At 39.8% G+C, this 57,671-nt stretch carries 47 protein-coding genes and 1 tRNA gene (2 of these 48 cut by a window edge); 29 read left to right on the top strand and 19 right to left on the bottom strand.

Annotation, left to right across the window (positions count from 1 at the left end):
• From D0T20_RS00470 to D0T20_RS06355, 5 genes are all read left to right on the top strand, one after another.
• Positions 1-156 carry the final stretch of a DsbA family protein gene (locus tag D0T20_RS00470; RefSeq protein WP_032815985.1) on the top strand. Its footprint begins 783 nt before the window's first position, so only the last 156 of its 939 coding nucleotides appear in the window; its start codon lies off the left edge, out of view; its stop codon occupies positions 154-156.
• A gap of 107 nt (positions 157-263) precedes the next feature.
• A tRNA-Thr gene (locus D0T20_RS00465) sits at positions 264-340 on the top strand.
• 467 nt (positions 341-807) lie between these two features.
• Positions 808-2,271 (top strand): aggregation-promoting factor C-terminal-like domain-containing protein, encoded by a 1,464-nt coding sequence (locus tag D0T20_RS00460; RefSeq protein WP_116438097.1) that lies wholly within the window; start codon positions 808-810, stop codon positions 2,269-2,271.
• A 3-nt stretch (positions 2,272-2,274) separates the two neighbouring features.
• Complete coding sequence (gene rsmA, locus D0T20_RS00455) at positions 2,275-3,165, top strand: 16S rRNA (adenine(1518)-N(6)/adenine(1519)-N(6))-dimethyltransferase RsmA (RefSeq protein ID WP_116438096.1); 891 nt, start codon at positions 2,275-2,277, stop codon at positions 3,163-3,165.
• Between the two features lie 114 nt (positions 3,166-3,279).
• Positions 3,280-3,903: a LytR C-terminal domain-containing protein gene (locus D0T20_RS06355; protein WP_016801852.1), complete on the top strand. Its 624-nt coding sequence runs from the start codon at positions 3,280-3,282 to the stop codon at positions 3,901-3,903.
• Positions 3,904-3,939: 36 nt separating this feature from the next.
• On the opposite strand, the gene D0T20_RS00445 is transcribed toward D0T20_RS06355, so the two are convergent.
• Positions 3,940-5,409, bottom strand: a complete 1,470-nt coding sequence (locus tag D0T20_RS00445; RefSeq protein ID WP_050567582.1) for a CCA tRNA nucleotidyltransferase — start codon at positions 5,407-5,409, stop codon at positions 3,940-3,942.
• Positions 5,410-5,451: 42 nt separating this feature from the next.
• Between D0T20_RS00445 and D0T20_RS00440 the strand changes: the two genes are divergently transcribed.
• The 5 genes from D0T20_RS00440 (at position 5,452) to trxB (ending at position 14,117) form a co-directional block, all read left to right on the top strand.
• Entirely contained in the window at positions 5,452-6,216 is a 765-nt protein-coding gene (locus D0T20_RS00440) for an NUDIX hydrolase (protein WP_032815375.1), read from the top strand.
• Positions 6,179-8,536: a DUF6049 family protein gene (locus D0T20_RS00435; RefSeq protein ID WP_116438095.1), complete on the top strand. Its 2,358-nt coding sequence runs from the start codon at positions 6,179-6,181 to the stop codon at positions 8,534-8,536. The genes D0T20_RS00440 and D0T20_RS00435 overlap by 38 nt, the downstream gene beginning before the upstream one ends.
• Positions 8,533-10,320, top strand: a complete 1,788-nt coding sequence (gene murJ / locus D0T20_RS00430) for a murein biosynthesis integral membrane protein MurJ (RefSeq protein ID WP_116438094.1) — start codon at positions 8,533-8,535, stop codon at positions 10,318-10,320. Before D0T20_RS00435 ends, murJ begins: the two co-directional genes overlap by 4 nt.
• Before the next feature lie 205 nt (positions 10,321-10,525).
• Positions 10,526-13,126, top strand: a complete 2,601-nt coding sequence (locus tag D0T20_RS00425) for a protein kinase family protein (protein WP_116438093.1) — start codon at positions 10,526-10,528, stop codon at positions 13,124-13,126.
• A gap of 37 nt (positions 13,127-13,163) precedes the next feature.
• Positions 13,164-14,117: a thioredoxin-disulfide reductase gene (trxB, locus tag D0T20_RS00420; protein WP_116438092.1), complete on the top strand. Its 954-nt coding sequence runs from the start codon at positions 13,164-13,166 to the stop codon at positions 14,115-14,117.
• Between the two features lie 63 nt (positions 14,118-14,180).
• Here trxB and D0T20_RS00415 read toward each other — a convergent pair whose 3' ends face one another.
• From D0T20_RS00415 to rpmH, 8 genes are all read right to left on the bottom strand, one after another.
• Complete coding sequence (locus D0T20_RS00415; protein WP_116438091.1) at positions 14,181-15,545, bottom strand: ParB/RepB/Spo0J family partition protein; 1,365 nt, start codon at positions 15,543-15,545, stop codon at positions 14,181-14,183.
• Between the two features lie 2 nt (positions 15,546-15,547).
• Positions 15,548-16,495, bottom strand: coding sequence for a ParA family protein (locus D0T20_RS00410; RefSeq protein ID WP_004131167.1), 948 nt, complete (start codon positions 16,493-16,495; stop codon positions 15,548-15,550).
• A gap of 253 nt (positions 16,496-16,748) precedes the next feature.
• Positions 16,749-17,456, bottom strand: coding sequence for a 16S rRNA (guanine(527)-N(7))-methyltransferase RsmG (gene rsmG / locus D0T20_RS00405; RefSeq protein WP_116438090.1), 708 nt, complete (start codon positions 17,454-17,456; stop codon positions 16,749-16,751).
• Positions 17,457-17,551: 95 nt separating this feature from the next.
• Positions 17,552-18,130, bottom strand: a complete 579-nt coding sequence (locus D0T20_RS00400) for a Jag family protein (protein ID WP_016635500.1) — start codon at positions 18,128-18,130, stop codon at positions 17,552-17,554.
• Between the two features lie 140 nt (positions 18,131-18,270).
• Complete coding sequence (gene yidC, locus D0T20_RS00395; protein WP_116438089.1) at positions 18,271-19,281, bottom strand: membrane protein insertase YidC; 1,011 nt, start codon at positions 19,279-19,281, stop codon at positions 18,271-18,273.
• Complete coding sequence (gene yidD / locus D0T20_RS00390) at positions 19,281-19,601, bottom strand: membrane protein insertion efficiency factor YidD (RefSeq protein WP_032812863.1); 321 nt, start codon at positions 19,599-19,601, stop codon at positions 19,281-19,283. The genes yidC and yidD overlap by 1 nt, the downstream gene beginning before the upstream one ends.
• Positions 19,602-19,667: 66 nt before the next feature.
• Positions 19,668-20,168 carry a ribonuclease P protein component gene (gene rnpA, locus D0T20_RS00385; RefSeq protein ID WP_116438088.1) on the bottom strand — a complete coding sequence of 167 codons (501 nt, stop codon included), beginning with the start codon at positions 20,166-20,168 and terminating at the stop codon, positions 19,668-19,670.
• Positions 20,169-20,188: 20 nt separating this feature from the next.
• The gene (gene rpmH / locus D0T20_RS00380; protein WP_004114029.1) at positions 20,189-20,323 is read right to left on the bottom strand and encodes a 50S ribosomal protein L34; all 135 of its coding nucleotides are present in this window, start codon (positions 20,321-20,323) and stop codon (positions 20,189-20,191) included.
• Positions 20,324-20,750: 427 nt separating this feature from the next.
• Here rpmH and dnaA point away from each other — a divergent pair, with 427 nt between their 5' ends.
• From dnaA to D0T20_RS00345, 7 genes are all read left to right on the top strand, one after another.
• Positions 20,751-22,487, top strand: coding sequence for a chromosomal replication initiator protein DnaA (gene dnaA, locus D0T20_RS00375; protein WP_020757072.1), 1,737 nt, complete (start codon positions 20,751-20,753; stop codon positions 22,485-22,487).
• Between the two features lie 417 nt (positions 22,488-22,904).
• Positions 22,905-24,023, top strand: a complete 1,119-nt coding sequence (dnaN, locus tag D0T20_RS00370; protein WP_116285336.1) for a DNA polymerase III subunit beta — start codon at positions 22,905-22,907, stop codon at positions 24,021-24,023.
• A gap of 36 nt (positions 24,024-24,059) precedes the next feature.
• Positions 24,060-25,430 (top strand): DNA replication/repair protein RecF, encoded by a 1,371-nt coding sequence (gene recF, locus D0T20_RS00365; protein WP_116438087.1) that lies wholly within the window; start codon positions 24,060-24,062, stop codon positions 25,428-25,430.
• Complete coding sequence (locus D0T20_RS00360; protein ID WP_016829493.1) at positions 25,427-25,918, top strand: DciA family protein; 492 nt, start codon at positions 25,427-25,429, stop codon at positions 25,916-25,918. Before recF ends, D0T20_RS00360 begins: the two co-directional genes overlap by 4 nt.
• Before the next feature lie 150 nt (positions 25,919-26,068).
• The gene (gene gyrB, locus D0T20_RS00355) at positions 26,069-28,144 is read left to right on the top strand and encodes a DNA topoisomerase (ATP-hydrolyzing) subunit B (protein WP_004131183.1); all 2,076 of its coding nucleotides are present in this window, start codon (positions 26,069-26,071) and stop codon (positions 28,142-28,144) included.
• A gap of 69 nt (positions 28,145-28,213) precedes the next feature.
• Positions 28,214-30,850 (top strand): DNA gyrase subunit A, encoded by a 2,637-nt coding sequence (gene gyrA, locus D0T20_RS00350; RefSeq protein ID WP_116438086.1) that lies wholly within the window; start codon positions 28,214-28,216, stop codon positions 30,848-30,850.
• Positions 30,843-31,334, top strand: a complete 492-nt coding sequence (locus D0T20_RS00345; RefSeq protein WP_016793973.1) for a DUF3566 domain-containing protein — start codon at positions 30,843-30,845, stop codon at positions 31,332-31,334. The genes gyrA and D0T20_RS00345 overlap by 8 nt, the downstream gene beginning before the upstream one ends.
• 116 nt (positions 31,335-31,450) lie before the next feature.
• Here the strand turns inward: D0T20_RS00345 and mscL are convergent, their stop codons facing one another.
• Positions 31,451-31,861, bottom strand: a complete 411-nt coding sequence (gene mscL / locus D0T20_RS00340; RefSeq protein ID WP_116438085.1) for a large conductance mechanosensitive channel protein MscL — start codon at positions 31,859-31,861, stop codon at positions 31,451-31,453.
• Between the two features lie 49 nt (positions 31,862-31,910).
• Positions 31,911-32,609 (bottom strand): phosphatase PAP2 family protein, encoded by a 699-nt coding sequence (locus D0T20_RS00335; RefSeq protein WP_018639876.1) that lies wholly within the window; start codon positions 32,607-32,609, stop codon positions 31,911-31,913.
• Positions 32,610-32,819: 210 nt separating this feature from the next.
• Between D0T20_RS00335 and D0T20_RS00330 the strand changes: the two genes are divergently transcribed.
• Genes D0T20_RS00330 through pknB form a run of 7 tightly spaced genes read left to right on the top strand, consistent with a single transcriptional unit; the run spans position 32,820 to position 41,755 of the window.
• Positions 32,820-33,512: an FhaA domain-containing protein gene (locus D0T20_RS00330; protein WP_004131193.1), complete on the top strand. Its 693-nt coding sequence runs from the start codon at positions 32,820-32,822 to the stop codon at positions 33,510-33,512.
• A 33-nt stretch (positions 33,513-33,545) separates the two neighbouring features.
• Entirely contained in the window at positions 33,546-34,073 is a 528-nt protein-coding gene (locus D0T20_RS00325) for an FHA domain-containing protein FhaB/FipA (protein ID WP_116438084.1), read from the top strand.
• 4 nt (positions 34,074-34,077) lie between these two features.
• Positions 34,078-35,841 (top strand): PP2C family protein-serine/threonine phosphatase, encoded by a 1,764-nt coding sequence (locus D0T20_RS00320; RefSeq protein ID WP_116438083.1) that lies wholly within the window; start codon positions 34,078-34,080, stop codon positions 35,839-35,841.
• Positions 35,838-37,277, top strand: coding sequence for an FtsW/RodA/SpoVE family cell cycle protein (locus D0T20_RS00315; protein WP_116438082.1), 1,440 nt, complete (start codon positions 35,838-35,840; stop codon positions 37,275-37,277). The genes D0T20_RS00320 and D0T20_RS00315 overlap by 4 nt, the downstream gene beginning before the upstream one ends.
• A complete protein-coding gene (locus tag D0T20_RS00310) occupies positions 37,270-38,736 on the top strand; it encodes a peptidoglycan D,D-transpeptidase FtsI family protein (protein ID WP_162862642.1) in 1,467 nt (488 codons plus the stop codon). The genes D0T20_RS00315 and D0T20_RS00310 overlap by 8 nt, the downstream gene beginning before the upstream one ends.
• Complete coding sequence (locus tag D0T20_RS00305) at positions 38,733-39,698, top strand: serine/threonine-protein kinase (RefSeq protein ID WP_004131203.1); 966 nt, start codon at positions 38,733-38,735, stop codon at positions 39,696-39,698. Before D0T20_RS00310 ends, D0T20_RS00305 begins: the two co-directional genes overlap by 4 nt.
• Positions 39,695-41,755: a Stk1 family PASTA domain-containing Ser/Thr kinase gene (gene pknB, locus D0T20_RS00300; RefSeq protein ID WP_116438080.1), complete on the top strand. Its 2,061-nt coding sequence runs from the start codon at positions 39,695-39,697 to the stop codon at positions 41,753-41,755. The genes D0T20_RS00305 and pknB overlap by 4 nt, the downstream gene beginning before the upstream one ends.
• Before the next feature lie 219 nt (positions 41,756-41,974).
• On the opposite strand, the gene D0T20_RS00295 is transcribed toward pknB, so the two are convergent.
• Both D0T20_RS00295 and D0T20_RS00290 read right to left on the bottom strand, forming a co-directional pair.
• Positions 41,975-43,090 carry a class E sortase gene (locus tag D0T20_RS00295; RefSeq protein WP_016793990.1) on the bottom strand — a complete coding sequence of 372 codons (1,116 nt, stop codon included), beginning with the start codon at positions 43,088-43,090 and terminating at the stop codon, positions 41,975-41,977.
• A 9-nt stretch (positions 43,091-43,099) separates the two neighbouring features.
• A complete protein-coding gene (locus D0T20_RS00290; protein ID WP_060785883.1) occupies positions 43,100-43,891 on the bottom strand; it encodes a DUF881 domain-containing protein in 792 nt (263 codons plus the stop codon).
• 76 nt (positions 43,892-43,967) lie between these two features.
• Here D0T20_RS00290 and crgA point away from each other — a divergent pair, with 76 nt between their 5' ends.
• Positions 43,968-44,369 carry a cell division protein CrgA gene (gene crgA, locus D0T20_RS00285; protein WP_020757063.1) on the top strand — a complete coding sequence of 134 codons (402 nt, stop codon included), beginning with the start codon at positions 43,968-43,970 and terminating at the stop codon, positions 44,367-44,369.
• 90 nt (positions 44,370-44,459) lie between these two features.
• Here crgA and D0T20_RS00280 read toward each other — a convergent pair whose 3' ends face one another.
• Together D0T20_RS00280 and D0T20_RS00275 are read right to left on the bottom strand one after the other, a co-directional pair.
• A complete protein-coding gene (locus D0T20_RS00280) occupies positions 44,460-45,791 on the bottom strand; it encodes a THUMP-like domain-containing protein (protein ID WP_116438079.1) in 1,332 nt (443 codons plus the stop codon).
• Between the two features lie 214 nt (positions 45,792-46,005).
• A complete protein-coding gene (locus D0T20_RS00275) occupies positions 46,006-46,707 on the bottom strand; it encodes a rhomboid family intramembrane serine protease (protein WP_116438078.1) in 702 nt (233 codons plus the stop codon).
• A 218-nt stretch (positions 46,708-46,925) separates the two neighbouring features.
• On the opposite strand from D0T20_RS00275, the gene D0T20_RS00270 reads away from it, so the two are divergent.
• Positions 46,926-47,138: a hypothetical protein gene (locus D0T20_RS00270; RefSeq protein WP_162862641.1), complete on the top strand. Its 213-nt coding sequence runs from the start codon at positions 46,926-46,928 to the stop codon at positions 47,136-47,138.
• 104 nt (positions 47,139-47,242) lie between these two features.
• Here D0T20_RS00270 and D0T20_RS00265 read toward each other — a convergent pair whose 3' ends face one another.
• The gene (locus tag D0T20_RS00265) at positions 47,243-48,334 is read right to left on the bottom strand and encodes a coiled-coil domain-containing protein (protein ID WP_116438076.1); all 1,092 of its coding nucleotides are present in this window, start codon (positions 48,332-48,334) and stop codon (positions 47,243-47,245) included.
• 195 nt (positions 48,335-48,529) lie between these two features.
• Positions 48,530-51,013: a glycogen/starch/alpha-glucan phosphorylase gene (locus tag D0T20_RS00260; protein ID WP_116438075.1), complete on the bottom strand. Its 2,484-nt coding sequence runs from the start codon at positions 51,011-51,013 to the stop codon at positions 48,530-48,532.
• A 243-nt stretch (positions 51,014-51,256) separates the two neighbouring features.
• On the opposite strand from D0T20_RS00260, the gene D0T20_RS00255 reads away from it, so the two are divergent.
• Positions 51,257-51,721 carry a sterol carrier family protein gene (locus D0T20_RS00255; RefSeq protein ID WP_020757043.1) on the top strand — a complete coding sequence of 155 codons (465 nt, stop codon included), beginning with the start codon at positions 51,257-51,259 and terminating at the stop codon, positions 51,719-51,721.
• Between the two features lie 89 nt (positions 51,722-51,810).
• On the opposite strand, the gene D0T20_RS00250 is transcribed toward D0T20_RS00255, so the two are convergent.
• Positions 51,811-52,239 (bottom strand): DUF3073 domain-containing protein, encoded by a 429-nt coding sequence (locus tag D0T20_RS00250; RefSeq protein WP_116438074.1) that lies wholly within the window; start codon positions 52,237-52,239, stop codon positions 51,811-51,813.
• 155 nt (positions 52,240-52,394) lie between these two features.
• Between D0T20_RS00250 and trpS the strand changes: the two genes are divergently transcribed.
• Positions 52,395-53,486 (top strand): tryptophan--tRNA ligase, encoded by a 1,092-nt coding sequence (gene trpS, locus D0T20_RS00245; RefSeq protein WP_116438073.1) that lies wholly within the window; start codon positions 52,395-52,397, stop codon positions 53,484-53,486.
• Between the two features lie 115 nt (positions 53,487-53,601).
• Here the strand turns inward: trpS and D0T20_RS00240 are convergent, their stop codons facing one another.
• Positions 53,602-55,407 carry a threonine/serine exporter family protein gene (locus D0T20_RS00240; protein WP_116438072.1) on the bottom strand — a complete coding sequence of 602 codons (1,806 nt, stop codon included), beginning with the start codon at positions 55,405-55,407 and terminating at the stop codon, positions 53,602-53,604.
• A gap of 194 nt (positions 55,408-55,601) precedes the next feature.
• On the opposite strand from D0T20_RS00240, the gene D0T20_RS00235 reads away from it, so the two are divergent.
• Positions 55,602-57,671 carry the 5' portion of a phosphoenolpyruvate carboxylase gene (locus D0T20_RS00235; protein ID WP_115761425.1) on the top strand. It continues 687 nt past the right edge of the window, so the window shows 2,070 of its 2,757 coding nt (coding positions 1-2,070); it begins with the start codon at positions 55,602-55,604; the stop codon falls past the right edge of the window.

The following is a 57,671-nucleotide window of genomic DNA, read 5'->3' as shown; positions in this document are numbered from 1 at the left end:
AACGGGAAGCTGCTTGATATGGTTGAGGTTAGCAAGAAGAAGCTTAGTACACCAGATGCAATTCTTAAGTCTATTGGATTAGACAAGTCTAAGGTTGGAGTTGAAGGTGTTATGCCAAAGGTAACAGATAAAGATCAGCCAAATCCTCTTGACTAGTTCTTGTTGATTAGTGTGTTGGTTCCAAAAGTTGCACTTGGCAACGGGTGCTGATACACTAATCAATGTTTTGCTCGCGAAGATTTTTAACTAGCGTGCAAGAACTCGCCTCCTTAGCTCAGATGGCCAGAGCGGCCGCCTTGTAAGCGGCAGGTCGCCGGTTCGATCCCGGCAGGAGGCTCCATTTTATAGGCGTTTTGCATAACAAAAACAATCTAAATTATAAAAATCCACTTGTATGCATATTATGAGTCATAAGCATATAAAAAGTTTTTAGTGAATTTACAATAACAATAATAAGATAATAAGTCATAAATAAATTTATTGTATGATGAATCGTAAAGCTTACAAGAACAATTTATGCTGATTACTTCGCTTGAGTAAGTTCTCGGGAACCTTCCCCCAACTCAGGGTTTCCGAGCAAGAGGATGGAGCGTCCCCCAACCAGCTCCTCCTCATGGGGGCAGGACAAATCCCCTTCTCTCCTGCCCCCCCCCTTTACCTTTTATAGTTTTATAGTTTTATAGTTTAAGATTGATTCTTCTTAACGCATTTTTAATGAGTTAGATTATATGCTTATAGTCTTATTTTTTGGCTGATTGCAATCATTGCTATAATTAAGATTCAGTTTTGCGTTGAAAGTGAGGTTGAATGGCACGCAGATGGACGCCTCAGCGGTTTGTAATAATGAGAAGACTACGCGTTTTTATATGCGTTCTAGCTCTTGTTATTTCTAGCACTGGGATTTTTGCACTTTCTGCGCGCAAATCTATTGCTTTAATCATAAATGGCAAAACTAAAGTAGTAACAACTTATGCATCTACTACACAAAGACTTCTACAAGAACAAAAAGTACCAGTTAAAACACACGACCAAGTTATTAGTACTTCGGGAGACATATTAGCAGATCACGCAACTGTTACCGTTAGAAGCGCTTATCAAACATCCATTACAGTAGATGGTGTAACAATACCATTTTGGACTGTTGCAACAAGCATTGATCAACTAATCGGATTCTTCCAAGCAAACGCAGATCATGCTGCAAAAATAACTGTTAATTTGCAAAACATTTATAACAAGCTTACTGGTGGACTTTCTATAAACAAAAAAGGACCAGTCACAGTTATTTGCGATAACAAAACAAGAGTTGTTCCAGACGGAACACTGCCAGCAAGCTCAATTCTTGATTCTTTAGGAATAGTCTTAGGAAAAGAAGACCAAGTAACTGTTAGCGAAGAAAATGGAAAAACTTTGCTTCGCATTCTTAGAGTAACGCATGGAAAAGAATCTAGAAACGTTGTTATTCCATTTAGCACTATAAACATAAACGACTCAAGTCTTGCAATCGGAGCTAGAGTTATTAAACAAGCTGGCGCAAATGGCGAGCGCATAGATTTGTATAACGTGACTTATGTGGATGGCAAAGCTCAAAGTGCAACGCTAATAAAGCAGTCAATTGTTAAGCCGTCGATTGATCAAATTGTTGCAATTGGCGCAAAGTCTACTCCTAGAACACAAAACGAATCTAAGCCAAGCAAACGAATCAATAAACAAGAAGAAAACAAGAAACCAAATAGTCAAACTCAATCGCAAAAAACAAACACGAATCAACAAAATACACAAAACAAGAGCGCACAACAGGGCGCGCAAAATCAAAACATTCAACAAAACAATAACAACAATCAGCAAAATTCTAAGCAAACTGTTGAAAACTCACAAGCTATAAAACAAACACCTACCCCAACACCAACGCCAACTCCTGCACCTGCACCCGCACCCGCAGATAACCCAAACGGCATGGTTCATGCAACGCCCGAACAAGCAAAACTTTACGCTCAAGCAGCATGCGCACAACTTGGTTGGACTGGCGCAATGTGGGAAGACCTTGTTAAATTGTGGACAAAAGAATCGAATTGGCGCTGGAACGCAGAAAATAAAAGCTCTGGCGCGTACGGAATTCCGCAATCACTTCCAGCAGATAAAATGGCGAGCGCGGGAGCAAACTGGCATGAAGATGCATCAATACAAATAACGTGGGGCCTTAGTTACATTAGAAGTAAATACGGAAATCCTAGCGAAGCGTGGAAGCATTCACAAGAAATTGGATGGTATTAAAGTTTGGATGGTATTAAATTGACGAAAGATAATATTGAAAATCAACAAGGCCGTCTTCTTGGAGCAGCTGATATTCGCGCAATCGCAGCGCAAGAGGGCATTACGCCTACAAAAAAGTTTGGTCAAAATTTTGTTATTGACCCTGGAACAGTTAAGAAAATCGTTGCTGCGTCAAAAATTAATTCAAACGATTTTGTTATGGAAGTAGGCCCTGGTCTTGGCTCTCTTACACTTGCGATTCTTCAAGCGGGCGCAAATCTTACTGCTGTAGAAATAGATCCTCCGCTTGCTAAACGTTTGCCGAGTACTGTTAAAGAATTTATGCCTAATGCTTTAGAACGGTTTAATGTGATTCTTAAAGACGCGTTAGAGGTAAACGCTCAAGACGTTCCCGATTTAGCAAAAGCGGCGCACTTTACGCTTGTTGCAAATCTTCCATACAACGTTGCAACACCGATTATTCTTACTCTTTTAGAAAAATTCGATAATCTTACAAGCTTTCTTGTAATGGTTCAAAAAGAAGTTGCAGATCGCTTATGCGCGCAGCCTGGCAATAAAACGTATGGCACTCCAAGCGTAAAGTTGGCCTGGTACGGCACTGCTCAAAAAGCTGGTTTGATTGGCAGAAACGTATTTTGGCCTGCTCCAAACGTTGACTCAGCGCTAGTGTACTTTAAGAGAAACGATAATCCAAAAGGCAGCGAGCAAGAAAAAGAAAAAGTGTTTAAGATTATTGATGCAGCATTCCAGCAGAGAAGAAAAACGCTAAACGCAGCACTAAAGAGCATTGTTCCTAAAGAAGCCTACGAACTTTCTAAGATTGATTCAACAAGACGAGGCGAAACTTTAACTTGCGACGAATTTTTAGCTCTGTCTAAAGCTTTTAACAGTTAAAATACGCTTATAAACGCCGTCATGCATAGTAAGTAAAATAGCTAACACTTATGCATACGCATACGAGCGCACAACGCGCACAATACAAGCACACAGTACAGATCGGAAGTTAGCATGACGCAGTTTTACGACGAGCGACTAGCCCGAAGAGAGTTCATGTATCAAAGAAAACGATTTGTGCTATCGTCTGTTGCAATCGGAGTTGCAATTGCCTTTGTTTTAGCTCTTATTGTGCAATCGCATCTTTTTGGAATCGCTGCTCCTAGAACTCCAGAAGTAGACCCAAACTACGGCGTTCAAGCACCTTGTGCTATAAAAAACAAAGACGAAAATAAAGCGTCTTATATAGATAATCGCGCTGTTTCTATACGCGTTCTAAATGGAACAAAATTCCGCGGATTTGCGCGAGCAGTCGGGGAAGGCCTTAGAAATCGCGGTTTTAACTTAATCGAAGTTGGAAATAGCGAAACACGCGTTAAGCGCACAACAATCTATTTTGGGAAACAGTCGATTAACGAAGCTTATACACTAGTAGCCAATTTTAAGGACGCCATTTTGCGCATGGACGACCGTCAAGATAAGCTTATTGACGTTGTTTTAGGAGCCACTTTTAGCAATCTTCGTCCTAAAACCGACGTTCCTGCCGCTGGAGCTGCAATTAACGAGATTAGAGGCTGCGCAGCGTATAACACAATTAAGAATCTTCCAAAAGCTGCAAACCACAAGCCTATTCAGTAAGATTCTAGCTTACATAGACGCTTTGCGCGATTCGCTTTATTCAGCTTGACTTTCGTACCATTTTTTAAGCTCGTCAACAGCAACACTGTGCTCTACAGGACCATTATCTAGTCTATATTCCAGCATGTGCTTGTATGCTTTACCAACAATAGGACCAGGCTCCAAACCAAGAAGATTCATGATTTCATTGCCATCCAAGTCTGGACGAATTGCGTTAAAATCTTCCTGCTTTTTTAATTCGCGTACGCGATCTTCCATCTCGTCCATCGCATGCTCAAACATAAGCGACTTGCGCTTGTTTTGAGTAGTAGCATCTGCGCGCGTTAGGCGATTTAGACGCTCGTACAAATGGCCAGAATCCTTAACATACCTTCTAACTGCAGAATCCGTCCAAGGCTCGTCTACGTAGCCATGGAATCGCAAATGCAAATTCACAAGCTCGCTTACATCGTCAATAATATGATGGTCAAAATGCAAAGCTTTCATGCGCTTTCGAGTCATTTTAGCTCCAACAATATCGTGGTGATGGAAGCTAACTTTTCCGCCGTCTTCAAACTTTCTAGTGCGCGGCTTACCAATATCGTGCAAAAGAGCAGCAAGTCGCAAAGTTAAATCTGGGCCAGGAACCGCACCTTCGTCATCTGTTTCAAGCGCTATTGCGCGCTCAAGAACCATCATTGTGTGCTCAAAAACATCCTTATGCCTGTGATGCTCGTCGATTTCTAAGCGCAAAGCAGGAATTTCTGGCAAAACCCTATCTGCAATACCAGAATCAACCATTGCTTCAATTCCAGCGCGCGGATTTGCCGAAAGAAGCATCTTTGTTATTTCGTCGCGAACGCGCTCCGCAGAAACAATATCTAATCTAGAAACCATGCTCAAAATGGCCTCAGCCGTGCTTGCTTCAATAGTGAAACCAAGTTGAGCAACAAAGCGAACAGCACGCATCATTCTTAAAGGATCGTCGTCAAAAGATTGACGTGGATCTACTGGAGTTCGCAAAATACCTTTAGATAAGTCGCTTGCTCCGCCAAATGGATCCACAAATTCTAGACTTGGCACGCGCAAAGCCATTGCGTTTACAGTAAAATCGCGCCTAGAAAGATCACCTTCCAAAGTATCGCCATATTTTACTTCTGGCTTTCTAGAATCTGGATTATAAGCATCGCATCTGTAAGTTGTTATCTCTACTTTTACTTCGGTTCCGTCTTTTCTGCGCTTCAAAGCTCCAAGCGTGCCAAACTTTCGACCCATATCCCAAAAACCGTCATGACCCCAAGACCTAAGAAGTGGCTCAAATTCTTCTGGCTTAGCAGATGTGCAAAAGTCAAGATCGTGCGAAACTCTATGCAAAAGCATGTCTCGCACAGGGCCGCCAACAAGCGCCAACTCGTAATTGTGATCGGCAAATAATTTACCCAACTCTATGGCTTCTGGCCAAACTTCAAAGTTCACAGACACGCTTAAAAACACCCTTTCAGCAAAAATCAAACTACATTCCAGCATACCGTTACCCCAATGCACAGCGGATTGAGTAAGGTGGAGTGTATGGTTACTCCGAAAGACTTAAGACGCATGCTCGCCAGAGCCTCGGATAATCATACCCAAAACACTCCAAGCATTCGAGTTACTCCTCTTGATGTTGCTAGAATGAAAAGCAAAATTCAGCCACAACAAGCCGAAGAAGAGGAGTCGATTTTTGTTGATATTTCGGGCTTTTCGGGCAGCTACACTGTTGAAAACATTCATGTTAATATAACGGAATCCAGGCAGCAAATATCTTCTATTAATGCCCCTTCTCCTGCATTAATGCCTCAAAGAAGAGTTAATGACGGCCCTAAAACTTTTGCTTCTCTAGACGCACAGGATTTGCCTATTGTTCGAGAATATTCCGCTGGAGGATTAGTTTTTGACTCTCTTGGGCGTGTCGCGGTTATAGCACGGCATTCGCGAAGTGGCCACATGGAATGGTGTTTGCCAAAAGGTCATATTGAAAAAGGCGAAACACCGCAACAAACAGCAGTTAGAGAGATTCGCGAAGAAACGGGTATTCTTGGCGAAGTTGTTGATTCAATCGCAACTATCGACTACTGGTTTACTGGAACAAGCCAGCGTGTGCATAAACTTGTTCACCACTTTGCGCTTAAGTATGTTAGCGGCGAATTATCTGTTCTTGGAGACCCAGATCACGAAGCAGAAGATGCGATTTGGGTTGATTTTAAGAACCTTAACGACATTTTAAGCTACCCAAACGAACGAAAAATAGCATGGATGTATGCTAAAAAGGCGAATAGGCGGCAAAACCGTGATTAACGTTACCAATGTGATTAATGTGATTGATTTTTCAAAAAACCAGTTGCGTAAGTCGCAAAAAAACGCGTTTTTAAGACTTTGCGCAACCACAGTTCTAATGGCACTCTTGCTTGCGACTTTCCCATTCTTCTTCGCGCCAAAAATCGCGTATGCTAATCAGTCTTCCCTAAGCTCCTACTCTTTGTATAACACAAAATCCAAAGGAATTTCGCTAAAAATCGTAAAGTCAACTTCGATTCTTACAGATAAAAGCGGATACCACATTAGTCTTCTGCTTAAAAACAACAGTTCTAAAGATTTTCCAGAAGGCAAAATTCAAGTCACTTTTAACCCTTGGTACACTTTTATGTCTAGAACCGACTTGCAAAAATGGAGCCAAGCCGAGTCTAGGATTCCAACGCCTCAGCTAATAGGCGAAGTTAGTGTTCCAGCGCTTGCAAGCGGAAAATCTTATAGTGCGCAAATCGACGTTGATGCAAACAGTCAAAATCTTTCAAACATTATTTATTGGGGTCCAAAACCTGTTTCTATAACGTATTCTTCTTTAGATTTTAAGCATTATTATTCTGTTAAATCGTTTGTAACTCGAGCAAATATTGGCATTAAAAACGTTCAAACTCCGCCAATTAATGTGACTTTACTAATGCCAATAATCGCAAAATCTTCCGATTGGCGTTTTAACATTAGCAAGCACAATATTTCTCCTTCTATTAACGCCATTAGTGAATCGCAAGAAAATTTAGCAAATCCTACAACAGGCTCTGCAACAAGTTCTACAACAGGTTCTGCAACTAACAGAAAAATCAGACTTAGTAAAAGCAGTATTAAGCGCATTACTTCTTTGATAAATCTTGTTCAAAAGCATCCAAAGTTGCAAACAATAGCAGACCCAAACACTCTTAAATTTAGTGAACCAACATTTACACCTTCCGTATTTATGCAAAATAACGGTTTTAACATAAGCAGATATGCGAAATCTGAAAATCATGTTTCTTATAAACTAGCTGGAATTGGTTTAGATTCTTGGAGTAAAAAATCATCTGTATTAGAAAATTCAACAACAAAGCCGCTAAATCTTGATTCCTACGCTTTTCAAACAGGCGAAAAATGGACTCTACGCGCACTAGAACAGGCTGCCGCAAACGGATACAAAACAGTAGTGGCCACTAGCGGATTCGACCCTCTAGCAAACCGTTTTGCCGTAAAAAATGGTGTTTACGAGGTTCAAACATCTTCGGGAAGCGTAAAAGTGCTTTCTTGCCAAGAAACGCTTAACGAATTAATAAATGGACATTTTACAAGCGCTCAATCGGCAGCAGAAACTACTAGCGCAGGACTTCTAAACAGACTTGCAGCACAAAGCGCCTTCTACCAGATGGAACAGCCTTATATGCCTAGGCATTTGCTACTAACGTTTAGCCCAGATTCTTCTATACCTTTAATCGAATCAGTTGTAAGCATTCTAGAAAAATCGCCTTGGATTAGTCTTCTAGACATAAATTCTTTAACTCGCTCAAAAGCGATTACTAAAGAACACCTTGGATATAGCCCAGTTCCTAAGACGAGCGCAATCGAAGGAAAATCATTAATCGCAAGCAAATCTAAGATTAGCCAACTAGCTTCCGATAGAATGCTAGTAAACCAATTTATAAACAGCATTCTTGATCAAAATGAGCTTAATAACCATAAAACATGCGAGTCAGATGCTCAGTCTCTTGCAAAACAAAACGCAAAGTTAAAAATTAATCAAAACAGCAAAATCTGGAGCGAAAATCTTATTAAACTTTTTGACGCAATGGCTCAAAGAGAGCTAGATAATACGTTAAATAGCGCTAGCCAATCAAACAGTAGCGCTAGCGAATCGCAGACACAAACCAAAAATGGCACTCACGATTTGGCTAAAATGCTCATTTCTGGAATCAATATTATTCCTCCAAAAGACGTTACTCTTGTAAGCGAAACAGCAACCATGCCGATTACAATCAGCAACACAAACCCATACCCGATTAGCGTATATTTAACTGCGTATACCAATTCTATGGAAATAGTAACTAGAAGAAAAACACCAGTTAAAATCGCAGCAAATAGCGAATCCCAGGTGATTTTGCCACTTAGATCTACAACATCTAGCAAAGTTAAAGCCACTTTTTCTCTAGAAGATAGAAACCACAACGTTTTTAGTAGCACTAAAGAGACGGCAATCACAAGCACGCTGCAAATCAGCGATAAAAGCGGTACGATTATTATAATATTTGCTTTTGCACTTGGAGCTTTTGGACTTTTCAGGCAGTTTAATCGTAAAAAGGATCCAGACGAATGAATTCAGTAGGCCGCAACTCGATTATAATGGCAAGCGGCACGGCTGCTTCCAGAATAACTGGCCAGATTAGAACAATTTTGCTCGCCGCAGCCCTTGGCACAACTGGTTTGGCAGCAAATGCTTACCAGGCTGGGTCTATGATTCCTCAGCTTATTTATACGCTTGTTTCTGGCGGAATTTTCAACGCTGTTCTTGTTCCACAAATCGTTAAGACTCTAGAAAAACAAGATGCAAAAAATAGGCTAAATAAGCTAATAACATTTGCTATTATTCTGCTTTTAGGCGTAACCGCTTTAATGGCGATTGCCACACCTGTTTTAACATGGCTTTACGTTGGGTCTAACCCAGCAATGATTGCACTTACAAACGCTTTTACGCTGTGGTGTATGCCTCAAATATTCTTCTACGGCCTTTATACAGTACTCGGCCAAGTTCTGGCTGCTAAAGGCAAGTTTGCAATGTACGCTTGGAGCTCGGTTGCTGCAAACATTGTTAGCTGCACGGGATTTGGCGTGTTTATTGCGATTTTTGGAAAGGCAAGTAGGCAGCCTGCGCATTTTTGGAACAACACTACAATGCTTTTAACTGCAGGATTTTGGACTTTAGGTGTTGCAGCTCAAGCACTTGTTTTGTTTATTCCTCTTAAAAAAATCGGATTAAAGTATAAGCCAAGTTTTGGCATTAGCGGCATTGGCTTGCGCTCTATGGGACCTGTTGCAGCTTGGAGTTTTGCAATAGTGGCAGTTAGCCAGCTTTCTACAATGGCTACAACTCACATAACAACAAGCGCACCTTCTATAGCCGAAGAAACCTTGGGATTAAGCCAATTTGATGTTGCAGGAAACGCCACTTTCCAAAACGCATACACAATGTTTATTCTGCCATATTCGCTTATAGCTGTATCGGTTGCAACCGCTGTTTTTCCAAAAATCTCCAAGTCGATTGCGCAACACGATTTATCTACAGTTCGCGCAGATTTAAGCTCTTGCATTAGAAGCGTTAGCATTTTAATGTGCTTCTTTAGCGTTGCTTTTATTGTTATTCCAATGCCTATCTCTTTGGCTCTGCTTCCTTCAATTAGCATAAAAGAGGCGTACTTAATGGCCGATCCTCTTATGATGCTTTCGATTGGCTTGCCACTATCTAGCGCCTATTTGATTATTCAACGCACATTCTACGCTTTTGAAGACGGAAAGCATCCATTTATGTTTTGCGCAGCGCAACTTTGCGTAGAACTTGTTATTGTGTTTTCTTGCATAAAGTTCCTTCCGCCAAACTACTGGGTTAGCGCTTTAGCAGCAGCTGCATCATTTAGCTACATTCTTACTTTCCCTGCTCTTGTTAAAATGATTAGGTCTCGTTTTAACAATAATTTAGACGATAAGCAGCTTATTATTACTCACATAAAGGTGATTGCGGCTTCTATTGTTTCTATTGTTGTTGGAATTTTGACTAGAGAATTTATTTACAAATGGATTTCTTTAGATTCACCAAAGCTTCGTGGTGTTAATCGATGGTTGCTTGCGATTTTTGTTTGCGCAATTATAACTATTATTCTTGTAATCGTTTACGTATCTACTCTTTTGCTTTTAAGAACAAGCGAATTGGCGATCATTATTAATCCAATTCTTAAAAAAATCGGCGTAAAATGGTCGTTCTTGCTAAATCTTGAGCGCGCAAATGCTGTTAAAAGTAATGCCAAAAGTAATATAAAAAACGTTAGTGAAAGCATCGGCAACAATGGCAACAAAAATAATTCGCCTCGCGTTGTTCGTTCAAAATAGGCAAAAACAGTGCATAATGTGCAATAAATCGTCACAATACAAGTTGATAATCATAAATCAACACAGTGAGCAATAATTAAATCAAAATAATTAAACAACAATAATTGCAAAAATAAGGAGCGTTTACTAAATTCTTCAATTACAATAATTGATGGGATTTATTATTTACGCATATTCATTACTCATGTAGGAAGCCGGGGAGTAGATGAAACCTCAGTTGGGAGATATTATACTTAATCGCTACGCTCTAATATCACCTTTGCGAGAAGAAGCAGGCATTCAAGTATGGAAAGCTAGCGACCGCATACTTGCTAGAGATTGCCAGCTCTTTATTGTGCGCGACCGTAGATTCCTTCCCGAAGTAAACACAATATCTTCTACTCTTGCACTATCTAGAATCCGCAAATTTACGCCAGTTCTAAAAATTCACAACATAGATGATGTTGCAATTATTATAACTGAGTTGGATTCTGGAATAACTGTAGACGACTACATAAAATCACATAGCTCTACACTTAGCTACGAAGCTATACGCTCTATTGTTGCCGAAGCAGCAAACGCGCTTAGCAAACTTCTTGCATCTGGAATAACTCATTATGCTATTTCAACAAACACGGTAAGAATCACAAATAATGGAGTAGAGCTAGCTTGCGCGCCAATAAGCCCTCTACTAAAAGACGTTACTGTTGAATATTCAAAGCAAGATTCGCAAGACAAACAAGATAAGCCGAGTACTAAAAATAAGCAAGACGCGCAGGATTCACAGAATTCGCAGGATTCGCAAAACGAAAGCAAAAATCAAGACAAAAGCGAAGAACAGTCTAAAAACTTGCCACAAAGTGTAGAAAACATTGCAACACATCAGCTTTCTGCGCTTTTATATGCTCTTCTTACGCGCACTGGATACACGCAAAATAACACAGTTTTTAACGTTTCTAGACTTGCAGACGGCGTTCCTGGCGAATTTGTTATGATTTGCAAAAGAGGCCTTTCTTCTGCTAAAGATTCAAGCATTATTCCAATGGCATCTATTGGGGAGCTTCTTGCACTTTTAGGCACATATACTCCTGTTAAAAAGCTTAGCGAAAAAGATATTATTCTTAACAATAATGCAAGCGAATCTTCTATTCAAAAAGCACTACTTTTACCTTGCAAAGACGAAGATCTTATTGATTTTCCAGAAGGATTATCTAAGAACGAAGATTTGCTTGAAAACGAACTATCAAGTCAAGAATCTATTGGTATTTTAGATTCAAGTGATTTATCAATAAAAAACGAAGACGAAAAGCCTAACAAGTTTGGCAAAAACGCTAAAAATACTGGTCTTAAAAATGCAAGCAAAACCATTGGTGCTTTAAGCGCTTTGCTAAAAAGAAATGGTGATAATTCTGGGAAAAAACTTGATTCTTTGCCAGAGTCCGATTCAACTGGAACAGACTACGACTTCCACGATATTGCTGCAGCAGAAATGGCGAATATTTTAGCTCCAACTGAGCTAGACGCCGATGATTCAATTTTCCACAATTTGTCTTCAACATACACAAGCTTCCCTAGCTATTCAACCGATAAATCGCAAGCAAGCGAAGAGAATAAGGTTGGCGAAAATAAAAATAACGAGAATAGCAAGAATGCAAACATTGGCAATGATTCTACAAACGACTCGTACGCAAAAGAAAATGGCAATAAAAGCGCGTTAAACACTTTAGACTCGCTAACTTCTGGAAACGATTATTCACAAAAAGATGACTTATCTTCGCCACTAATGCCTAGAAGATTCGACTTTGAAGACCTTCTAAGCAGTAACACAAAACACACGGAGTTGCTTTCTAAGCCGCAAATCTTGCCATTAGAAGCCGAATCAACAGGAAGGGTGCCTGTTGTAGACAGCAATGGGCGTTTTGTTGCTCCTGGCGAAGAATCCGCTAGAGCATTGCGAGAAGAGGAGCTAGAAAACGAGGAATATGGCGATTACAGCAGCCAAAATGCTGGATTATTGTCTCACTCATCCATGCCTCCTAGCTTCCAGCCTCACGAGCATCAAGACGACTTAAAAGCAAAGAAATCTTCGAATCAAAACAATGTAGATATTGCGGATGCTAAGATTTTTGGAGGACTTTCAACAAAAGTCTTAGCTATTGGCATTGTTGCATTGCTGGTAGTTGTTGTTTTTGCAATATCTTTGCATAGTCTTTTTAACTCTCACGAAGCGCCATCAAACTTTGCAAAATCTAATTCTTGGGATTCGCAAAGTGTTGAAAATGTGCCTTTTGGAAGTCAAGGTGTTCTTTCGGAAGATAAAAGCGATTCATCTAAAGAAAAGCAACCAAGTAAGAACAATACGGGTAAGTCTGACGAAAAGAAGTCTGACGAAAAGAATAAGAGCAATAAGGATAATAAAAGCCTTAAAAACAAACATAAGAAACAAAATAGACGCAAGAAAGTAAAGCAAGTACCAAAGCCTAAAATGCCTACTAACAACACGCCTTACCCTATAGATATTCAGCAATTCTTGGAAGATACGGGCAATCAGCGCGGCTACGGCTACTACATGCACTTAACTCAGCCTCAAGAAGCATACAGATTTGTTGTTTCGATTCGTTCTTCGGGTGGGCATGGGTATTTGATTGCAAATTCCAAGAACGATCCTAGCGCTGGAGAAAAAGTTGCAGACTTTACCTTTGACGCTAGCGGAGTAACAGATGTAAAGTTCAAAAAGCCTATAACTGCGCAAGACTTTATCTTGTGGGTTCCACAAGGGTCTATACCAATGAATGGGCTATATATAAACTACGTTAGAATTTACTAAAAAATATTAAAACTATTAGGAATATTAGGAATATTTTATGAAAACTGTGCAAAAAAACGTAATTATTATTGGCTCTGGTCCTGCTGGATACACTTCTGCTTTGTATTTAGCGCGCGCTGGATACAGCCCTCTAGTTATTGCTGGAGCACTAACACCTGGCGGGCAGCTTATGAACACTACCGAAGTGGAAAATTATCCAGGATTTGCAGACGGCATTTTAGGCCCAGACTTAATGGAAGCAATGCAAAAACAGGCAGAAAAATTCGGCGCACAAATCTTGCTTAACGATGTTGTTTCCGTAGATTTTAATGGCGATTTAAAAGCAGTTACAACCGATGATGGTGTAACTTATACATCTAAGGCTGTAATCGTTTCTACAGGCTCACAAGTGCGCAAATTAGGCGTTCCAGGAGAGCAGGAGTACTCGGGCCGCGGTGTTTCTTATTGTGCAACCTGTGACGGATTCTTCTTTAGGGAAAAGCCTATTGTTGTTGTAGGCGGTGGTGATTCTGCTTTCGAAGAAGCACTTTTCTTAACTCGTTTTGGCTCTTGCGTAACGCTTATTCATAGGCGCGATTCATTCCGCGCGTCTAAGATTATGGTTGACCGCGCGCGCAAAAACAGCAAAATCAATTTTGTTTTAGATTCTGTTGTTTGCTCTGTAAACGGCGTGGATGGAGATGCACAATCTGTAACTGTTAAGAATGTTAAAACTGGCGAGACTCAAAATATTGAGGCAAGCGGAATTTTTGTTGCAATTGGCCACTCCCCATCTACAAGTTTCTTAGATGGTGCTTTAGATCTTAATGAAGATGGCACTATTGCTGTGCAAGGAGCATCTACTAGAACTTCAGTTCCTGGCGTTTTTGCTGCTGGCGATGTTGTAGATAGCGTGTATAGGCAAGCAATATCTGCTGCTGGCATGGGCTGCCGCGCGGCTCTTGATGCACAAGCCTATTTGAATGATTTAACTGATTTGAACGAACAATAGTTTTGTTCCACGTGAAACAATAACCCCCAATAGTTGTATTAACAGCTTATTGGGGGTTTATTATTAATCTTTTTTATCTACTAAAATATTGACTATTCGATGCAGTTCTTCTGGAGAAGAAAATACTATTTCGATTCTTCCGTGATTTTCGCTTCCTTTAATGGCAACTTTTGTGGAGAATCGATCTTCAAGCTGCTTTCTAATTGGAGAAGACACCCACTTGTTGTTTCGTTTAACTCTAGTTCTTCTAGAAGAATCGTCTCCATTGTCTACTTTAATCGAAACAATTTCTTCCGTACTGCGAACCGATAAGCCTTCTGCAATAATACGTTTTGCGAGATTTTCCATTTCTTCTGTAGAAGCTAATGCAAGAAGAGCGCGTGCGTGACCTGCAGAAAGCACTCCCGACGCAATATGTTTTTGCACGCTGGCTGGCAAATTCAAAAGTCGCAAGGTGTTTGCGATTTGAGGACGAGACTTAGAAACGGATTTAGAAAGCTGAATTTGCGTAAGTCCAAAATCATCAATCATTTGAGCGTAAGCTGCAGCTTCTTCTAACGGATTTAATGCAACTCTGTGCAAATTCTCCAAAAGGGCATCCCTAAGCATGTTTTCATCCGAAGTGGTTCTAACAATCGCTGGAATCTTTTTAAGACCAGCTAGCTGTGTTGCTCTCCACCTTCGCTCGCCCATTATTAACTCATAATGAGCATTGTGTAAATCATCTTTACTTACATCCTTGATTTTTCGCACAACAATCGGCTGCAAAACTCCAACCTCTTTGATTGAAGCAGACAATTCTTGAAGCTCTTCTTCGTCAAAAATCGTACGCGGCTGATGAGCGTTTGGAACAATATCGCTCGGCTCTAAATACTCTAAATAGCCACCTTCAATGGGCTTTAGCTCTTGCGTTTGGCTTGTTTGTTTGTCTTGCGATATTTTTTCTGCAACTTTATTTTTATCATTATCTTCGTTCTTTTGCTTTGAAGAAACAAATGACTTAGAAGCAGAATCACCAAAGAAAAAGTCAATTGGCCTTGTAACGTCATCAATTGACGGCATAGAAGTTCGCTTTGCTGAATGCTTATTTTTACTAGCGACTGACGGCACTGTTTCACGTGAAACAGAAGTATTTTCCCCCAATTTTTGGCTTAAATGCGGGGAAATTGAGTCATCAACGCTAGGAACCTTAGCGGGCTTTTTTGCAAATACTTTGGTTTCACGTGAAACATTTTTTTGCGTATTTTTATCTACGATTTTACTGTCTGTTTCACGTGAAACAGTGCTCGAAGTGTCATTACTCTCTAATGTTTCATGTGAAACATCTTCAATCTTTTTGTTAGCAAACTCATCTAAACTATCTTCTCCAGGAAGTGCAGGGAATAATGCACCCAATCCTTTACCCAAACGCGATTTACTTGCACTCATCACTAATTACCCTCTCTTTTTGAATCAATAACAGACAAAATTACGTCAGACTTATTAGCTATCTCAAATGCAGCTTCTCTATAAGACACAGCACCTGTTCCATGTGGATCGTAGGTTATAACACTTTGATTAAAACTTGGCGCTTCTGGAATCTTAACAGTTCGCGGAATAGTGGTATTAAGAACAATATTTGGATAATGATTTTTAACTTCTTGAAAAACTTCCCTACCAAGAAGAGTTCGCTTATCAAACATTGTTACAAGCATTGTAGAAACAACAAGCGCAGGATTATAGTGCTTTTGAACCAAACCAATTGTTCTAATCAACTGCCCTAAGCCTTCAAGAGCATAGTATTCTGCTTGAATCGGAATTAGCATCTCGTGCACAGCACACATTGCATTAATTACTAAAAGACCAAGAGAAGGTGGGCAATCAATAAAAACGTAATCGTAATGTTCGCTGCTAGAGCTTAAAAACTCATCAATTGCGTTCTTAAGAAGATTATTCCTATCTTCCATTTGAGCAACTTCTAATTCAGCACCACTTAACTCAATCGAAGCTGGAACAACATCTAGCCCTGCAATATCTGGGCACTCTTGTTTAACATCAGCAATAGTCTTTCTTCCTTCAATAACATCATAAATGGAAGGATCTGCGGAAGAATGTGGTATATTCATTGCCGTAGAAGCATTACCTTGCGGATCCATATCAATTAATAAAACTTTTGACCCACCAACAGCCATTGCTGCCGACAAATTCACAGCGGAACTGGTTTTTCCAACTCCGCCTTTTTGATTCGCAACCGCAATAAAACGTGTAGTCTTCGGCTTAGGGAACACAACGCCATCAATGGCGTGAAAGCGACTGGTTATATCTGCCAACTCACTGCCCAAGGAAGATCCAGAATCCCCAAAAATACGTTTAATTGTATCTTCTGCTGATTCCACCATTCACACCACCCCGCCCACCTATGGGAAATTACCAAACTAACCGATTTAACCGTAGTATTTTCAAGTTTCCTTTCTTCTATGGACATAAAACACCATAAAAATTGCAGAAAATACTACAAAAATATTATAAAAACACACAGTTTCACGTGAAACATATAACATCTTTACTCAGTTTCACGTGAAACATTCAATGAAAATTAACGCAACAAAATAATTGCGCATAAAAGTACAGAACTAAATCACAAAACTTAAATCAGCCTTTATCAATTATTACAACACTTGTTGATTGAAGGCCTTTAGCAACAGGGGCATCAACTACTCTAGGATTTAACCCCTTTACTTTTTTAATCATCTTTTCAGCCTTATCAATCTCCGCTTGTGCAGACTTTCCTTTTAACGCGATTAGTTGGCCATTCTTGCCCAATAGTGGAATGGTCCATCCAGCCAATTTTGTCATAGGCGCAACAGCTCTACATGTAACTACGTCAAAGGCTGGAATTTCGTGAGACTTAACTTTAGCAATAACTTCGTCTGATCTTCCATGAAAAACTGTAACATTTTTTAGGTCCATAACCTCTACGCATTCTTTTAACCAAAGAACTCGTCTTTCCATTGGTTCAATTAATGTTACTTTGCAATCTGGCAAACAAGCAGCAACAACAATTCCTGGAAAACCTCCGCCGCTTCCAACATCTGCGATGGATTTTTTATTTGACTTTTCAACTGCTTTTTTAACAAATGGAACAACTGCAGCAGAATTTAGAATATGCCTTTCCCAAAGAATATTCATATCTCTAGGACCAACAAGGCCGCGAACTAATCCCTCTTCCTTAAGTTTCACGTGAAACATCTTACATTTATCAATAGCATTGCCTAAGACTTCACTCAACAAAGGGGAGTTATCTAATTCATCTACATTGTTTTCATCTACATTGTTTTGTAAATTGTCAGCCTGTTCCATATCTAAAATCTTTTCCGCAAATCAGCCCCTCAAACAAAAAGTAACACAATAAAACATTTTTGTTCCATTGTGTTACTTTTTATTTAAGCTAATTGCTACTCTGTATATTCTTCGTCCAACTCTACGTCTACATCATCCATGTCTACATCCACATCTTCATCTAAATCATCGTCTTCAATGGCACTTGCAGGCATATAAACAGTAACGTAGCGGTGTGGTTCTTCTCCATGAGACCTAGACCTTAAGCCTTCTTCTCTAACTGTATCGTGAATAACTTTACGCTCAAACGAATTCATTGGCTTCAAATCAACAGAATCGCCAGTCTCGCGAACTTCATCAACAGCATCCAACGCAATATCTCGCAAATGTTGACGCTTACGCTTAAGGAACCCATCAACGTCTACAATTAAGTGCGATCTTTCACCAGTTTTTTGCTGAACAGCTAGACGGCTCAATTGTTGCAAGGCATCAACAACCTCTCCATCTCTACCAATCAAATGCTTAATGTCGGAATCATCATCCGCAACAATTTGAATCATTGGCCTATTGTTGCGAACGCCCATTTCAATATCGCCTTCGTAGTCGGCAATATCTAAAAGTCCTTCTAAGTAATCGGCAGCTATATCAGCTTCCTCATTGAGCTGGTCAATGCTCCTGGTCTCGTCTTGTGCCATTTACATACTCCTTAATTTCAATAAATGTCAAGAATCACAATTCTGTGTACAGTTTAACTGAAGATAAATCCAAATTTATAAATTATTTTAATAATTTTAATGAATCTAATAAATAAATTCACATTTACCTTGTTTTTACATTATTTACTTGTTTTTCGCTTGCGATTAGGCTGCTTACGCTGGAATCCTTCTGATTCTCTGCGCTTAGCTTCTTCTCGAGCCTGTTGAAGCTTTTCTTCTTCAATAGAAGGCAAACCTTCGCGCTTTCTGCGCTCGGATTCTTTTTTGTAATCGCGCTCTTCTTTTTCCTCGGCTGCAGGAGATCCTGGAGTTGGGAAGGCGTACACCTGCCAAATAGAGCGAAGCATATTCATAATGTTGTTTACAAGCCAATAAACAAGCATTGCAAATGGAAGAGCAAATGCAGAGAAAACGTAGATTAATGGGAATCCCCACATCATAAGTTTTTGCATCGTATACTGTGGACCCTGCTTCGATTCTGGCGGAAGATTCTTACGAATATTGTTAAATTGCATGTACCACATTGCAGCACACATCAAAATAACAAAGATTACAATAACAACTTTTCCGCCCGCTTGAACCGTCATAAACGTGTCGGAAACACCAACACCAAACACATGCGTTTTAACGAATTGCTGTGCTGTAGCAACATCAAAAGCACCAAGAGCAGTATGCTTTCCTCTAGCAATAAATGGAATAACAGAAAGCGTATACCAAATACTCATAAATGCTGGGCCTTGAATCATCATTGGCAAGCAGCTTCCAGCAGGATTTGCGTTATTCTCCTGATACAGCTTCATCATTTCTCGCTGCATGGCTTCTTTGCTAGCAGAATCGTTTTTACCCTTATACTTTTGCTGAATTTTCTTCATTTTAGGAGCGATCGCTTGCATATTGCGCATGCCCTTAATGCTTTTTATAAAGGCAGGGAATATGCACGCGTGCACAACAAGCACAAGAAAGACGATTGAAAGAACCCAGGAGAATCCAATTTCATTCATTCCAATAAGAACAAATAGCTTGTGGAAAAGCGCCATTACTTGAGTCATAAGCCACTCAACTGGCGTGAGGATTTTATAGAACCATCCCCAAGGTCCATTATCAAGTAAAAAGTGGTCTTGATTAAACATTAGTTTTCCTTGTCTTGATCAGCCAAGGGAGTTAACCGTGGCTCTTCATGCGCTTTGGACCAAGCGCAACGATAAAAAATTGAATATTTGCGTGGTACATCGTCAATACTGCAGCTAGTCCATGGTCTACAGCGCAACAGCCGTAAAACGGCCAGAACGCCACCCTTAAACGCTCCATAGCGGCTAACGGCTTCTATAGCGTATCTTGAGCAAGTTGGGTAGTATCGGCAGCAAGCTGGTCTATTAGCAGAAATCGCGCGTTGATACCAGCGAATCGCTTTTATAATCAAATTCGCTACAACACTTTTTCTGCTGCTCATAGCTATCACTATTCCTTAAACCAACTTATTAAATCAACTTATTGTTGTTTTGCTGATTAATAGCGGTTATGCTGCTTGATTTAATTTGTAATCTACTTCTGCGGATTCCTGATTGTTATCTTGATTTCTGGCTATTTTTCCAAAAATCTTTTTAATCTGCTCATTTAATGATTCAAACGATGCACTAGCAGCAGTAGATTTAGCTCTTAGAACCACGTCACAACCATTTGGAAGTAACGATTGATGCTGTTTTGCTATTACTCTAAAGCGTCTTTTTACTTTATTTCTAACAACAGCTTTTCCTACGCTTTTAGATACAGCAAGTCCTAGCCTTAAGTCAGCTTCATTTTGTTGAGTCTGATTTAAGGTATCACAAAATGCCGCGGGTGTATTACCATCACAACCCGTGGCAATCTGATTCAGACTTGTTTTTTCGCCTTCGTTAAGCGCGTTTAACACGGCTATATCGCCACGCATGCTGTAATGCGCGACGATATCCCGTGAACACACCTTGCGTCGTTTTTTGAGCACCGCAACAAAATCGCGATGGCTTTTCAGCCTATCCATGCTTTACGACGCGCTCCATCTCAGGCAGATAGTGTCTTACGGCCCTTAGCGCGACGACGATTAATCACTGCGCGGCCAGCACGAGTACGCATGCGAACGCGGAAGCCGTGCTTCATGTGACGACGACGGTTGTTAGGCTGGAATGTCCTCTTCATAACTAACGCTCCTGTATTTAGCCATGCAAAAGCACGGCTCCGTATGAGTCAAGCTATACTAAATTACTATTACCCCTCACCAAGAGTCAAAAAATCTTTTTATAAACGTGTTTACAATTGCGCTTGAGTAAGTCAAATTTTTTAATACCGTAAAATTTTCTGTACCATTTTTACCAAATCAAACTACTTATAAAAGCCTTGAAAAATGTGGATTAGCAGCTTTTATTTTATCCACAAATTACACACATGTTATTCACAATTAAGCATTTTCAACACGCGAGGCTGTGGATAACTTCTTAGGGTTGGAGTAAACATATTCTACTAGCACTCTTTACGCGCGCGAATAGATATGCATTCTGTTGTGCATTTCTGTTGGTTAAGCGTAAAGAATCAATAAAATGTTTCTGCCAGTTTTAGGGGGTGTAGCATGACGGATTCTTTTAGCGATCCAAATGCGCAAGCCACTATTGTGTGGTCAAATACCCTTGCAGTGTTGCGTCATAATGCTCTTTTAAGTAATCGTGATAAAAGCTGGTTTGAAAGTGTAAAACCTGAATCTATTTTTGGAACTACCATTGTTCTTTGTGTCTCCAATATAGAAACACAGCAAGCTTTGCAAAATGAGCTTAGCTCAGCGCTGCTTACGTCATTAAAAATTTGTACTGGAAAAGATATGTTTCCAGCTTTTAAGATTGTTCCTCAATTAGAAAACAACAATACTGCCACTAATAGCGCAGACACTAACATCAATGCCGCTAATAGCTCTTCCGATTTAAGCAATCTTAATCAGAATGTAAACGATAATTCCCGAGTATTTTCAACATCTTTAGAAGAAAATACAAACGTTAATTCAGACTTATCTTCTTCTAAAAGCAACTATTTAGAAAATATAAAATCAGATTTTGGTGCACAAACTGTTGAAAACACTAGCATTCCTGTAAACACTAATAGTGTTGAAAATGTTGATTCAGCTAGCAACACTCCTGTTCAAAAAGATTTTGACTACGCAACTGGCTTAAATACCATGCAAAACACTGGTTTAGTTAATTCTGGTATTAATTCTGGTATTAATAGTTCACAAGCAAAAATTCCTTCTTCAATAAAAAGGGATCCTGTTACTCACTTAAATACTTGCGCAACTTTTGACACTTTTGTTCCTGGAGATTCTAATCGTTTTGCGCGCACGGTTGCTTTAGCTGTTGCAGAAGGTTCTGGAAAAGACTTTAATCCTTTATGTATTTACGGCGGATCTGGCTTAGGTAAAACACATTTGCTTAATGCTATTGGCAATTATGCTCTTGTTAAGGATTCTTCACTTAAGGTTCGTTATATTACAAGTGAGGAATTTACTAACGAATTTATTGAGGCTTTGCAAAATACAAGTCAAAACCAGGGTCAAATCGCTAATTTTAATAGGCGATTCCGCGAGGTTGATGTTCTTTTAATCGACGACATTCAGTTTTTGGGAGGAAAAGAAGCAACTCTGGAACAATTCTTCCATACTTTTAATGCTCTTTATCAAGCAAGTAAAAGAATTGTTATTGCTTCCGATGTTGCTCCTAAAAATCTTAGAGGATTTGAATCAAGACTTATTTCTAGATTTGAATCTGGATTAACTGTTGATATTAAGCCGCCTGATTTAGAAACTCGAATAGCCATTCTAAGAATGATGGCATTAATGAATAATTCTAACGTTCCTAGCGATGTTCTAGATCTTATTGCGGAACGTTTTACAGAGAATATTCGTGAGCTTGAAGGTGCTTTAACTAGAGTTACAGCCGTTGCATCATTAAGTAATCAACCCGTAAGCAAAGCCTTGGCAGAACAAGCTTTACAAGACTTCTTTGCTTCCGATATTGAAATTCGCCCAACAGATATTATTGGTCAAGTCGCTAAGTACTTCCACATGACTTTTGACGAGATTGTTGGCAGATCTAGAACTAAGAATGTTGCTTTAGCGCGTCAAATTGCAATGTATTTAGCTAGAGAAATGACAAGCATGAGTCTTGTTGATATTGGCGAAGTCTTTGGCGGGCGCGATCACACGACTGTTATGCATGCATATACTCGAATTAGTGGAGAGATGCAAGAAAAGCAGGAAATCTATAACTATGTTATGGAATTAACTGTTAGATTAAAACAAAATCCTGCAAACAAAAAGTAGTTTTACACAAATCTGTGCAACTCTGTGAATTAAAATAAAAAAAGTTATCCACATAGTTAGTCACAAATGTGGTTAAACCCTGCGGATAAGCGGTGGAAAACGCCGTTAAAAAAGTGAATAAACTGTTTATAAAGCAGCTCAAAATGTGGATTACTGAAAAAATAGCTTTAATTGTGGATAACTCGGCTCTTTCTGCACATAATTACTCATAGGTTATCCACATTTTCCTTATGTGCATAACGGCTTTAACAAAGCCTTTCTAGACACATGTCAACATTTCCACATTGCTTATTACTACTATTACTTTATTTTTGAATAATAATAATATTTTTTATTAACACTTAGCATTTATTTCTAAATTAGATTTTCATTAGCCAATGAGATAGAATAAACACAGTTTTAATGAAATGAGGAAATATGAAAGTTGAAGTTAATTCCGCTTCTTTTGCAGACGCACTATCTTGGACTACTCGCGTTATAGATAATCGTCCAGCAAATCCTATTCTTGCCGGCTTAAAATTAGAAGCAAAAGACGGAACTTTGCAACTTTGCGCATTTAACTATCAACTTTCTAGCCGTCATCACATTGAAGCAGGTGTAGACGAAGCAGGGAGTGTGCTCGTTTTAGGTAGACTACTTGCAGATATAACAAAATCTTTGCCAGCAGAAAAAACGTATTTGTCTTCTACTGAAACAACTCTTACGATTACTTCTGGTAAGTCAACATTTACTTTGCAACTCATGCCAGAAGGAGAATATCCAGATTTACCAGAAGTTCCTTCAAAACTTGGTCAAGTAGATGCTCCTACTTTTGTTCAAGCTGTAAATCAAGCTTCTGTAGCAGTTTCTAGAGAAGAAGATAGGCCAGTTTTAACAGGAATTCATGCTCGTTTTGAAGATGATACTGTTACTTTTACAGCTACAGACAGATATCGTCTTGCTCGTTCCACCTTTAGATGGACTCCAGAGCATAACGATATAAACACTTCAACTCTTATTAAGGGAAGTATTCTTAAAGATATTTCACGCTCTGTTGACGAGCATCAAAATGTTGTTATTAGCTTAGATGAGCAAGAACCTTCTGTTCTTGGATTTGAAAATTCTGGAAGAATTAGTACTTCTCAACTTATTGATGGAGAATTTCCTTCTGTAGATAGTCTTTTTGTTGATGAGTATCCTATTCACGCAATTATTAATCGACAAATGCTTATTAACGCAATTAAGCGCGTTGCTATTGTTGCAGAAAAATATGCTCCAATCTATATGTCTTTTGCGGAAAATGAACTTACTTTAAGTGCTGGAAATGAAAGTGAATCTAAAGCAAAAGAAACTATTGACATAGATATGGATGGTCAAGATATTATTGTTGCTTTTAATCCTAATTATTTGATTGAAGGATTAAGCGTTATTAGTGAGCCATTTGTTCACGTAAAAATCACATCTACTATTAAGGCTGTTGAATTTAATGGTCAACAAGAAGCAGATGGCGATGAATCAATGAATTACAGATATCTTGTTGTTCCAATGCATCCTTAAAACGAATACTTATAACGAATAACTGTAGTTAAATAAATGTATGTTTCAAAGCTTGCATTAGATCATTTTCGTTCGTGGAGCAATTGTGTACTCGACTTTTCCCCAAAAATTAATATTCTATTAGGTTCAAACGGTTTAGGTAAAACTAATATTGTTGAATCGTTAGAAGTTATTTCAACGGGAACAAGTCATAGAGTATCTTCTTTAATGCCATTAATAGAGATAAATCATAATTGCGCTACAATACGTGCAAATGTTAAGGATTTTAACAATACTTTTAATAGCAATACTTTAGATAGTTCAAATGATTTAAACGAAACAACATTTGAGCTAAGCATTAATCTAAAGGGTGCTAATAGAGTAAGGATTAATGGTAAAAAATCTCTATATATGAAAGATATAGTTGGCTTAGTTCCTTGTGTTTCTTTTACTCCAAGAGATCAAAATTTGATTGTTTCAGATCCTACTGTTAGAAGAACATTCATTGATCAAGCTGGAGCATTATTAATACCAAACTATTTGCCTATTTTGCAAGAATATAATCATATTGCAAAGCAGCGTTCTGCACTATTAAAAAGTTTATCTAATAATTATTCACCAAATTCAATGAATAATTACAATACGGTTTCTGATTTAGAAGTATGGACTGCTAAATTTATTGAAGCTGGAATAATTCTTACAAAATTACGCAAACAAATAATAGAGTTACTTAATAATGTTTTTTCAAATATTGTTAAGCATCTTTCTAACTCATCTAATTTTGCTTCAATCGAATATAATCCTTCTTTTAGTGAGATTGATTTTAGCGAAAATAATTTTGAAGACGATTTTGAAGACGATTTTGAAGAAAACAATGATAATTCTATTAGACTTGCGATTAGTGAGCATTTTCAAAGAATTTATAATGGAGAAGTTGCTAGAGGATACAATCTAATAGGGCCTCATCGAGACGATTTTACTATATTGCTTAATAATTATAATGCAAAAGAATTTGCTTCAAACGGTGAATCCTGGACTCTTGCATTAGCATTAAAAATGGCTTTATTTAAGTCATTAGAAAAAAAGAATGGAAAAAAACCTATTGTTATTTTAGATGATGTTTTTGCACAACTAGACGAGTCTAGAAGAAAACAAATTTTAGAATTTGCAAAAAATCAAGATCAAGTTTTTATTACTGTTGCGTCTTTAAGTGATATACCAAAAGATAAAAGTGTGTTGGAAAACTCGATTATTGATGTTTCTAAAATAGCAAAAAAACAAAATGAAGATGATTCTAAATCTTTAGAAAACAATATTGATATTAGTCATAAAATTTTATTGGAAAATATTGTTAATATTCGTAAAAATAGTGTTGATTATATTGAAAATAATCAAAATAAATCTACTGACTTAGGGGATATTAGATGAAAATTCCCGTAAATAAAATACTAAAATTAGATACAAGAAAGCTTCCAGAACTAATTTTTACGCCTATTAAAAAGAAAGCAATAAAAAAGGTAGTTAATGAACAGAATGCTTATAAAGCTTTAGAAAGTTTTGGAAAACCTGGTAGAGATCCACAAAATCTTTATTCTTTACTTGCAAATTTTGCTAATCAAAACAATTGGAATGAGCAACTTTCTATAGCAAAAATGCGCGAAGATTGGTGGAAAATAGTTGGAAAAAGCGCATCATTGAATTGTTATATAGACAAAATAAAAGATGGCGTTTTAATTGTTAGAACAAAATCAAATGTTTGGTATACGCAACTTATCTATTGCAAGCCTATGCTTGAGAAAAAAATATTTGAATATTCTAAGAATATTAATATTAAAGAAGTCAAAATAGTTGGCCCATCTTTGCAAAAAACAGGCAAAAAATCAATAAACAGTAGGTTTAATATTAATAATCACTAATAATGGCTCTTAATAAAGAGCGGTCATTATGCATGTGTAGAATGTTATGTAATATAGTTAAATCGCTAGAAGACCCTTTTTTGTGCTTTCTAGCGTGTATCGACCTCGTAAATGCCTCTTGGCATGAGGTAATACGGGAAGGGATCTAAAGTGTTAAACACTGAAGATAATTCAATGGAAAATTCTGTTGAAGAACATAAACTAGATGATGCTCAGCTAGATGATTCACTTTCTCCTGAACATTATGATGCTAGTGATCTTCGAGTTCTAGAAGGATTGGAAGCAGTTCGAATTAGGCCAGGTATGTATATTGGTTCAACTGGCCCTAGAGGATTGCATCATCTTGTATACGAGATTGTAGATAATTCGGTTGATGAAGCTTTGGCTGGTTATGCTTCTCACATTGAAGTGACAATTTTGCCAGACAATGCAATAAAAGTTGTGGACGATGGACGTGGTATTCCAGTTGACGAAGTGCCAGGCGAAGGCGTTTCTGGTGTTGAAACAGTTATGACTAAGCTTCACGCTGGCGGAAAGTTTGGCGGCGGCGGATACGCTGTTTCTGGCGGCTTGCACGGCGTTGGTATATCTGTTGTTAATGCTCTTTCTACGCGTGTAGAAATTGAAGTTCGTCGTCAAGGATTCCATTGGACTCAAACGTATGTAGATCAACATCCAACTGCTCCTCTTAAAAAAGGTCAGCCAATGGAAGATGGTGAATCTACGGGAACTTCTGTAACGTTCTGGCCAGATGGCGCAATTTTTGAAACAACTACGTACGATTTTGAAACTTTGCGATCTAGATTCCAGCAAATGGCTTTTCTTAACAAGGGATTGAAGATTTCTCTAACTGATTTGCGTAAACCAGATGAAGCAGGGGACGAAGTCACTGGAGAAAATGAATCAATTAGCGAAGAAAAGCATCAAAGCGTTAGCTACAAGTATGATCATGGAATTAAAGATTATGTTGACTACTTGGTTAAATCGCGTAAAGCTGTTCCTGTAGAGCCAGATGTTATTGATTTTGAGGCAGAAGATCTTGAGATTGGTATTTCTGCAGAAATCGCTATGCAATGGACTGTTGCATATTCGGAAGCGGTGCATACTTTTGCAAACACGATTTCTACTACAGAAGGTGGAACTCACGAAGAAGGATTCCGTGCTGCGCTTACATCTCTTGTAAATCGTTATGCTCGAGAAAAGAACATATTAAAAGAAAAAGATACTAATCTTTCTGGTGATGATGTTCGAGAAGGCTTAACAGCAGTTGTTTCCGTAAAGCTTACAACTCCACAGTTTGAAGGTCAGACTAAAACAAAGCTTGGTAATTCCGAAGCTAAGACTTTTGTTCAGCGAGTTATGACCGAAAAGCTTGGAGATTGGTTCGACGCTCATCCAAGTGAAGCAAAGAACATTATTCAAAAAGCAATTGAAGCATCGCGTGCGCGTCTTGCAGCTAAGAAAGCTCGCGAAAATACGCGTAGAAAGTCGATTTTTGAAACTGCTGGAATGCCAGATAAATTGAAGGATTGCCAGTCTAATAATCCAGAAGAATGCGAGCTGTTTATAGTGGAGGGCGATTCCGCAGGTGGCTCCGCAATTCAAGGACGAGACCCTATTACTCAAGCAATTTTGCCATTGCGCGGTAAGATTTTGAATACTGAGCGCGCATCAATCGACAGAATGATGAAGTCGGAAACTATTGAGTCCTTAATCACTGCTGTTGGTGGCGGTTATGGTGAAGACTTCGACTTAAGCAAAGTTAGATATCACAAAGTCATTATTATGGCTGATGCTGATGTTGATGGTGCTCATATTGCAACATTGAATTTAACACTGTTCTTCCGCTATATGCGACCAATGATTACAGCAGGCTACGTTTACGTTGCAATGCCTCCGCTTTATCGTTTGAAGTGGAGCAAGGGTGCGCATGACTTTGTTTATACGGATGCAGAACGAGACAGAGTTCTTGCAGAAGGTAAAGCTGCAGGCAGACAACTTCCTAAAGGCGAAGGCATTCAGCGATACAAGGGTTTGGGTGAGATGAGCTATCAGGAATTGTGGGAAACAACAATGGATCCTGAGCACAGAATCTTAAAGCAAATTCATATTGAAGATGCTGCTCGAGCTGATGAAACGTTCTCAATGCTTATGGGAGACGAAGTGGAACCTCGTAGGCTCTTTATTCAACGTAATGCTCACGATGCAAGATTTATTGACGCTTAAAAAGTCAAAAAATTGTCAATAAAAGCATTTAAAGCAAATAAACTTAAAGCTAAATAAAAAGGAATTACAGTGGTAGACGAAATAAATGCCGCTAATAATAGCGAAGAGCCAGATCAGTTGCCTGATGGTTCAATGGAACCACAAAGCCCACAAGAAGCAGATAGTACTGATTATGGCTTAATGAAAGGTGCTCGCGTAAAGCACATGGATTTGCAACAAGAAATGCGCGAATCCTACCTTGCTTATGCGCTTTCTGTTATTGTTGAGCGAGCTTTGCCAGATGTTCGAGATGGCTTAAAACCAGTGCATCGTCGCGTTATTTACGCTATGTATGATGGTGGATATAGGCCAGATCGAGGGTACAACAAGTGCTCTCGTGTTGTTGGCGATGTTATGGGTAAGTACCACCCTCATGGTGATTCTGCTATTTACGACACTTTGGTTCGTATGGCTCAATCTTGGTCAATGCGATACATGCTTGTTGATGGCCAAGGAAACTTTGGTTCCCCAGGTGACGATCCTGCAGCAGCAATGCGTTATACAGAATGCCGTATGGCTCCTCTTGCTATGGAAATGGTTCGAGATATTGACAAAGATACTGTTGATTTCTTGCCAAACTACGATGGTAAAACTCAAGAGCCAACAGTTTTGCCATCTCGTTTCCCGAATCTTTTAGTTAATGGTTCTGCAGGTATTGCTGTTGGTATGGCAACAAATATTCCACCTCATAATATGCGTGAGGTTGCCGATGGCGTACATTGGGCTTTAGATCACCCAGATGCCAGTAATTCCGAGCTTCTAGAAGCTTTAATTCAGCGAATTAAAGGACCTGATTTTCCTACTGGAGCAACAATCTTAGGTCACAAGGGAATTGAGCAAGCGTACCGTACGGGTCGCGGCTTAATTACAATGCGCGCTGTTGTTAATACAGAGGAAATTAAGGGACGTATGTGCTTGGTTGTTACTGAGCTTCCATACCAAGTTAATCCTGATCGTTTAGCTGCCTCTATTAGGGAAGCTGTGCGAGATGGAAAGATTCAAGGCATTGCAGATATGCGCGATGAAACGTCTGGCCGTACTGGTCAGCGTTTGGTTCTTGTTCTTAAGCGAGATGCTGTTCCAAAAGTTGTTTTGAACAACTTGTATAAGCATTCGCAATTGCAACAAACTTTCGGCGCTAATATGCTTGCGCTTGTTGATGGTGTTCCTAGAACTTTGAGCTTGGATGCGTTTATTCGTCATTGGGTAAGTCATCAGCTTGAAGTTATTGATAGGCGTACACGCTACTTAAAGCGCGAGGCCGAAGAGCGAGATCATATTTTGCAAGGCTACTTAAAAGCTTTGGATATGATTGACGAAGTTGTTGCATTAATCAGATCTTCTAAAGATGTTGAAACAGCTCGCACTGGTTTGATGAATTTGCTTGACGTTGATGAAGTTCAAGCAGATGCTATTCTTGCAATGCAACTTCGTAGACTTGCAGCTTTGGAACGTCAAAAGATTCTCGACGAGCATGAAGAATTAATGCGCAAGATTGAAGATTATAACGATATTCTTGCAAGCCCAGAACGTCAGCGCAAGATTGTTGGCGATGAGCTTGACGAAATCGTAGCAAAATATGGCGATGAGCGCAGAACTAAGATTCTTCCATTCTCGGGAGAAATGAACGTTGAAGATCTTATTGCCGAAGAAAACGTTGTTGTAACAGTTACTCGCGCAGGCTATATTAAGCGCACAAAAGCAGACGAGTATCGCGCACAACACCGTGGAGGTAAGGGTATTAAGGGCGCAAAGCTTCGTGAAGATGATGTTGTAGATCACTTCTTCTTAACATCTACTCACAATTGGCTTTTGTTCTTCACTAATCGCGGACGCGTTTACCGTATTAAAGCATATGAGCTTCCAGAAGGATCAAGAGATTCTAAAGGTCAGCATGTTGCAAATCTTCTTCAATTTACTCCTGGAGAAACAATTCAAGCGGTATTGTCAATTCAAAATTATGATGTAGCAAAGTATTTGGTATTGGCAACTCGTTCTGGAAAAGTTAAGAAAACTGCTTTGCAAGAATATGATTCTCCACGTCAAGGTGGCTTGATTGCTGTTCGACTAATGGCAAACGAAGAAACTGGGGAGCCAACAGACGAGCTGATTGGTGCAGCTTTGTGCAACCCAGAAGATGACATTATTCTTGTTTCTAAACTTGGTATGAGCCTTAAGTTTAGAGCAGATGATGAGCAACTTCGACCAATGGGCCGTCAAACTGCAGGCGTTCAAGGCATGAGATTTAGAGAAGGCGACGAACTGCTGGATATGGATGTTGTGTCGGTAGATACAAGCAAAGATCTTCTTGTTGTTACAAACGAAGGATTTGCTAAGCGTACAGCTATTGAAGAGTATCGTTTGCAAGGAAGAAACGGCTACGGTGTTAAAGCGGTACAGCTTACAGAAGGCCGCGGTTCTTTGGTTGGTGCTTTGATTGTTGAAGAAACAGATCAAGTAATGGCAATTATGAAGTCTGGTAAAGTGATTCGTTCCGACGTTAACGAAGTTAAGCGCACAGGTAGAACCACTCAAGGCGTGACTTTAGCAAAGCCAGATAAGGGTGACGAAATCATCTCGATTGCTCGAAACGAGGAAAGAGATGATGATGAAACTCAAAATGAAGAATCATCAGAAAAAACTATTGGAAGGAACTTAGATGAGTGAAGATTTTGAAGCATCCAATAGCAAAGTTAGTGGAGAATCTAATACTAGTTCTCCAAGAACAGTAGGTGCAACAGCTACGTCTTCTTCTAATGCGTATAGCGTTAGAAAATCTACTCAACCAAGAGCTAGAAGGATGAGTCTTTCCCTAGTTAGAGTAGATGCTTGGAGTGTTGCAAAAGTAACATTTTTGCTAAGTGTTGCTGGCGGAATAATACAAGTTATTGCAGCGGGATTAGTTTGGCTATTTCTAAACATGATTGGTGTTTTTGATCAAGTAACACAGATTGTTTCATCAACAGGCTTAGATAGCAACGGTTTTAACCTTGCAGACGTGTTTTCTTTGCCAACTGTTTTAAGTGCTGTAATAATTTTTTCTGTTGTAGAAATAGTTATTGCAACATTATTATCTGCAATTGGATCTTTGCTTTATAACGTTGTTGGATCATTAGTTGGTGGAATTCACTTAACTCTTGGTGATGACTAAAGCAAAAAGCACGTATAATTAATAATTTAATCTCATAAAATTAATCCCCACTAAACTTTAAGTAGATTAGTGGGGATTATTTTTATAAAAATTATTTATAAAAATCATTAAACAAACTATTTTTTATAAGATAGATCTCGAATATCTTCCAAAATTTTAATCATTTTTTCTTCGCGATCTTTGCGTTTTTCTTCATCACTCTTTTCTTTTTCAAATTGCAAGAAAGGAAGACCAATCTCCCTTAACTTGTTAATAGGAAGAACAATGCAAAAATAAACAGCTGCAGCAACAATAAGGAAGTTTAAGATTGATCCAATAACTGCACCAAAAGAGATTGTTGCACCATTTATTGTTATTGTTAAAACACCATCAAGATCTGGCTTTCCACAAATTATTGCTATAAGTGGATTAATAATGTTTTTAACAATCGAAGTAACAACGGAAGTTACAGCGCTGCCCATAACAACACCAACCGCCATGTCGATTACGCTACCTCTTGCAATGAATTTTTTGAAACCATTAAACATATAAAATTCCTTATGTCATTTAATATTTGATGTCTATTTGATATCTATATTATTTTAATTTTCTTAATATTTTGTTGTAAATAAAACTATTACTTTTAGATAGATTAAGAATAGACAAAACAAGTATTGGGTACATTATTGCAGAAGTTAAAACATCACTAGGGAAGTGTGCTGCAACAACAAGTCTAGAAATTGCAACAACAGCAACAATAATAATGCTAACGATTAATCCAAGCCTTAAGAAAGACTTATTTGCAATATAAATAATCATAAGAGCCATTGAACAAATAGCTACTGCTGCTGCAGTGTGACCGCTTGGAAAACTTGGATCTGGTGGAACTTTAATTTTTACACCAATAAATGGCCTAGGCCTATGAACTATGAATTTAACAGCAAAGATATAAATCATTGGCAAAAGGCAAGTCGCAAGCTGTATTAGAGTTATGCGCCAATCTCGTTTTATAAAATAAGAAATAACAGCCAAAATAAAAAGTATAACAATGCATGATTTTGTAGAAAAAACTATTGCAAGCAATTTAGAAAGAGCCATTATAAAAGACGGAGAATAGTTGTGGAAAAATGCTACGATTCCTGCTTCAAAAGATCTTTCTGCACTATTAACAAGCAAAAGTTTTCCAATTAACGGCACTAAAATCGCAAGAAGTATAACAGTAGAGCACTTCTTATTATTAGTTATATAGAACTTTATTTTTTCTAAAAATTCGTAAAGCTTATTTTTTTGATTCATAATTAAAGATTACACTTAGAAATATATAATAAACTTGTAATATTAAATTGGTTTATAAGTTTTATTTGTTTATTTTGCATAATTTTGTAAAAATGTAGTATATAAACAAGTATGTAAATAAATTTAGCAAACGCATGTTTGGTATTTAGATGTGATTTGTACACCGTACGAGGTGACGAGTAGTATGAGGAAAGGTAGAAAGGGTTTACAATGAGCGTGCTTGACAGACTTGAGAAGAGCGTTGAAGGTGCAATGAATGGAGTCTTCGCAAAATTCGGGTCTAAAGACTTGCAACCTGTTGATCTTTCTAGTGCATTAGAGCGAGAAATTGATAACCAGTCTATGCCAATTGATCGCGATCGTACGGTTGCGCCAAATGAGTATCACTTTAAGCTTAGTACTCCAGACTTTGATCAGCTTGGTAGTGAAGCTTTAGCAAATGAGCTTGCGGATAATCTTACACAATATGCAAAAAGTCAGCATTATGCTTTTGTTGGCCCAGTTGCAGTTATTTTTGAAGAAGATACTGATCTTACAAAAGGTAATTTCAATTTGACTTCTGATTCTGTTCCAGGAAACGCTGTTCCTGTAACAACTCAAGAGCAGTCAGAAAATCATCCAATGCTGGAGATTAATGGAAATAGGTATTTGCTAACAAAAGATCGCACAATATTAGGCAGAGGTTCTGGTTGCGATATTGTTATTGATGATCCTGGAATTTCGCGTAGACATCTTGGAATAGACGTTACACCAGATGGTGTTATTGCTAGGGATCTTGGATCCACTAATGGTACTTATGTTGAAGGTCATCAAACTCCAGCAGCAACGCTGTTAGATGGAAACACTATTACTATTGGGCGCACCCGTATTCTTTATTGGGCTTCGGATCAAGATCAGGAGTAGTAGACGAATACGTAAAGAGATACGAGTACACGCATGATATTAACCGAGTTGACTTTTGCTATACTTAAGTACAGTTTTTTAGTACTTTTGTGGGTATTCGTATGGTTTGCTGTTCGATCTTTACGAAAAGATATTGAGATTTTTAGTCCTAAAAAGTCTAAAGCTTGGAAGAATAAGTCTCATCGTAGGTCAAATCCTTCTAATGATGAATCTTTAAGAAATAACAATATTGCTTCTGCTAATTTAGAGAAGAATAATCAAGCTGAGATGCCAACTTTGCTTGTTATTATTGATGGTCCTTTAGCTGGTTCATCGTTCCCATTGGAACCTTCTGGCGTAACTCTTGGAAGATCTGCAAACAATACGGTTGTTCTAAATGACGAGTTTGTTTCTTCTCATCACGCGCGCGTGTATTTTAATCAATCTGTAAATTCTTGGGTTCTTGAAGATTTAGGTAGCACTAACGGAACTATGATAGGTCATAGTAGAGTTAATGAACCTGTTGTTTTGCCTCCGCGCAAGCCTGTGCGAATCGGAGCAACAATGTTTGAATTGAGGTAAGTAAATGGCGCAATTCGATTCAAACATTGAAGATAAAACAAGTAGTCAAAAGCAGCAAGATCAAGTTGATTCTGTAAGTAATGACGTTTCAAGTAGTGACGTTGCAAGTGTTGCAAACGTTGTAAGTAGTGACGCTGTAAATAATAATCCAGTAAATAATGCTGCAAAAAGTGAAGAACAAAACTTAAATAAGGCATACTTTATAGATAAAGCGTTGTTTATGTATTCAACAGCTGTTAGCGACGTTGGTACTGTTAGAAGTAATAATCAAGATTCTGCGTTTGCTGGAGAAAGATTGGCCTCTATTTGCGACGGTATGGGCGGTCATGCTGGAGGAGATACGGCTTCTACAATCGCAATTAGGTCTTTAGCGCACATTGAGCAAGATTCAAGGCCAAACGATGTAAAAGCTGTTTCTTCAATGATGGAAACTTCGATTATGGCTGCTCACGACGCCATTGTTGGTAAAGCCAAAAGAGAACGCAGACTTGCTGGCATGGGAACAACAGTAACAGCCGTATCTCTTGTAAATGGTTACTGGGTTCTTGCACATTTGGGTGATTCTAGAGCGTACTTGTTGCGAGATAATCATCTTACAAGAATGACTTGCGACCATAGCTACGTTCAACATTTAATAGACACGGGTCACATTACTCCAGAAGAAGCAAGAAATCATCCGCAGCGAAATGTTGTTATGCGCGTTTTAGGTGATTTTGATATTGACCCAAGGCCAGATATTGCTATTAGGCAGGCGCACCCTTCCGATCGCTGGCTTTTGTGCTCGGATGGTGTGTGTGGAGTGTTAGAAGATTCCACAATTCAAGAAGTTATGAGCACTGTATCTAATCAAGAAGAGTGTGCTCAAAAACTTGTTTCTATGGCGCTTAAAGCTGGAAGTACTGATAATGCAACTGCTGTTATAGCAGATGCAACCTTGGCACTAGACGCAGATGCTTTTGATTTGCCTCATCAAACGCCATTAATCGGCGGTGCTGCAAGCAAAGATTTAGAGTCTATAGCAGATATTGTTAATAAGGCTGTTTCTTCTACGCCACCATTGCGTGAGGGTAAGGATTCTCCTGCTCAAAGAGCTGCTGCTCTTATACAAACAGATTCAAAATCGGAAGAAAAAGATAAGAAAATTGTAGAAACCACTCGTCTTGTGCAGCCTTCGCATTTAAGAAACGAAGAGGAATTAAGATCTACAGACACAAACGAGATTCCTATTGTAAAAAAGAAGAACGGTAGAATATCAACAGATCCTAGGGATCCAGATGTTCAGCGCGCTGTTAAAAGAGAACAAGCAGAAGCACACAAAGCAAATAGAATTAGAAGAAGATGGATGAGAATAGGTGTTGCTTTTGCAACGCTTGTTGTGTGTGCGATTGTTGCTTGTGGAGCTTATCTTGTTTATTCTTGGACTCAAAAGCAATACTACATTGGCAAGGGAAACGGCAAAGTAGTTATTTACCAAGGTGTTCCTACTAACATATTTGGATTAGAGCTTTCGCACCAGATTGAAGAAACAAATATTAAAGTCAAGAATCTGGATAAGTCTTGGCAAGATCAGCTTGATGAAGGTATTAGTTTTAGCAGTCTTAAAGAAGCAAGAGGTCATGCAAGGCTAATTGGAAGAGAAATGCGCGCTCGAGAAAGCGAGAAGCGTGGTAATAAGCCAAAAAGTATTATTTCTAATTCAGATAATAAAGACGGAAATAATAGTGGAGTTGTAGATTCAAGCAATGATTCAGGAGGTAAAACCTCGTGAACATGTTTAGTATGCGCATTAAGCAAATATCTTTGCTTCTGTTTTCTGTAATTATATCTGCAGTGGCATTTTTGCAAATGTTTCTAAGGATTAATGGATTCCTTCCAGCAAACTATGTTGGTATGCTTGTTCTAACAACAGCGTTATACCTTGTTTTGTGGGGCGTCTTGATTGTAAAAAAGCCTTATTCTAGCCAGGTAATACTCCCTTGTATTCTTCTTCTTACAGCTATTGGAACTGTTATGATTGCAAGAATAGATAAACAGCACAACACTAATGTTGCTATGAAACAGCTTATTTGGGTTTGTGTTGCTCTTGTATTATCCATAATTTTTGTGATGGTTCTAGAAGATTATAGGATTCTTAGAAGATTCTCGTACGTTAGCATGGTGATTGGTCTTGTTCTTCTTTTATCTCCAATGCTTCCAATAATCGGTAAGGAAATTGGCGGAGCGAGAATTTGGATTGGTTTTGGAAACCACACTATTCAGCCAGGAGAATTCGCAAAACTATTCTTAGCTTTCTTCTTTGCAGCATACTTGTTTGATCATAGAGACAGACTTGCAGTTGGTGGAACAAAGATTTTTGGAATTCATCTTCCACGATTCAAAGATATGGGTCCTATAGCGCTTGTTTGGGCTGCTTCAATGTGTGTGCTTGTTGTGCAACACGATTTAGGAACATCATTAATGTTCTTTGCAATGTTTGTTTCTATGCTTTACGTTGCAACTGGAAGAAAAGGCTGGCTTGCAATAGGCTTTATAGCATTTATAATTGGATGTTTAGTTGCTGTTAAACTTTTTGCACATGTTCAATACAGAGTTGACGCTTGGCTTAACCCATACGACCCCGTTATTTACAACAGATTCCCAGGCGGGTCTGCTCAAATTGTTACTGGATTATTTGGCCTTGCTGCAGGAGGCATAACTGGAACAGGATTAGGCCAAGGTCATCCTTCTTTAACGCCACTTGCTAATTCTGATTTTATTTACGCTTCGGTTGGGGAAGAATTAGGATTAACTGGTTTGTTTATAGTCTTAATTCTTTACATGATTATTATTGCGTCGGGCATGATTACTGCTATGAAGATTAAAGACGGTTTTGGAAAGCTTCTTGCATCTGGTCTTGTTTTTACAATGGCGTTCCAAGTATTTACTGTTGTTGGCGGAATCACGCTTGTTATTCCACTTACTGGCTTAACAATGCCTTATATGGCAGCTGGTGGTTCTTCTCTAGTTGCTAACTATTTGCTTGCATCTATTTTGATTGTTATATCTAATGCAGCTAATAAGCCAGAGGCTGCTATATCGTCTGATACTTTCCAATACGAAGCTTTAGCTGCTCTTAGGGAAAGAGAGCTTAAGCAAAGAGAAAATAAGTCCTCTAATCTTAACTCCTCTAATCTTAAAGAAGATGGGGGTGAATCTTATGAATAAATGTTTGAAGCAGCTTTTTAGTGCAGTAATTGTGTTGTTTGTTGTTTTATGTATTTCTAGCACGTATATAACATCTATAAAAGCAAACGAATTAAATTCTGATCCTAGAAATAGGCGCGCGTTATATCACGAATTTGGCGCTCCAAGAGGAGCAATTCTTGCATCCGATGGAACTGTTTTAGCAAAGTCAGATCCATCTAAAGATGCATTCGTGTATCAAAGGTCATATTTTAACGGCCCTGTTTATGCTCCAATAACGGGTTATTATTCAATAAGTCAAAGAGCAGATAGAGGAATAGAGGCTTCTAGAAATCAGCTTTTAAGTGGAGAATCCGACGCGTTATTCCTTCAAAAGTTTAAGTCGCTATTTACAGGAGCAGAAAACAGAGGTGCTTCTATAGAAACATCTATTAACACTAAGCTTCAGACTCTTGCATACAATCTACTAAAAGACAAGAATGGCGCTTTAGTTGCAATAGAGCCAAAAACTGGAAGAATACTAGCAATGGTTAGTACGCCTAGCTACGATCCTTCTTCTCTTGCATCTCACAATGTTGCTTCAGCAAACAGAGCATATAAGGATCTTATATCTAACATATATAATCCAATGCTAAATCATTCAATATCTGAACTTTATGCTCCTGGTTCTACTTTCAAAACGGTTGTTGCGGCAACTGCGCTAGAAACTGGAAAATATGATTTAAATACTTCGATTCCAGCTGGATCTTCGTACACTCTTCCAGGAACGCAAACGCATCTTACAAATGTTGTTCCAAGCGCTAGCGGATCGAATGGTCAAATATCTTTTGAAGATGCTTTAGCTTATTCTTCAAATACTGCATTTGCACAACTAGGAGTTTCTTTAGGGTCGGATGCGATTGTTAAGCAGGCTAAAAAGTTTGGATTATTTAGCTCATTTACTTTAGATGGATCTGATTCAACAGGATTCCCAATGAGAGTTGTTGCGTCTTTGCTTAATCAAAAGCCAACGCAAGATAAGCTTGCTCTTCAGTCGATTGGTCAGGGAGATGCTAGGGTTACTCCTCTTCAAAACGCTATGATTGCAGCTGCTATTGCAAATAATGGAACACTTATGAAGCCAACGCTTGTTGATTGCGTAAGGTCTAGTGACTTGTCTGTTATTTCTCAAACAACGCCTACGGTTATGAGTCAGGCTTTAAGCGCGCAAAGTGCTGCAAAACTCAATGCTATGATGCAAAGTGTAGTTGTAAAAAGTAATCAAAATCTTTCTTTGCCAAATGTTGCTGTTGCAGCAAAATCGGGAACAGCACAAATTGGGTTTAGAAATCAAGCTATTAATGGGTGGGTTATTGGATTTGCTCCTGCACAAGATCCTAAAATAGCTGTAGCAGTTGTTATTCACAACGCTAGTACGTATGGAACGCTTACAGCAGGGCCAATTATGAGACAGGTGATGAAGGAGGCGCTTAAGCAATGAAACTTGTTGAAGGACAGTTAGTTCATCATCGATACAGACTAGATAGAAGACTTGCACAAGGAGGCATGGGAGAAGTCTGGAAGGGCTTTGATATACAGCTCGGCAGGATTGTTGCCGTTAAAGCGCTTAGAACCGATACAAGCAATGTTGAAGCTAAATTGCGTAGACTTAGAGCAGAAGCGCATAATTCAGCAAATCTTGCTCACCCAAATATTGCAGCGTTGTTTGACTACTACGAGCATGATGGCATTGGCTTTTTGATTATGGAGTATGTTCCCAGCAAGTCTTTAGCAGACTTATATCATAAAGAAAAAACTGTTGAGCCAACGCGATTGCTGCCTATACTTATTCAAACTGCAAGAGGTCTTTTTGTTGCGCATTCCCACGGTGTTATTCATAGAGACGTTAAGCCAGCAAATATTATGGTTTCCGAAACGGGAAGCGTAAAGATAACAGATTTTGGCGTTTCGTACTCTAGCGACCAAGAGCAGATTACTCAAGATGGAATGGTTGTTGGAACAGCTCAATATATTTCCCCAGAGCAAGCTCAAGGAGAGCAAGCAACTGCCCAGTCCGATATTTATTCTCTTGGAGTTGTTGCATACGAAGGACTTTGTGGACATAGGCCATTTACTGGAACTACGCCTGTAGATATTGCAGCCGCACACGTTAATGACCCTGTTCCACCTCTTCCAGATAGTGTTGACCTTCAATTAAGACAGTTTGTAATGTCAATGCTTTCTAAGAATCCAAAAGATAGACCTAAAGATGCTCTTGTTGTTTCAAAAGTGCTTGCAAAAATTGAACGAAGACTTTTGGATCAGCAAACAGCGTTTAACAATAAAAACACAATAGATTCTTCCAATGCTCAGCGCATTAAACGCAGCGTTAGAAGTGTTCCAAAAACACAAGTTAATATTATTAACATTTTGAATAATAACGACCGCAAGGAGCAGCAATGAGTAACACAATGCCTACCTCATTAGCGAATGGACGGTACCAATTAGGTGAATTGATTGGCCGCGGTGGAATGGCCGAAGTGCGAGTCGCAGAAGATAAGCGCTTGGGTCGTACCGTTGCTGTTAAAATCATGCGTTCTGATTTGGCAAATGACGAAATCTTTTTGTCTCGTTTCCGCCGAGAAGCACATTCTATTGCGCAAATGAATAATCCAAACATAGTGAATATCTATGATTCTGGAGAAGAGTCTGTTGTAGACGACAATGGCGTAGAAGAGCATTTGCCGTATCTTGTTATGGAATACGTTAAAGGAAAAACGCTTCGCGATATTCTTAAGATGAATGGTGCTTTAAGCCAGCGTGATTCTGAGCAGGTTATGCTTGGAGTTTTGAACGCCCTGGAGTATTCGCATAGAATGGGCGTGATTCACCGAGATATTAAGCCTGGAAACATTATGATTTCCGAGCAGGGCATTGTTAAGGTTATGGATTTTGGAATCGCAAGAGCGTTAGACGATTCTGCAACAACAATGACACAATCGCAAGGTGTTGTTGGAACTGCGCAATATTTGTCTCCAGAGCAGGCCCGTGGAGAACAGGTGGATATGAGATCTGACTTGTATTCTGCAGGATGCGTCTTATACGAGATGCTAACTGGAAGGCCGCCTTTTACTGGCGATTCTGCAGTTGCAATCGCATATCAGCATGTTTCAGAAGTTGCAACTCCTCTAAGTACGCTTGTTCCAGGTCTTCCTTCAATGTGGGATAAGATTTGCGCAAAAGCAATGGCAAAAGATAGGCAGAATAGGTACGCAACGGCTGCTGAATTTAAGAACGACATATTGGCATTTATGAACGGCGGTGTTCCTGTTGCAGCAGCATTTAATCCGCTAACAGATTTAGCTAATATGCGCGCAAGAAAGCAGGCAGAGCAGAATGCGGCAACTCAAGCTATTGGAGCGGCAGACACTGCATCTACTCAAAGTTTTGGCGCGATTACAGGCCAGTTTGATGCGTATCCAAATACGGGCTACAACACAAGAGCCGCTCAGCGCGCTGCAAATCAGGCAAAAAGAAGTAAGCGCATTGTTATTGCTTCTGTTGTGTCTGCGATTGTTTGCGCGATTGTTGTTGGCGGAATTCTATTTATGCTAAATCGCAGTAAGCTAGCTGGAGATATTGTTGTTCCAACATTTAGCGAAACTACAACTCAAGATGCTGCTAAAGAAAAGCTTCGCGCGCTTGGTCTTATTCCAGATATTTTGGAAGACGATAAGTCTACTAAGCCAGAGGGTACTTTTACCAAGCAATCTCCTAAAGGTGGAGAAAAGGTTGCGTCTGGGTCTAGAGTTAGCGTTTGGTTCTCTATTGGTCCTCAATCAACTAAGGTTCCAGATGTTACTGGAAAGTCGCAAGAAGCAGCTAGAAAATCTCTTGAGCGTGCAGGATTTAAGATTTCTAACGTTAGAGTGGAAGATAGTACAGACGTTAAAAAGAATCACGTTACTAGAACTGACCCAGTTGCAGATTCGTTTGCCGATAAAGGTTCAATGGTAACTTTGTACATTTCTTCTGGCTTAACTAAGGTTCCAGATGGAATGGTTGGACAGTCCAAAGATATTGTTGCTGGAGAATTACAAAATCTTGGATTTACTGTTAATACCGTAGAAGAAGAATCCGACACTGTTGCAGAAGGAATGGTTACTAAAATGAATCCGTCTTCTGGAGCTGCTGTAAAACCTCATAGCGCTATAACTGTGTATGTTTCTAAAGGAAAGCCTAAGGTGGAAGTTCCTCATGTTGCTCTTGGAACATCAACGTTAAAGCAAGCTAAGCAAATACTAGAAGCAAAGGGCTTTAAGGTTGTTGCTGATGGCTCCGCTACAGATGACGATATTGTTGATAGTATGTCGGAAAAAGAAGGGTCTAAGATAGATAAAGGCTCTACAATAACGCTTACTGTAAAAACTCCTCAGCCTTCTGTAGACACCACTACAAAGCCTGGGAGAACTTCAACATCTGACTCATCTTCTACAACAACAAGCGATAGTGATAAATAACAAGAAGCCACCTAGCTTGCCGTTGCTTTAACGGTGCTAGGTGGCGTTTTGTATTTAACTTGTAAGCTACTAAGATTAATTAATAGTTTGTGTTTTAATAAGCTGTTTTAATAAGCTAGCAAACCAATGATTTATGAGCTGCTTGTAATCTAATAAGCTAGAAAACTAATTAGATAAGTAAACTGTAAACTAATAGATTCCTAGCTTATTAGTAGCGATTTAATAAATCGTTGTTGTGTATGCAGACATTTCTCTTAAGAATGGAATTGTTGCCGAAGCAAACGGATATATCCATTGCATAAGAATTGCAATTGCTGTTACGTAGATTAGTGCACAAAGAACTAATCTTATTGGCAAAATACCAGGCTGCAAGCGCATAAGTCCGCCAAAAATGCTGAATTCTGGCTTTGGCTTTAATCCAGCTCGAATTTGACGTCTTAGAGGCCACTGCCAAGCTATAGCTGCTGCAGCGAAGATAATAATGTACGCAACTATAGCAATAAGCATAATTGGCACAAGTGAATCTAGCTTAGAAACCAAAGACTGCTGTTCGTTGTTTACAAACTTAACTTGACCGTTTGCATCTACCGTAGAAAGCTCTTTAGGAATACCGTCGGAAACCTTAGCCCAATAATCAAACTCGCCAAAGCTAATAAAGCGGAACTTAGGAGTTGAATATTTTGGCTCACAAGTAACAAGCGTAATCATGCGCTTTTTAGGATTCTTGCTGTGATTTATTGGGTCTTGATCAAGAACTTCACTTTGATCTGGTCTAACAATCTTGTGAGTAACGTACTTATAAACGAACCAATAATCTTTTGTGCGAATAATAATAGGATCGCCCTTTTGGAATCGGTCAACGTCTGCTAAAGGCTGACCGTAACCATTTCGGTGACCACTAATAGCCAAGTTTCCAATTTCTCCTGGCATTTCTGTTTTAGGGAAGTGTGCAAGTCCTCGCCTATTTAATATTTCTAGGCTAACGCCTTCAACAATATTGCGCTCCCATTGATCGCCAAACCTAGGAATGTATGCTCGAGCAACAAGTTCTCCATACTTTACTTTTTGCAATTTAGGAGGATCGTCTACTTGAGGAAGAGCAATCTTGGTTTTTTTACCAGCAGCAGGATTCTTCCACGAAACAGCCTCTCTGGTTTCAAACTGTACATGCTCGGATTGAGCGCCCGTCCACCACATTTGCCAGACAATGTACAATGCGCAAACAACTGCAAAAGCTATAAGAAGTTCTCCAACAACGCCAGCTATTGTCCAAAGTGCGCTAGCCTTTGTTGCTTTGGCTTCGCTACGTTCGTGCTTGTAGTTAGAACGCTTCATTTTACTCCTTTATTGTTTGGTGGAATGGTGTTGGGGAATATTGTCAATAATATCTGCATCTTTTGGAACCGATGCAAACCTTAGAGGCTGCAATAATGCAGACGACTCTAAGAACTTTAGGTTCCCCCTTTTTTCCACTTTCCATCCCAGCCCAAAAGTACTGACATAGTCTTTATATGTTTGAATTGCTGGAGAATTATCCAACGATTCTATCATGTCTTCTATTGAGCCAATAGCAGATATTCTATACGGTGGCGAGTACTGATGGCCTTGCAACATAAGCACATTTCCAATACAAACAACAGCTGAATTAAACAAGATTCTTTGACCCTGAATTGTTATAGCCTCCGCTCCGCCTTTCCATAGGGCATTTACAACGGCTTCTATATCTTGTTGGTGAATTACATAGTCGTTTATGTTTGCGGAGCTTCCAGACCCGTTTACGGCCGTTTTCCAAAGTGGCGAATCGTTTAGCGTTACAGTAATTCCTGGTCCTTGTATTGCTGGAAGTATTGTGCTTGCGCCAGTATCGTCTGAAGAATCAGACCCGCTTGCGCTGCTTGTTAACGTTTTGTTTAGAAGATTAACTTTAGAATCTAACTCTTTAACCTCTTCTCTCAAAGATTTTGCTCTTTGAGAATTTCTTTCCACCATTTGCCCCGTATCGGAAGTTACGAATGCAGTACGATTTATGCGCAAATTAGTAACGAATAAGTAACCAGTAAAACAAATTGCTAGGGCAACGGCAACGCTTCCTAACAGCGATTTTCTAGCGCCGTGTTTACCTGTTTGTTTTGCCATATTACCCATTCTTCTTCTTGCGTTCGAGTGTAACTATTATTATAGCGTGTAGCCGATTGATTGGAGTGTTACTGTTATGGCTGACGAAGAATTGAATAAATTGAATACCACTTCATCTGCCGATGTGGATGAATCTCAAAACTCTTCTAAAGAAGACTTGTATGGTGTTCCTATGGAACAGGTTGAAGCTGTTTTGAATGCAACTGCCGATAAATCGTCGTTGTCTCCGCAAATACAGCGCATGATGAAGCGTCAAGAAGAAAATACTCGCAGAGTTGAAGAGTCCATTAAGGGCACTAAAGCTAATGCTGGATGGTTTGTTCCACTATTTTGCACGCTTATGATTGTTGGCTTGTTCTGGGCTGTTATTTATTACTTGAATCCTGCTTTGCCAATTCCAGGAATTGGAGCGTTTAATCTTTTGATTGCAGCATGCTTGGTTATGGCTGGGTTCTTAATGACAATGTGCTGGAGATAGCTTGATAGCTTGATTTTCTGGCTGCATGTAATAAGCATGCAGCCATTTTTTGTATGCGTGTTTTGTGTTTTTGCGCATTTTGTGTGTTTATTACTCCGCTTTACTTGCACAAATAAGAACATGATTATTTTTAGAATCGGTAGTTGCAATAATCCTAGTGTTTCCACCGTCTTTTAACTTAAGTCGTTTCTTTAAGTCGTTTACACTCAGCGGAAAATTGTATGTTGCAATATTTGCGTAAGTTATTTTAGAAAGAGCTTTGCTTATTTCTTTTTTGTTTAAGCTACAAATATTATTTATTTTCCAAATGTTTCCAGGAAAATCTGATTTATATTCGCAAGATATAAAAACGTGGCTGTTGCTTGCGATTTGAACTACGTTGTATTTAGTGCTTAAAATCTTAAAAAATCCCGACTTCATAATTGAAGAATTTGGCTCATAAACATATTTAGCGCAGTTTTTCCAATCGCTTATTGAATCATTTGAATCATTTGAATCATTTGAGTTTTGCTCGTTTTTTATGTGTGATTCCTGCGATTTTTGCGTATCTTGCGCTTCTTCTACTTTATTTAAGTCTGGATTATATTTTGCGTTAAAAACGGTTATTGAATCGTTGTTTGCGCAATAAACTTCAATATTTGAATGCATGTTTGAGTCCAACACTAAAAGCAGCTCTTTGCACTCGTTATTGTGCGAAACAATGTGTACTTGACTAACGTTTCCACAAAAATCGCAAACAGATTTTCTCCAATCAAGCATTGGAGATAGTTTAATAATCACAAATTTCGCTACTTGCAGCATGCGTTGTTTTAGTTCTAAAACATTAGGCGTGCAATCTTTAATCGCGTATGTTCTAGCTCCACTTTTATCTCGTCTTGCTGGATCAATGTAAATAATCGTTGCGTAGTCTACTTTTTCTAGCACTTCTACGCTTGTTGAGTTTACGCATTGAACATTGTTTAAGCGCATAGCAGTCATATTGTGCTGGCTTATGGCAGATAGTTCTTCTTGAGTTTCTACGCAAATTGCTTTGCAAAACTCTTGGCTCATAATTGCGCAATCTACTCCAAATCCGCCAGTTAAGTCGATTAGGGTTGTTTTGCACTTATCAATATTGTTGTTTTTTATAAGACGATTTGCGATGCGTGCTTTATATTGCGCGGTTGCTTGCGACGAGCACTGTTCGATAGAAATATGTGATGGGTATATAACTTGATTGTTTTTGTACCACATTGGCAACTTTGTTTTTGCAATTTGCATTCCGCTTATTTGATTAACAGCAAAAGCAACATTCACGTTTGGGTTATTAGATGCTTTTAGCGCAGCTTCTTTTGGGTTTGTGTTTTGATTTTGAAGAATAAAATCAATAGTTTGCTGATTTTGATCTTGTAGTTGTTTTGTGTGAGTGTTGTTAGATTGCATAATTCTATTTTTGATTAAGGTTTAGAGAAAGTCACAATTTTTCAAAAATGTGGATAACTTTTATACACTTGTTAACATGGCTGAAAATGCAGAGTTATCAACGATTGTGTATAACAATGTGGATAACTTATTTAGATATACCCATGTTATACCCAGGTTATGCACATTTATGTCCACAATTGTGGAGAACTACACGCGTGTAATTTAACGAGATTTATTGCAAACAGAATGCGCTTATTGCCAGAAGAACAATAAGTGTTAGTAAAGAGTAAACAGCAAATCGCTCATTAAAAGATGCTTTTTTAAGAAGAGGATTATTAGTGCCAAGTAAAGCAGACAGAACTATTCCAGTAACAATCCCACCAATATGAGCTTGCCAAGCAATATTTGGAACCAAAAGAGGCATTGCAAGCGTTAGGCCAATCCAAATTAAAGTGCCATTAACGCTTTCGCCAAGTCGCCATTGCGCAACCAAAAGAGCGCCAATAAGCCCCATAATCGCCCCCGAAGCCCCATAAGCTGCAATCACCCAGTCTTGTGTAAGCTTTGAGTAAAGTAGAGTTGCAACGCATCCACCAAGCCCACTAATGGCGTATAAGAAAAAGAACTTCCATTTACCAAAGAATCTCTCAAGCTCTACGCCAAGCGAATACAAGCAAATCATGTTAAAAAGAATGTGCGTAAGTTCTGGCGCGTGAACAAACATAGACGTAAACCAAGTCCAGCTTGCTTTTGTAATCAAAAATGGCGCAAAAGCAGTATTTTCAACAAATAGTTGATATGCGCTTGGCAAAAAAGTGTGAAGAATCATCTCAATAATCCACACAAACACGCAAATGTAGATAATTGAATACGTTGCTGTTTTGCAATTAGCTTTAAAGCGCTTAACAATAGTGTTTATGTCAAAATTGTTCATAAAATAACATTATCTAATTGCATACACAAATTTGCATACATAAGTAGTAACCATAATGGTCATTAAAAATGTTTTGTAAGATTTATGCTGTTTTGTACATAAAAATATAATAAAAAGATGCAAGTGTTAAAAAAAATCACTATTATAGTGAATACACGAGTAAACTCGATACAAACGTTGACTTGGACGAGCAGGTCAGCTTAACGAAAGGAGCCATCATGGAGAACAGGTCCTCTGGCGGTTGGAAGTTCTTTGCACTGCTCTTTGGAGCACTGCTCGCAGGTATTGCAGCATTGTATGTTTACAAGCAGCATAATCCTGATTACGATCCATGGGAGCAGCCATGGGAGAACAGCTCTTCGCCAATTAACATAGGCGCAGAAAAAGAAGATAAAGAAGAATCTGAAGCAGCTAAGCCAGTAGAAGCTTAATAGCTTAACTGTTTATAAACATAAGTGGCGGTAGATTTCTTTGAGAACCTGCCGCCACTCGTGTTTTATTTTGTGTTTTATTTTGTGTTTTATCTAAATATTTTTTAGAACCAAGAAGAACGAGGACGAGTGTTCTGTTCGATTCCTCTTGTATTGTCTGCAATCTCCCTGGTGTTGTTAGCAATTGCGCTTGTATTGTCTGCAATAATAAAGCTATTAACGCATGTCATAGTTTGAAGAATGTTAGAAATCTTCTGTAGCTTAATCATCTCTTCTTGATTCTCAAGCATTGTATTCTGATTATCGACCATAGCATTTAGCTTTTGTCTCATATCCATTTGATTATTAAGAACTTGGTTATGATATTGATCTCGCTTGTATGCAGTAATCATCTCTTTGATTGTATCTGCCTCGTGATTCTTAACTAGAGAAATAAAATATTCAACAGAATCTAAAACATAGTAATCATTTGGATACCAAGAAGAAGTTTCTGCAAGCATACGCTCTTTAATGTCATTCATTTCTTTGTATAGTGCATTACGACGCTCGTCAACCATGTTATTGTGTTGAACAATCTGATCATTCTTCTCTTTAATTTGTGCATTTAATTCAGAAACACGTTTTTCTTCTTTATTGTTATCGCGATTAATTTTTTTATTATATTTTTTAACAATAATCGCAGCCACAATAGCCGCAACAACGAATGCAATAACATTAATAGCAGCATAAAATACAAACGACTCAACATTGTTGTATTTAACCGAAAAAGTATAAGCATTCCACAATCCACTAAGCCAAGCTAATATAAGCAGAACCAGTAAGACTCTTCCTGTAGTTAACATTGCTTTGCTGTTCTTTGCTTTTCCAACGGCAAACACGGCTGTTATAACTACGCAAAAAATAAGTCCGTTAATATTTCCACTTAGTGCAGTAATAACTCCGAATACGATGCTAAAGGCTATACCAGCCATAAAAAGACCATAATCAGATTTTTCTTTAGTGCTGTCTGTTTTGATAAGGTTTTTAAGAATAAGTTGCTGTTCAGATAGTAATTGTCGTTTTTCTTTTTCTGCTTGCATAAACAGACTAAGTTTTTCATTAAACTTTTGTATATAATCCCTTACAGAATATAATCCGTTTAATAATTCGGCACCTTCTGGGAGCAAACTATGCTGCATATTTTCTTCTACAGACATATTTTTTCCTTAATCTTAGATTAATTAAAATGTATATTTACCGCGTTATATTGTATGACTTTAAGATTACAAGTAACACATTTTATAAAAGATTGAAGAACGCATAAAACGCATAAAACATATAAAAAGAGCAGCGGAAAATGTTTCCACTGCTCTTTTCTTTATCTAATAGCTACTACAATTAGCGCCTTTTGCTTATTCAGCAGTTGGAAGAGCGCCAGTGTGCCAAATGCGATCGAGGTAATCTTCGATAGAGCGATCGGAAGAGAAGTAACCAGAGTTGGCTACGTTCAACACAGCCATGCGTGCCCACTTCATAGGATCGCGGTAAGTTTCCTCAATTTGAGCTTGAATATCCATGTAAGAGCTAAAGTCAGCCATTGCCATGAAGTAATCGTGAGTAAGCCAATCATTAACGAGTGGCTCATACACGCTCTTGTCGCCGTTGGAGAATGTGCCGTCAGCAACCATGTCTACAGCGGTCTTCAAGCGAGGATCAGACTCGTAGTACTTACGGGAGCCGCCGTGATCGTAGCCTTCTGCGTAGAGCTTCTCAACCTCGTCAACAGTCATGCCGAAGAGGAAGAAGTTCTCAGCGCCAACGCGCTCACGAATCTCAACGTTTGCACCGTCGAGAGTACCAACAGTCAAAGCACCGTTCAAAGCGAACTTCATGTTACCAGTGCCAGACGCTTCCTTACCAGCTTGAGAAATCTGCTCATCCAAATCGGTTGCAGGAATCAAGTTCATAGCCAACTCGATGTTGTAGTTCTCTGGGAAGAACACTGCAAGCTTGCCCTTGCATGCTGGATCGTTGTTCACAACGCGAGCAACATTGTTGATGAGCTGAATCGTAAGCTTTGCCATAGCATAGCCTGGAGCGGACTTAGCGCCGAAGAACACGGTGCGTGGAAGCATCTTGTCTACGTCGATTGTGCCATTCTTGATTCCAGCGTATGTGGAGATAACCTGGAGGATCTTCATGGACTGGCGCTTGTACTCGTGCAAACGCTTAACAATGGTGTTAAACATAGTGTCTGGGTTGATTTCAAAGCCATACTTGTGCTTTGCAAAATCAACGAAGGCAAGCTTGTTCTCCTGCTTGACTTTAGCGAACTTCTTCACGAAGGATGGATCGTCAGCCAATGGCTTCAAACCTTCAAGAAGCTCCAAATCACCCTGCCATGCGTCGGTGCCCAAGCCCTCAGTAATAAGAGCAGACATGCGTGGGTTGCTCAAACGCACAAAGCGACGAGGAGTTACGCCGTTAGTAACATTCTTGAACTTATCTGGGTAAACGCTGGAGAAGTCCTTTAATGTAACATCCTTCAACAACTCAGAGTGAAGCTCAGCAACGCCATTAACGTAAGAGCCGCCGTAGGTAGCCAAGTAAGCCATGCGAACTACAGCACCTTCGCCATTTTCGTCGGCGTCGGTAGCAATGCGCATACGCTCAACCTGATCCTCGGAAACGCCCTTGCTGCGAAGCTCGTTGCGGAACTGCTCGCTAATGCCTTGAATAATCTCAAGGTGGCGTGGCAAAAGTTCGCCAATAAGCTTGGCTGGCCAAACTTCCAAAGCTTCTGGAAGAAGCGTGTGGCAAGTGTAGTTGAATGTCTTAGTAGTAATGCCCCAAGCGGTGTTCCAATCGTAGCCGTACTCGTCCATAAGAACGCGCATAAGCTCTGGAATACCAATAACTGGGTGAGTATCGTTCAACTGGAAGTTGATCTTGCTTGGGAAGGTCGTAAGATCTGGCTTATCTTGACCAGGATAGAATACGCGAATAGCGTCGTGAATAGAAGCAGCTACGAAGAAGTATTGCTGCTCAAGACGCAAAGCCTTGCCCTGTGGAGTGGAATCTTCTGGATAAAGAATCTTAGAAATGTTTTCTGCTTCAACCTGTGGCTTAACAGCATCCAAGTACTCAGACTTGTTGAAGGTGAGCAAATCAAATTCGTCGTAAGACTTAGAAGTCCACAAGCGAAGAGTGTTTACGCGACCAGAATTGTAGCCTGGAACCATGTAGTCAACTGGTACTGCGCGAACAGCCCAATCTGGCTTCCACACTCGCTTGCCGTTTTCTTCAACAACCTTGCCGCCAAAGTTAACGCGCTGGTCTCTGCCGTAGTCAACGTGACCCCATGGCTCTTCGTTGCTAAGCCAGTAATCAGGGGTTTCTACCTGCTTGCCCTGCTCGTCGAAGCGCTGCTTAAAAATGCCGTAACGATATTGGATGCCGTAGCCGAATGCTGGAACGCCGATAGAGGCGAGCGAGTCAATAAAGCAGGCTGCGAGACGACCCAAACCGCCGTTACCTAAACCTGGCTCATACTCAGCATTGATAACATCTTTTGGCTCAAAACCAAGCTTTGTAACAGCCTTGTTGAACTGATCGGTAAGGCCAGCGTTAAGCAAAGCGTTTTCAAGCTGCTTGCCCATTAAGAACTCTGCGCTTAAATAGCCAACAGCCTTTGTGTTTCCGTTAATCATGTCATGCTGTGTCTGCATCCAAGAGTCCATCAAGTGGCGACGAACTGCGGTAGCAGCGGCAACATACACATCAGCCGTAGTGGCCTGTTCTGGGGTGACACCCTGGGTATACTTCAGATTTTCTTGAAGTTCTTTGGCAAATGCCGCCGCAGTAGTCTTGGCTTTAGGCGCGACGTGTTTAGTCATATTTGACTCCTTGTGCCGTGAATAATATATTTACCTAAAATGTGCGAATAGCAACCCTTGATTATGCTGGTTGTAGCCGCGCCAAATTGCACTTAACAAGACGGTACGCGGCAATGCACACGTTTTCATTGTTGATGATACCACAACCCCAAACCCTTATTAATAATTATTTACAATATGACTTTTATAAAACAACATTAAAATCGCAAATAATACTTAGACAATTCGTGAGATAATTCAAATATGGCTGTTATACGAGAAGCGGATATAAGTGGCGCTAAAAAATCGTTTGAAACGTGGGCAAATAGTGCAAAATCTTATATAAATTCTATGAAAATAGATTCTACGAACAATAAAAAAGATTTGTGCTGCATAAACACAAGCGAAATAGGCGTTAGTGTAAACGATGAAGCAATGGCTGTTAGATATTCGCTTTACGTTCTAGAGCATATAGCTCCAGGATGCGCTGTAGAGGTAAGAGTGGCACCTTGGGGAGCTGTAAAAATCTTAGAAGGCCCACATTCGGATCCGCACAATTTAACACCGCCAGATGTTATAGAACTTGACCCAGATGTTTGGTTGCGACTTTCTTGCGCAATAACAAAATGGGATTACGAGCAGCAAATTGGGAATATAAGCGCAGTTGGAGAGCGAGACGATTTAAGCAATTTGCTGCCCGAACTTACAAAAGCTCTTTTTAATAATTAATGCTAACTAAGGGTATTTGCCTACATGCTTATCTACATATAGAATTAAGCGTTCTTGTGCAAATTCTTGTGCAAATTCTTGTGCAAAAATTACTTGTTCTTATGCATAAAACTAGGCATAGGCATAGGAATGTGATGATGAACAACGCCAGAATTGCTAGACGACTTGTCTTTAGTAGCGGCCTGAGCGGCAGACTGAGCAGCCCACTCGGCGTAGTCGTCTAAATCGTCATCTCCACTCGAAACGGAATCATGCAAGCTATCAACACTATCATTACCAGCATTAGTGTTGGTGTCTTTAGAATCATCTTCTACAGATAAGCTCTCGGAATCATCTTGATTATCTAGATAATCCTCGGTGTTATTGTAGCTATCAGATTCAAACGGATCGAAGGATCCTTGACCAGGCTCGTGAGTATTAAGCTCTTTAGCAAGCTCGTCGTAATCCGTATCGGTCGTCAGGTATTTGAGCTTACGGGCAATTTTCTGTTGCTTTGCCTTCTGTCGTCCGCGGCCCATCTGACCCCCTCTAGTTTACCGAAACAATCAATTCATCACACAAGAGCGTACCACTTTGCCGCAACAGAGTATATTGTCTGAGTGAACTTTTACCATAAAAGCCATATTTTAGGCGTAAAAATCGCAAGAAAAATTGCGTGTGTAAGGAGTTAGAAATGGCAGAAGAAGCACAGGTTACAGCTGCTGGAAACGAGATAAGCGCAAGCTTTGTGGCAGCTCAAAAACGTTCAGACGCAACGCTTGAGAAGCTAAAAGCAAATTCTAGCTCCTTTACAATGCTTACAGGAGATAGGCCAACAGGAAGACTTCACTTAGGTCATTATTTTGGTTCGATTCGTGAGCGTGTCGCAATGCAAAATCTTGGCGTAAACACAAACGTGATTATTGCAGACTACCAGGTGATTACAGATAGAGACACTGTTGAGCATGTAGAAGATAACGTGCTAAACCTTGTTCTTGACTACATGGCTGCTGGAATTGACCCTAAGAAAACCATGATTTTTACGCACTCCGCTGTGCCTGCAGAAAACCAGCTTATGCTGCCATTCTTGTCTTTAGTTACAGAAGCCGAATTGCATAGAAATCCTACTGTTAAAGCCGAAATGGAAGCTTCTGGTCATGCTTTAACAGGACTTTTGCTTACATACCCAGTGCATCAAGCTTGCGATATTCTGTTTTGCAAAGCAAACGTTGTGCCAATAGGCAAAGATAATTTGCCGCATATTGAGATTACGCGCACGATTGCTCGTAGGTTTAACGAGAGATACGCAAAAAAGAATCCTGTTTTTCCAGAGCCAGCTGCAATTCTTTCGGATACGCCAGAAATCCCAGGATTAGACGGCCGCAAGATGAGCAAGTCTTACGGAAACTCGATTATGCTTGGCGCAACCGCCGAAGAAACAGCAAAGTTGATTAAGAAGAGTCCAACTGATTCTGAGCGCACAATTACTTTTGACCCAGTGGCTCGTCCGCAAGTTTCTGCGCTTTTGACTACTGCTGGTTTGGTTACAGGCAGAGATCCAAAAGATATTGCGCAAGAAATCGGCAACGCGGGCGCAGGAGCACTAAAAGCGTACGTTATTGAATCTGTAAACAACTTCCTTGCCCCACACCGCCAGCGTAGAGCGGAATTGGCCGAAGATATGGATTCAATTCGCGATATTTTGCACGATGGAAATGCGCGAGCTGCTGCGATTGCGCAAGAGACGCTTGATCAAGTGCGAGAAGCAATGAATATGAAGTATTGATTAATTCTTGATTGATAAAGCTTTCTTGATTGCATATTTTGATTGCATGCAAATAGAACGCGCATAAATAAAACGCCCAGTAGTAGCTGGGCGTTTTATGTTTATTAGCTTATGACTAAATGTCGTATCGCCAGCTTTTATCTGTTATAACGCGCGCAACTGCAAGCCCTAATGGCAAGCAAATAATCACCATAAACGCGCGGAAAGTCCAGTCTAAAGCAGGAAGAGTATTAAACTGCCCAAGATAAAACATTGCGCGATACATATAAAGTCCAGGAACCATAATCACAATAGATGGAACAGTAAGACTAATACGCGGATAACCCAAGTATTGAGGCGCCCAACCCCTATGCACAATTGCACGCCAAGCGGAAGCCAAAAGGCCAGCAAGCAAAGCGCCAGTAAACGCTGCGATTTCTGCAGCAATACCAAAATCAGCCATTGTTAAGCGCAAAGTATCGGTAATTGCGCCGATTATTCCAGCAACAAAACACATTCTTTGAGGCGAATTAAACAGAACGGAGAATCCCCACACGCCTGCAAACGCTGTAATCATTCTAAGAACAGCATTAAGCCAAGGATTTAAGCCAAGCGGAGTAAAGCCTTGAGGGTCTAGCTGAACAAGACTTGCAACCATCCAGCCAGCAAGAGTGCCCATTAGAATAATCGCCATTGTGTAGCAAAGCCTCTGAATGCCAGAAGGAAAATCAATCTTAGCAATATCTAAGCCGCCTGTAATAAGCGGGAAGCCTGGAATCACAAACAAAACAGAACCAATATAAGCCGTATTGTGATGCAAAGCAGAAGGGTCAAAGCAGCCAATAATGCGCAAAGAAGCAATGCAACTTAAAGCACCAACAGCAACAGCAATAAACGTTACAACAAATTGGTTTAGATGATGCATAAACATGCGTCTTCTAACGTAGTGGCCGATTCCAGCTCCAATAAAAGCACCAAGCATATCGTAAGCGCCGCCGCCGAGCAAAAATGCGAAGGATGCGCATGCTACAGCAGAGGCAAGGCCTGCAAACCACGGTTTATAAAGAGGCTTGCGGTTTTTGATTAAGTCTAAGCGGTCGTGAACTTGACGAACCGTAAGCGGCGCGGAAGAATCGCCAGCAGGATTTGCGTTAGATGAAGTAGCAGAATTGTTTTTAAGATCTGAATTCAAATTATTTTGGCTATTTTGAGCATTTTTAACATTCTTGACATTTTGAACGTGAGAAAAATGCTCAGCATACGTTTTTTCTGGCTGAAGTGCAAAAATTCCGCGAGGTTTTTCTTTGCGAATCGCCTCTTGAATTGCCATTTTTTCTTCGACTTTTGCAGCATGCTCCTCTGACTGCTTAGCTGTTTGAACAATCGCGTTCTCGTTACTGCTAGCTTGAAGAGTGTCTACTAATTCCTTGGAAACAGTGGCTTTTGAATGGTATAAGGAATCGTTTCCAAGCTTAACGTTAAACCAATCTGCAAAATGTTCGAGTAGCCAAATTCTCTCTGTGTTTACGCCAGTAGTAGGAAGATCAACAACTTCTGTAATTCGCTCATGCTTATCTGTGCAAGTAGCTTCAATATCTGTTAAATTAACGTCTGCACGAACATTTACGCCCATAGGTTCACCAACGCGGTGCATAAGCTCGCGAACGCGGTAGCTTCCAGTTCCAGCGCCTAAACCTAAAGCGCCAACACGAATAATAATGCTAGATTTTGCTGCAATTCCAGCTTGCGTAACTGGTTTATCCCAATCGCGCTCAACGTCTTCCATATCTAGCGGAATCGCGTGCGTTTGAAAGCGCCCAGAAGGCTTTCCAACAATATGACCAGTCGAAAGTATTTGCGGCTTATTACTGTCGCTGTTGCTGCCGTTATTATTGCTGCTATTGCTATCGCTGCTATCCGCGTTATTCTCTTCTATGCTCACAATTTTTTAGTATACGCATTGCATTACCTATAAAAAATTTATACAAAAAATCAGTCCTAAGGTCGGTTCACAATTATTTTGGAATCTCGCTGGAAACAAAGGCTGTGGGCTTGCAACTTTTGACCTAAATAACCGCGGAGGAGCCGTGGAAGTCAAACGACCAAGCAACCTTATGACTAGCACAAGGAGGTCTGATGACAACTCAAAATCAACAGGTAACTCCAGCAGACGCAACGATTGTAACGTCTGGTTTAGGGCGAAAAGGCCCCGAGGAGCGTGAACTTCCAGCATCGCTTAAGCAAGACATGGATTTGTGCTTGCACATTCTGCGCGATGTTTTGGGTGAATTTGATGAAAAATTATTAACCGTATTTGACGAAGTGCGCTTAAATGCTGTAGATGCAAGTGCTGCACACTTTAATCAAATGCTTGATGCTCAAGAAACAGAAAACGACGGATTAAGCAAGGCTGTAGAAAAAATCAACGGCATGGATTTGCCAGATATGCAGTTGCTTGCGCGCGCGTTTGCTACATACTTCCATCTTGCAAACCTTTGCGAAGAAAACTACAGGGTTTCTGTACTTCATCAACGCGAGTGCGACGTTGAGGATTCCAATCCAGTGGACCCAGTAAACGAGCTAACTTGCGCATATCATAAGTTGCTTACGGAAATGAGCCCTGCACAAGCTAAGGAATTGCTTGCAAAGCTTGAGTTCCACCCAGTTTTTACTGCGCACCCAACAGAAGCAAGACGCAAGGCTGTAGCTGGTAAAATCCGCAGAATATCAAAGCTTCTAAGCAAGCACAATAGTTTAGGCGGATCAGATAAGCGCGAAAACTACAGGCGTCTATACAACGAGATTGACGCGTTGCTGCGTACGTCTCCAATCGCACTTAAAAAGCCAACTCCTGTTGAAGAAGCGGACACGATTCTAGATATTTTTGACGCCACTTTGTTTAACACAATTCCGCTGGTTTATCGCAGATTTGACGATTGGCTGCTAGGTAAAAAGGCTGGTTTAGTGCCGCCGCGTTGCCCAGCGTTCTTCCACCCAGGAAGCTGGATTGGCTCCGATAGAGACGGAAATCCAAACGTTACGGCAAAAGTTAGCAGGCAAGTTGCTAGAAAGTTTAGTGACCACGTTCTTGCTGCCCTAGAGGCGCGTACGCGTGAAGTTGGAAAATGCTTAACAATGGAAACGCGCACAACTCCTCCAAGCGTTGAGCTTTTGGAGCTTTGGAATCGCCAGCGAGAAATGAGCGAGCAGCTAACGGAAAGCGCATCCGACGTTTCCAACAGCGAGCCACATAGAGCCGTTATGCTTGTTATGGCAGATCGCTTGCACAGAACGATTAGCCGAGATACAGACTTAATGTATCATTCTTGCGAAGATTTTATTGAAGACTTGCACATTGTGCAAAGGTCTCTTGCGGCTGCTGGCGATTCGCGCGCGGCTTATGGTCCGTTGCAAGATCTTATTTGGCAAGCGCAAACCTTTGGATTCCACATGGTGGAAATGGAGTTCCGTCAGCATTCGCTCGTGCATTCTCGCGCTTTGGAAGATATTCGCGAACACGGTTTGCACGGGGAGCGTGGACCGCTTCAGCCAATGACTCGCGAAGTTCTAGACACTTTCCGCGCGCTTGGAGCAATTCAAAAGCGCAACGGTATGCGTGCAGCTCGCCGCTACATTATTTCGTTTGCAAAGTCTGCTCAGCATGTTCGCGATGTGTTTGAGCTTAATCGCCTTGCGTTTGCGCACCCTCAAGATGCGCCAACAATCGACGTAATCCCGCTTTTTGAGCAGTTGGAAGACTTGCAAAATTCGGTTAATGTTTTGGAAGAAATCATTAAGATTCCAGAAGTTCAGGCTCGCTTAAAGGCCACTGGTCGCAAGATGGAAGTTATGCTCGGCTACTCCGACTCTTCCAAAGACGCAGGTCCGACTTCTGCAACGCTTGCTTTACATTCTGCTCAAGAGCGCATTGCTCAATGGGCTAAAAAGCACGATATTGACCTAACGCTGTTCCATGGCCGCGGAGGTGCTGTTGGACGAGGCGGAGGCCCTGCAAACCGTGCTGTTTTGGCTCAGCCAGTTGGGTCGGTAAATTGCCGATTTAAGCTTACTGAGCAAGGCGAGGTTATTTTTGCTCGCTACGGCAACCCAATTTTGGCGATTCGCCACTTGGAATCTGTTGCTGCAGCAACTTTGCTTCAGTCTGCTCCAAGCGTTGAGAAAACAAACACAGAGATGACGCACAAG

It is taken from the genome of Gardnerella piotii (assembly GCF_003397585.1).
In the GTDB taxonomy this organism is placed as follows: Bacteria; Actinomycetota; Actinomycetes; order Actinomycetales; family Bifidobacteriaceae; genus Bifidobacterium; species Bifidobacterium piotii.
Note: the sequence above shows the minus strand (reverse complement) of the source record. Positions and strands in the feature narration are given on the sequence as shown.

Excerpts from the sequence above, each read along its gene's own strand:
- yidC (WP_116438089.1), bottom strand. The coding sequence starts at position 19,281 with ATGTTTAATCAAGACCACTTTTTACTTGATAATGGACCTTGGGGATGG.
- D0T20_RS00400 (WP_016635500.1), bottom strand. The coding sequence starts at position 18,130 with ATGGCACAAGACGAGACCAGGAGCATTGACCAGCTCAATGAGGAAGCT.
- D0T20_RS00335 (WP_018639876.1), bottom strand. The coding sequence starts at position 32,609 with ATGAATCAAAAAAATAAGCTTTACGAATTTTTAGAAAAAATAAAGTTC.
- D0T20_RS00425 (WP_116438093.1), top strand. The coding sequence starts at position 10,526 with ATGAAACCTCAGTTGGGAGATATTATACTTAATCGCTACGCTCTAATA.
- D0T20_RS00250 (WP_116438074.1), bottom strand. The coding sequence starts at position 52,239 with ATGGGCCGCGGACGACAGAAGGCAAAGCAACAGAAAATTGCCCGTAAG.
- D0T20_RS00305 (WP_004131203.1), top strand. The coding sequence starts at position 38,733 with ATGAAACTTGTTGAAGGACAGTTAGTTCATCATCGATACAGACTAGAT.
- D0T20_RS00410 (WP_004131167.1), bottom strand. The coding sequence starts at position 16,495 with ATGGTGGAATCAGCAGAAGATACAATTAAACGTATTTTTGGGGATTCT.
- D0T20_RS00330 (WP_004131193.1), top strand. The coding sequence starts at position 32,820 with ATGAGCGTGCTTGACAGACTTGAGAAGAGCGTTGAAGGTGCAATGAAT.
- yidD (WP_032812863.1), bottom strand. The coding sequence starts at position 19,601 with ATGAGCAGCAGAAAAAGTGTTGTAGCGAATTTGATTATAAAAGCGATT.
- D0T20_RS00415 (WP_116438091.1), bottom strand. The coding sequence starts at position 15,545 with ATGAGTGCAAGTAAATCGCGTTTGGGTAAAGGATTGGGTGCATTATTC.
- D0T20_RS00275 (WP_116438078.1), bottom strand. The coding sequence starts at position 46,707 with ATGAACAATTTTGACATAAACACTATTGTTAAGCGCTTTAAAGCTAAT.
- D0T20_RS00310 (WP_162862642.1), top strand. The coding sequence starts at position 37,270 with ATGAATAAATGTTTGAAGCAGCTTTTTAGTGCAGTAATTGTGTTGTTT.
- D0T20_RS00290 (WP_060785883.1), bottom strand. The coding sequence starts at position 43,891 with ATGGCAAAACAAACAGGTAAACACGGCGCTAGAAAATCGCTGTTAGGA.
- trpS (WP_116438073.1), top strand. The coding sequence starts at position 52,395 with ATGGCAGAAGAAGCACAGGTTACAGCTGCTGGAAACGAGATAAGCGCA.
- D0T20_RS00260 (WP_116438075.1), bottom strand. The coding sequence starts at position 51,013 with ATGACTAAACACGTCGCGCCTAAAGCCAAGACTACTGCGGCGGCATTT.
- mscL (WP_116438085.1), bottom strand. The coding sequence starts at position 31,861 with ATGTTTAATGGTTTCAAAAAATTCATTGCAAGAGGTAGCGTAATCGAC.
- D0T20_RS06355 (WP_016801852.1), top strand. The coding sequence starts at position 3,280 with ATGACGCAGTTTTACGACGAGCGACTAGCCCGAAGAGAGTTCATGTAT.
- rpmH (WP_004114029.1), bottom strand. The coding sequence starts at position 20,323 with ATGAAGAGGACATTCCAGCCTAACAACCGTCGTCGTCACATGAAGCAC.
- D0T20_RS00460 (WP_116438097.1), top strand. The coding sequence starts at position 808 with ATGGCACGCAGATGGACGCCTCAGCGGTTTGTAATAATGAGAAGACTA.
- D0T20_RS00440 (WP_032815375.1), top strand. The coding sequence starts at position 5,452 with ATGGTTACTCCGAAAGACTTAAGACGCATGCTCGCCAGAGCCTCGGAT.
- D0T20_RS00445 (WP_050567582.1), bottom strand. The coding sequence starts at position 5,409 with ATGCTGGAATGTAGTTTGATTTTTGCTGAAAGGGTGTTTTTAAGCGTG.
- recF (WP_116438087.1), top strand. The coding sequence starts at position 24,060 with ATGTATGTTTCAAAGCTTGCATTAGATCATTTTCGTTCGTGGAGCAAT.
- murJ (WP_116438094.1), top strand. The coding sequence starts at position 8,533 with ATGAATTCAGTAGGCCGCAACTCGATTATAATGGCAAGCGGCACGGCT.
- trxB (WP_116438092.1), top strand. The coding sequence starts at position 13,164 with ATGAAAACTGTGCAAAAAAACGTAATTATTATTGGCTCTGGTCCTGCT.
- crgA (WP_020757063.1), top strand. The coding sequence starts at position 43,968 with ATGGCTGACGAAGAATTGAATAAATTGAATACCACTTCATCTGCCGAT.
- D0T20_RS00345 (WP_016793973.1), top strand. The coding sequence starts at position 30,843 with ATGAGTGAAGATTTTGAAGCATCCAATAGCAAAGTTAGTGGAGAATCT.
- pknB (WP_116438080.1), top strand. The coding sequence starts at position 39,695 with ATGAGTAACACAATGCCTACCTCATTAGCGAATGGACGGTACCAATTA.
- rnpA (WP_116438088.1), bottom strand. The coding sequence starts at position 20,168 with ATGGATAGGCTGAAAAGCCATCGCGATTTTGTTGCGGTGCTCAAAAAA.
- D0T20_RS00360 (WP_016829493.1), top strand. The coding sequence starts at position 25,427 with ATGAAAATTCCCGTAAATAAAATACTAAAATTAGATACAAGAAAGCTT.
- D0T20_RS00325 (WP_116438084.1), top strand. The coding sequence starts at position 33,546 with ATGATATTAACCGAGTTGACTTTTGCTATACTTAAGTACAGTTTTTTA.
- dnaA (WP_020757072.1), top strand. The coding sequence starts at position 20,751 with ATGACGGATTCTTTTAGCGATCCAAATGCGCAAGCCACTATTGTGTGG.
- rsmG (WP_116438090.1), bottom strand. The coding sequence starts at position 17,456 with ATGGAACAGGCTGACAATTTACAAAACAATGTAGATGAAAACAATGTA.
- D0T20_RS00270 (WP_162862641.1), top strand. The coding sequence starts at position 46,926 with ATGGAGAACAGGTCCTCTGGCGGTTGGAAGTTCTTTGCACTGCTCTTT.
- dnaN (WP_116285336.1), top strand. The coding sequence starts at position 22,905 with ATGAAAGTTGAAGTTAATTCCGCTTCTTTTGCAGACGCACTATCTTGG.
- D0T20_RS00255 (WP_020757043.1), top strand. The coding sequence starts at position 51,257 with ATGGCTGTTATACGAGAAGCGGATATAAGTGGCGCTAAAAAATCGTTT.
- D0T20_RS00265 (WP_116438076.1), bottom strand. The coding sequence starts at position 48,334 with ATGTCTGTAGAAGAAAATATGCAGCATAGTTTGCTCCCAGAAGGTGCC.
- D0T20_RS00435 (WP_116438095.1), top strand. The coding sequence starts at position 6,179 with ATGCTAAAAAGGCGAATAGGCGGCAAAACCGTGATTAACGTTACCAAT.
- D0T20_RS00280 (WP_116438079.1), bottom strand. The coding sequence starts at position 45,791 with ATGCAATCTAACAACACTCACACAAAACAACTACAAGATCAAAATCAG.
- D0T20_RS00295 (WP_016793990.1), bottom strand. The coding sequence starts at position 43,090 with ATGAAGCGTTCTAACTACAAGCACGAACGTAGCGAAGCCAAAGCAACA.
- D0T20_RS00320 (WP_116438083.1), top strand. The coding sequence starts at position 34,078 with ATGGCGCAATTCGATTCAAACATTGAAGATAAAACAAGTAGTCAAAAG.